Annotated in this window: 49 protein-coding genes and 2 pseudogenes (2 of these 51 running past the window's edge); 12 read left to right on the forward strand and 39 right to left on the reverse strand. The window is 49.2% G+C overall.

Annotated elements, in window-relative coordinates:
* From gpM to ET34_RS0101300, 3 genes are all read right to left on the reverse strand, one after another.
* A protein-coding gene (gene gpM, locus ET34_RS0101290; RefSeq protein WP_031518813.1) for a phage terminase small subunit crosses the window boundary here: on the reverse strand, positions 1 to 38 show its 5' end (the start). It extends 667 nt beyond the left edge of the window; the window shows 38 of its 705 coding nt (coding positions 1–38); its start codon is at positions 36 to 38; its stop codon lies beyond the left edge, outside the window.
* Between the two features lie 3 nt (positions 39 to 41).
* A complete protein-coding gene (locus ET34_RS0101295; protein ID WP_031518814.1) occupies positions 42 to 1,061 on the reverse strand; it encodes a phage major capsid protein, P2 family in 1,020 nt (339 codons plus the stop codon).
* Between the two features lie 64 nt (positions 1,062 to 1,125).
* A complete protein-coding gene (locus ET34_RS0101300; protein WP_031518816.1) occupies positions 1,126 to 1,941 on the reverse strand; it encodes a GPO family capsid scaffolding protein in 816 nt (271 codons plus the stop codon).
* A gap of 160 nt (positions 1,942 to 2,101) precedes the next feature.
* On the opposite strand from ET34_RS0101300, the gene ET34_RS0101305 reads away from it, so the two are divergent.
* From ET34_RS0101305 to ET34_RS0101315, 3 genes are read left to right on the forward strand one after another with little or no spacing between them, the layout of a single operon-like run.
* The gene (locus ET34_RS0101305) at positions 2,102 to 3,874 is read left to right on the forward strand and encodes a terminase large subunit domain-containing protein (RefSeq protein WP_031518817.1); all 1,773 of its coding nucleotides are present in this window, start codon (positions 2,102 to 2,104) and stop codon (positions 3,872 to 3,874) included.
* A complete protein-coding gene (locus ET34_RS0101310) occupies positions 3,871 to 4,911 on the forward strand; it encodes a phage portal protein (RefSeq protein WP_031518819.1) in 1,041 nt (346 codons plus the stop codon). Before ET34_RS0101305 ends, ET34_RS0101310 begins: the two co-directional genes overlap by 4 nt.
* On the forward strand, positions 4,908 to 5,231 hold the full coding sequence (locus ET34_RS0101315) for an Ogr/Delta-like zinc finger protein (RefSeq protein WP_035890740.1): 324 nt from the start codon (positions 4,908 to 4,910) through the stop codon (positions 5,229 to 5,231). The genes ET34_RS0101310 and ET34_RS0101315 overlap by 4 nt, the downstream gene beginning before the upstream one ends.
* Here the strand turns inward: ET34_RS0101315 and ET34_RS0101320 are convergent.
* Positions 5,205 to 5,438, reverse strand: coding sequence for a hypothetical protein (locus tag ET34_RS0101320; RefSeq protein ID WP_330217915.1), 234 nt, complete (start codon positions 5,436 to 5,438; stop codon positions 5,205 to 5,207). The two genes, ET34_RS0101315 and ET34_RS0101320, sit on opposite strands and share 27 nt — an antisense overlap.
* 90 nt (positions 5,439 to 5,528) lie before the next feature.
* Positions 5,529 to 7,553 carry a replication endonuclease gene (locus ET34_RS0101325; protein ID WP_031518824.1) on the reverse strand — a complete coding sequence of 675 codons (2,025 nt, stop codon included), beginning with the start codon at positions 7,551 to 7,553 and terminating at the stop codon, positions 5,529 to 5,531.
* Between the two features lie 139 nt (positions 7,554 to 7,692).
* Here ET34_RS0101325 and ET34_RS0101330 point away from each other — a divergent pair, with 139 nt between their 5' ends.
* Entirely contained in the window at positions 7,693 to 7,995 is a 303-nt protein-coding gene (locus ET34_RS0101330) for a hypothetical protein (protein WP_031518825.1), read from the forward strand.
* A 48-nt stretch (positions 7,996 to 8,043) separates the two neighbouring features.
* Here ET34_RS0101330 and ET34_RS0101335 read toward each other — a convergent pair whose 3' ends face one another.
* From ET34_RS0101335 to ET34_RS0101360, 6 genes are all read right to left on the reverse strand, one after another.
* Entirely contained in the window at positions 8,044 to 8,265 is a 222-nt protein-coding gene (locus ET34_RS0101335) for a DUF2732 family protein (RefSeq protein WP_152548334.1), read from the reverse strand.
* Between the two features lie 83 nt (positions 8,266 to 8,348).
* Entirely contained in the window at positions 8,349 to 8,750 is a 402-nt protein-coding gene (locus ET34_RS0101340) for a hypothetical protein (RefSeq protein ID WP_031518828.1), read from the reverse strand.
* On the reverse strand, positions 8,751 to 9,161 hold the full coding sequence (locus ET34_RS0101345; RefSeq protein WP_031518830.1) for a hypothetical protein: 411 nt from the start codon (positions 9,159 to 9,161) through the stop codon (positions 8,751 to 8,753).
* Entirely contained in the window at positions 9,151 to 9,378 is a 228-nt protein-coding gene (locus tag ET34_RS0101350; RefSeq protein WP_031518832.1) for a phage filamentation protein Fil family protein, read from the reverse strand. Before ET34_RS0101350 ends, ET34_RS0101345 begins: the two co-directional genes overlap by 11 nt.
* A gap of 10 nt (positions 9,379 to 9,388) precedes the next feature.
* Positions 9,389 to 9,892: a phage regulatory CII family protein gene (locus tag ET34_RS0101355; protein WP_031518834.1), complete on the reverse strand. Its 504-nt coding sequence runs from the start codon at positions 9,890 to 9,892 to the stop codon at positions 9,389 to 9,391.
* 30 nt (positions 9,893 to 9,922) lie between these two features.
* Positions 9,923 to 10,144, reverse strand: a complete 222-nt coding sequence (locus ET34_RS0101360) for a hypothetical protein (RefSeq protein ID WP_024550779.1) — start codon at positions 10,142 to 10,144, stop codon at positions 9,923 to 9,925.
* Positions 10,145 to 10,286: 142 nt separating this feature from the next.
* On the opposite strand from ET34_RS0101360, the gene ET34_RS0101370 reads away from it, so the two are divergent.
* Genes ET34_RS0101370 through ET34_RS0101385 form a run of 4 tightly spaced genes read left to right on the forward strand, consistent with a single transcriptional unit; the run spans position 10,287 to position 12,965 of the window.
* A complete protein-coding gene (locus tag ET34_RS0101370) occupies positions 10,287 to 10,865 on the forward strand; it encodes a phage repressor protein CI (protein ID WP_031518836.1) in 579 nt (192 codons plus the stop codon).
* 12 nt (positions 10,866 to 10,877) lie between these two features.
* Positions 10,878 to 11,429, forward strand: a complete 552-nt coding sequence (locus tag ET34_RS0101375; RefSeq protein WP_031518838.1) for a PH domain-containing protein — start codon at positions 10,878 to 10,880, stop codon at positions 11,427 to 11,429.
* A 2-nt stretch (positions 11,430 to 11,431) separates the two neighbouring features.
* Positions 11,432 to 12,472 (forward strand): phage integrase, encoded by a 1,041-nt coding sequence (locus tag ET34_RS0101380; protein WP_031518839.1) that lies wholly within the window; start codon positions 11,432 to 11,434, stop codon positions 12,470 to 12,472.
* On the forward strand, positions 12,459 to 12,965 hold the full coding sequence (locus ET34_RS0101385; RefSeq protein WP_031518841.1) for a hypothetical protein: 507 nt from the start codon (positions 12,459 to 12,461) through the stop codon (positions 12,963 to 12,965). The genes ET34_RS0101380 and ET34_RS0101385 overlap by 14 nt, the downstream gene beginning before the upstream one ends.
* Positions 12,966 to 13,289: 324 nt before the next feature.
* Here ET34_RS0101385 and ET34_RS20755 read toward each other — a convergent pair whose 3' ends face one another.
* From ET34_RS20755 to ET34_RS0101440, 12 genes are all read right to left on the reverse strand, one after another.
* Positions 13,290 to 13,631: a TA system toxin CbtA family protein gene (locus tag ET34_RS20755; RefSeq protein ID WP_006812012.1), complete on the reverse strand. Its 342-nt coding sequence runs from the start codon at positions 13,629 to 13,631 to the stop codon at positions 13,290 to 13,292.
* A 20-nt stretch (positions 13,632 to 13,651) separates the two neighbouring features.
* A complete protein-coding gene (locus ET34_RS0101395) occupies positions 13,652 to 13,969 on the reverse strand; it encodes a type IV toxin-antitoxin system YeeU family antitoxin (protein WP_031518844.1) in 318 nt (105 codons plus the stop codon).
* 19 nt (positions 13,970 to 13,988) lie between these two features.
* Positions 13,989 to 14,210, reverse strand: coding sequence for a DUF987 domain-containing protein (locus ET34_RS21380; protein WP_072001945.1), 222 nt, complete (start codon positions 14,208 to 14,210; stop codon positions 13,989 to 13,991).
* Between the two features lie 8 nt (positions 14,211 to 14,218).
* Positions 14,219 to 14,695, reverse strand: coding sequence for a JAB domain-containing protein (locus tag ET34_RS0101400; RefSeq protein WP_031518846.1), 477 nt, complete (start codon positions 14,693 to 14,695; stop codon positions 14,219 to 14,221).
* A gap of 15 nt (positions 14,696 to 14,710) precedes the next feature.
* The gene (locus tag ET34_RS0101405) at positions 14,711 to 15,169 is read right to left on the reverse strand and encodes an antirestriction protein (protein WP_031518848.1); all 459 of its coding nucleotides are present in this window, start codon (positions 15,167 to 15,169) and stop codon (positions 14,711 to 14,713) included.
* A gap of 102 nt (positions 15,170 to 15,271) precedes the next feature.
* On the reverse strand, positions 15,272 to 15,511 hold the full coding sequence (locus ET34_RS0101410; RefSeq protein WP_031518850.1) for a DUF905 domain-containing protein: 240 nt from the start codon (positions 15,509 to 15,511) through the stop codon (positions 15,272 to 15,274).
* A 75-nt stretch (positions 15,512 to 15,586) separates the two neighbouring features.
* Positions 15,587 to 16,054 (reverse strand): protein YkfB, encoded by a 468-nt coding sequence (gene ykfB, locus ET34_RS0101415; protein WP_031518851.1) that lies wholly within the window; start codon positions 16,052 to 16,054, stop codon positions 15,587 to 15,589.
* Between the two features lie 23 nt (positions 16,055 to 16,077).
* Complete coding sequence (locus tag ET34_RS0101420; protein ID WP_029039038.1) at positions 16,078 to 16,521, reverse strand: YfjS/YafY family lipoprotein; 444 nt, start codon at positions 16,519 to 16,521, stop codon at positions 16,078 to 16,080.
* Positions 16,521 to 16,757, reverse strand: a complete 237-nt coding sequence (gene ypjK, locus ET34_RS0101425) for a protein YpjK (RefSeq protein ID WP_001115854.1) — start codon at positions 16,755 to 16,757, stop codon at positions 16,521 to 16,523. Before ypjK ends, ET34_RS0101420 begins: the two co-directional genes overlap by 1 nt.
* Positions 16,758 to 16,793: 36 nt before the next feature.
* On the reverse strand, positions 16,794 to 17,495 hold the full coding sequence (locus ET34_RS0101430; RefSeq protein WP_031518855.1) for a DeoR family transcriptional regulator: 702 nt from the start codon (positions 17,493 to 17,495) through the stop codon (positions 16,794 to 16,796).
* A gap of 216 nt (positions 17,496 to 17,711) precedes the next feature.
* Complete coding sequence (locus tag ET34_RS0101435; protein WP_029039040.1) at positions 17,712 to 18,533, reverse strand: DUF932 domain-containing protein; 822 nt, start codon at positions 18,531 to 18,533, stop codon at positions 17,712 to 17,714.
* 91 nt (positions 18,534 to 18,624) lie between these two features.
* Positions 18,625 to 19,488, reverse strand: coding sequence for a GTPase family protein (locus ET34_RS0101440; protein ID WP_031518856.1), 864 nt, complete (start codon positions 19,486 to 19,488; stop codon positions 18,625 to 18,627).
* Between the two features lie 512 nt (positions 19,489 to 20,000).
* Here ET34_RS0101440 and ET34_RS22660 point away from each other — a divergent pair.
* The gene (locus ET34_RS22660) at positions 20,001 to 20,141 is read left to right on the forward strand and encodes a hypothetical protein (protein WP_160165443.1); all 141 of its coding nucleotides are present in this window, start codon (positions 20,001 to 20,003) and stop codon (positions 20,139 to 20,141) included.
* On the opposite strand, the pseudogene ET34_RS0101450 reads toward ET34_RS22660, so the two are convergent.
* The 9 genes and pseudogenes from ET34_RS0101450 to ET34_RS0101490 all read right to left on the reverse strand — a co-directional run.
* Positions 20,134 to 20,429, reverse strand: a pseudogene (locus tag ET34_RS0101450) (transposase); the annotation flags it as partial. The gene ET34_RS22660 and the pseudogene ET34_RS0101450 sit on opposite strands and share 8 nt — an antisense overlap.
* Positions 20,430 to 20,586: 157 nt before the next feature.
* Positions 20,587 to 23,241 (reverse strand): DEAD/DEAH box helicase family protein, encoded by a 2,655-nt coding sequence (locus ET34_RS0101455; RefSeq protein WP_022650302.1) that lies wholly within the window; start codon positions 23,239 to 23,241, stop codon positions 20,587 to 20,589.
* Positions 23,231 to 25,132: a phospholipase D-like domain-containing protein gene (locus tag ET34_RS0101460; protein ID WP_031518861.1), complete on the reverse strand. Its 1,902-nt coding sequence runs from the start codon at positions 25,130 to 25,132 to the stop codon at positions 23,231 to 23,233. The genes ET34_RS0101455 and ET34_RS0101460 overlap by 11 nt, the downstream gene beginning before the upstream one ends.
* A complete protein-coding gene (locus tag ET34_RS0101465; protein WP_031518863.1) occupies positions 25,129 to 26,511 on the reverse strand; it encodes a hypothetical protein in 1,383 nt (460 codons plus the stop codon). Before ET34_RS0101465 ends, ET34_RS0101460 begins: the two co-directional genes overlap by 4 nt.
* A gap of 180 nt (positions 26,512 to 26,691) precedes the next feature.
* Positions 26,692 to 28,815 carry an ATP-dependent helicase gene (locus tag ET34_RS0101470; RefSeq protein ID WP_023343028.1) on the reverse strand — a complete coding sequence of 708 codons (2,124 nt, stop codon included), beginning with the start codon at positions 28,813 to 28,815 and terminating at the stop codon, positions 26,692 to 26,694.
* Positions 28,812 to 35,153 carry a DEAD/DEAH box helicase gene (locus ET34_RS0101475; RefSeq protein WP_031518867.1) on the reverse strand — a complete coding sequence of 2,114 codons (6,342 nt, stop codon included), beginning with the start codon at positions 35,151 to 35,153 and terminating at the stop codon, positions 28,812 to 28,814. The genes ET34_RS0101470 and ET34_RS0101475 overlap by 4 nt, the downstream gene beginning before the upstream one ends.
* Positions 35,153 to 40,075 carry a DNA methyltransferase family protein gene (locus ET34_RS0101480; RefSeq protein ID WP_031518868.1) on the reverse strand — a complete coding sequence of 1,641 codons (4,923 nt, stop codon included), beginning with the start codon at positions 40,073 to 40,075 and terminating at the stop codon, positions 35,153 to 35,155. Before ET34_RS0101480 ends, ET34_RS0101475 begins: the two co-directional genes overlap by 1 nt.
* A gap of 2 nt (positions 40,076 to 40,077) precedes the next feature.
* Positions 40,078 to 42,936 carry a DEAD/DEAH box helicase gene (locus tag ET34_RS0101485; RefSeq protein WP_031518870.1) on the reverse strand — a complete coding sequence of 953 codons (2,859 nt, stop codon included), beginning with the start codon at positions 42,934 to 42,936 and terminating at the stop codon, positions 40,078 to 40,080.
* A 223-nt stretch (positions 42,937 to 43,159) separates the two neighbouring features.
* Positions 43,160 to 48,445: pseudogene (locus ET34_RS0101490) on the reverse strand (helicase-related protein); the annotation flags it as partial.
* A 57-nt stretch (positions 48,446 to 48,502) separates the two neighbouring features.
* Between ET34_RS0101490 and ET34_RS0101495 the strand changes: the two are divergent.
* Both ET34_RS0101495 and ET34_RS0101500 read left to right on the forward strand, forming a co-directional pair.
* Positions 48,503 to 49,200, forward strand: a protein-coding gene (locus tag ET34_RS0101495) for an IS1 family transposase (RefSeq protein ID WP_236633800.1) whose coding sequence is annotated in 2 segments (ribosomal slippage) — positions 48,503 to 48,752 and positions 48,752 to 49,200 — 699 coding nt in all. Because the reading frame shifts where the segments join, the coding sequence is not laid out codon by codon here.
* Positions 49,201 to 49,226: 26 nt separating this feature from the next.
* Positions 49,227 to 49,628, forward strand: coding sequence for an N-6 DNA methylase (locus ET34_RS0101500; RefSeq protein ID WP_269077673.1), 402 nt, complete (start codon positions 49,227 to 49,229; stop codon positions 49,626 to 49,628).
* 72 nt (positions 49,629 to 49,700) lie between these two features.
* Here ET34_RS0101500 and ET34_RS0101505 read toward each other — a convergent pair whose 3' ends face one another.
* From ET34_RS0101505 to ET34_RS0101520, 4 genes are all read right to left on the reverse strand, one after another.
* Positions 49,701 to 50,324, reverse strand: coding sequence for an inovirus Gp2 family protein (locus ET34_RS0101505; protein ID WP_031518877.1), 624 nt, complete (start codon positions 50,322 to 50,324; stop codon positions 49,701 to 49,703).
* A gap of 229 nt (positions 50,325 to 50,553) precedes the next feature.
* On the reverse strand, positions 50,554 to 51,966 hold the full coding sequence (locus ET34_RS0101510) for a YfjI family protein (protein ID WP_031518878.1): 1,413 nt from the start codon (positions 51,964 to 51,966) through the stop codon (positions 50,554 to 50,556).
* A 132-nt stretch (positions 51,967 to 52,098) separates the two neighbouring features.
* On the reverse strand, positions 52,099 to 52,335 hold the full coding sequence (locus tag ET34_RS0101515) for a helix-turn-helix transcriptional regulator (RefSeq protein WP_031518881.1): 237 nt from the start codon (positions 52,333 to 52,335) through the stop codon (positions 52,099 to 52,101).
* Between the two features lie 212 nt (positions 52,336 to 52,547).
* A complete protein-coding gene (locus ET34_RS0101520; RefSeq protein ID WP_031518882.1) occupies positions 52,548 to 53,336 on the reverse strand; it encodes a hypothetical protein in 789 nt (262 codons plus the stop codon).
* A gap of 153 nt (positions 53,337 to 53,489) precedes the next feature.
* Here ET34_RS0101520 and ET34_RS22415 point away from each other — a divergent pair, with 153 nt between their 5' ends.
* Positions 53,490 to 53,636: a hypothetical protein gene (locus ET34_RS22415; RefSeq protein ID WP_089591852.1), complete on the forward strand. Its 147-nt coding sequence runs from the start codon at positions 53,490 to 53,492 to the stop codon at positions 53,634 to 53,636.
* Here the strand turns inward: ET34_RS22415 and ET34_RS0101530 are convergent.
* The 3 genes from ET34_RS0101530 to ET34_RS0101540 all read right to left on the reverse strand — a co-directional run.
* The gene (locus tag ET34_RS0101530) at positions 53,633 to 54,247 is read right to left on the reverse strand and encodes a Fic/DOC family protein (RefSeq protein ID WP_031518884.1); all 615 of its coding nucleotides are present in this window, start codon (positions 54,245 to 54,247) and stop codon (positions 53,633 to 53,635) included. The genes ET34_RS22415 and ET34_RS0101530 overlap by 4 nt on opposite strands.
* A gap of 4 nt (positions 54,248 to 54,251) precedes the next feature.
* Positions 54,252 to 55,568 (reverse strand): tyrosine-type recombinase/integrase, encoded by a 1,317-nt coding sequence (locus ET34_RS0101535; protein WP_031518886.1) that lies wholly within the window; start codon positions 55,566 to 55,568, stop codon positions 54,252 to 54,254.
* A 769-nt stretch (positions 55,569 to 56,337) separates the two neighbouring features.
* A protein-coding gene (locus ET34_RS0101540) for a KAP family P-loop NTPase fold protein (protein ID WP_051640435.1) crosses the window boundary here: on the reverse strand, positions 56,338 to 57,671 show its 3' portion. The gene runs 898 nt beyond the window's last position; the window shows 1,334 of its 2,232 coding nt (coding positions 899–2,232); the start codon falls outside the window, past its right edge; it ends in the stop codon at positions 56,338 to 56,340.

A 57,671-nucleotide genomic window follows, 5' to 3' on the forward strand; every position in this document is an offset into this window, starting at 1 on the left:
ACGCGCCGGTTGTGGCGCTGGCCGGGTGAAAGTGCCATTTATCAGCCCTCTGTCGGTTCGGAGACCTGACCAATTGTTACGGCAGACTCGTCGATTGCCGCGTAAAGCTCCGGCACTTCAACCGCGTAGCCTTCATTACGCAGATACTTGTTCTCGTACTGCTTGCGGTCTTCAACAAACTCCGCCTTACGCTGACGCGTGCCGCGCTGGGTGTAGATATGCAGGTTTGACAGTGGGGTTACCACCATGCGCTTACCTGGCATAAATGGCGGCACAATGGCCTGGCGGCCCGCGATAGTGCTTCCCAGCATCTGCGCCGCGATTTTCTCAGTAGGCTTGTCAGCCCCCTGATACAGTCGGTACTGCTCAGCGGCCACCAGATCGGCCCCGACAAGTACCACCAGGCGCGGGTCGTTGCGGAACTGCTGCGGGATTTTGGTATTGATGAGATCGGAAGCCATCGCGTCGAGCGAGCGATAATCCCCTTTGTCATCCAGGGTAAGCGCCTCAGTGATGATTTGCTTGCCACCATCGAAACCTTTCATGCGCTCATGCCAGCCAACGTTGACGTCTTCGCCGTTCGGGTTTTCAGTCGGGTTGGTAGTTTCAGCAATGCTTTTACCGTTGAAGCCAATGCGCAGCATATCCAGCGCAAACGCCTGATTAGAGAAAGCCTGTACCAGCTGGAAAAACTCTGCTTCGCTTCCGGCGTTTGCCCACACAGAAAGCAGGTTCCAGCGCAGCGCAGCACATGAATCCGTTTCGACCAGCTTGTAATCGTTGCCGTCAACGCCCACGCGTTTGATAAAACGGCCATCGGCGTTGCGCCCGGTGTGAAGCGCTGATGCGCCTACAGACACAACCTGGCCGCTCAGCTGGTCAACATCTGCGCAGGTGATGAGGCTCAGAAATTCAACAGATTCCAGCAGCGCACTGCGCAGGGACGTTTCCTGCGGATCGGTTAATTTGAATGCGCGTGACGGGTTATTAACGCTGTAATGGCCCGCCAGTCCGGCGGAATACGCGTCAATAAAATCCAGCGCACGTTGATTCAGTTGCATATATTCCCCTCGCGTTAACGCGATGAATAATTAAAAAATTCCGCTAAATAAATTCAGCTACTGATTAAATGAAGTTGAATTTGCCGCTGCTTTTGCTTTTATCGCCGAACTGACGCTGCGGAAGCTTGGTGACTTTTTTATCCAGCTTGCTGAAATTGGTCAGGATGGTAGGCAGACTTTCACGCAGTGAGGCAAACTCCTGGGTATCGACCACTTCAGCGATGGTATCAATATCACCCTGCGCGGTATTAACTGCTTCCTCCAGTGCTGCCAGACGTTGCTCAATAGCGTTCACGGCTTCGGCCAGCGCCTGTAATTTTTCGTCACTGCCAGGCGTATTATCATCATCGCCTTCAGCAAAAGTGTGCTGCTTCGGTTTAATACCGAAAAGTTTTTGCCAGTTAGACATATCTGTTTCCTGTTTAAATTTTTTATCAGAGGTTATTACGCACGGGTAATAACCGGATTTAGGCTTATTACGTCTGCTGCTGAAACGTAATCGTGTTGTGCCAACGCTTGCGGGGCTGTCTGTAACAGCAAGCCCCTTGAGATACGTGCGCCCGGTGCCGCGCCAGTCTTCTTCCGGCTCAATAGAGAAAAAGACCAGCTGATCGTCACGGTTGGCGTAAATCAGGCTCATGCTGGGGCTGATTTTTGCGTAAAGCCGCGCCAGCCCGTCTTCACCTTCTTCCCAGCGCGCTTCCCGCACTTCCCCACAGGTTCCCCAGTCGCGTTCATGCTCCGGCCACAGTCTTGCCGCATAATGGTTAAAGTTATAGGTTTCGCCCATATCAATAATCCATTCACGGTAAATCTTTCTGCCGTCTACCGTATCCCCCTCGGTGGCAATACACAGCCAGTCAGTGACTAAATGAGACATTATTTCCTCTCGCCCCGCTGATATTGCAAAACGATTATTACGGATAATACAAAAGGCATCACCCTTATTAATTCTTATTACTTCGGATAACAGTGAATACCCGAACGATAAGGAATAACCTCCGCATAATTTTTCAGGCAGCCACGGCATAATTAAATCTATGGCTAAATACTCAGAAGAACTGAAAGGCGTTGTGCGCGCACTATATCTGCGTCGTTATACGCCAAAGGAAATTGCATCAGAATTAAATCTGCCGAATGCGCGGATCGTTTACTACTGGGCTGAAAAAAATAACTGGGCCGATTTGCTCAGCTTTGAAAGCACTGAAGAAGCGATTGAGCGCCGCTACCAGCTGCTTGCCGGTCGGGACAATAAGTCAGAGGTAGAGCTTAAGGAAATGGATTTGCTCATCGCGCACGCCACGAAACTGCGCGCCCAGAGCAATAAGCATAAAGAGAAGATGGCCAGCGGAAACGGCGGCCATAAAGCGACAGAGGATGACAGGGACGGCGACAAGCCACGCGGCAAACGGAAGTACAAAAAGAATGACATTTCTTCCCTGACACAGGATGACTTTGACTCCTGGGCCGGTGAGCACCTTTTTGCCTATCAGAAGCATCTGCGCCTGAACATTGGTCAGCAGGTAAGGAACATCCTGAAAAGCCGCCAGATCGGCGCGACCTGGTATTTTGCCTACGAGGCCTTTGAAAACGCCGTGATGACCGGCGACCCGCAAATTTTTCTGTCAGCATCCAAAGCCCAGGCGGAAGTATTCCGCTCTTATATCGTTAACATCGCTGAACAGTATTTCGGGATCACGCTCACCGGCAACCCTATCCGCCTGAGTAACGGCGCAGAGCTGCGTTTCTTATCGACCAATAAAAACACCGCACAGTCATACAGTGGCCATCTCTACTGTGATGAATATTTCTGGGTGCCTAACTTCGCGAAACTCAACGAAGTGGCCAGCGCAATGGCCACGCACGATAAGTGGCGCACCACGTACTTTTCAACCCCATCAGCGAAAACGCACCAGGCTTATCCGTTCTGGACGGGTGAGGAATGGAAACAGGGCAGCAAGAAGCGCGCCGGTGTCCGGTTCCCGGACTTCAGCGAGATGCGCGACGGCGGGCGCTTATGCCCGGATGGACAGTGGCGCTACATCATCACGATGGAAGATGCCATTGCAGGCGGCTTTAACCTGGCCAACATCGATAAGCTGCGAAATCGCTACAACCCAACCACGTTCAACATGCTCTATATGTGCGTGTTTGTTGACAGTAAAGATTCTGTTTTCAGCTTTGCTGACCTTGAAGCCTGCGGCGTCGAAACGGAAACCTGGCAGGATCACAACCCCGATGCACCGCGCCCGTTTGGTGATCGCCCGGTCTGGGGGGGATTTGACCCGGCGCGCAGCGGTGACCTGTCGTGCTTTGTGATTGTCGCCCCGCCCATGCTGGCCGCCGAAAAATTCCGCGTGCTGGCCGTGTTTAACTGGAAAGGCATGAACTTCCGCTGGCAGGCAAAGCAGATCGAAACCCTGTTCAAAAAATACAACTTCACCTATCTGGGTGTGGATGTGACAGGGATTGGCCAAGGGGTATTTGACAACATTCAGCACTTTGCCCTGCGCGTGGCCGTAGCTATTCGCTATGACCGCAACACGAAAAACCAGCTTGTGTTGAAGGCGGCCGATGTTGTGGAAAGCCAGCGTATTGAGTGGGACAAGAACCTGAAAGAGATCCCGGCCAGCTTTATGGCCGTTCGCCGCACCACAACGCAAAGCGGTGCCGCGATGACGTTTGTCGCTGACCGTAGCCCGGAGACTGGTCACGCGGAATCATTCTGGGCCATCACTCACGCCCTGCATAACGAACCGCTGAATTACGAAAATAAACCTAAATCCCGGTGGGGAATCAAGAAGGCCGCATGAAAAAAAAGAACCGCTACCGGCAGCGCGACGCGAAAGCGCAGCCGAAAAATAAAATGAGCATTTTGCGCTTTGGGAAACCGGAGCCGGTACTGACTACCGGCACCGATTATCATGATGTCTGGTATGACAATGACGCAGACCACTACACGCTACCGATAGACCGCCTGGCTCTTGCCCAGCTGATAAACCTGAATGGCCAGCATGGGGGGATTATTCACGCCCGCAAGAACATGATCACGTCTGATTACACTGGCGGCGGTCTGACCCGCGATGAACTGGAAGCTGCGGTTTTCGATTTTCTCACCTTCGGGGATGTTGCCCTGGCCAAGATTCGTAACGGATGGGGCGACGTGATCGCCATTGCGCCACTGCCCGGCCTGTATACCCGACGCCGTAAATCAGGGGAATTTGTCGTGCTTCAGGAAGGAGAACCGCTCGTGTACGAGCCAGAAGACGTCATTTTCATCAAAATGTATGACCCTCAGCAGCATGTTTACGGCCTGCCGGATTATATCGGCGGCATTCACAGCGCACTGCTCAACAGTGAAGCAGTCATATTCCGCCGCCGCTACTACCACAACGGCGCGCACACCGGTGGCATTCTCTATACCCGCGACGCGAGCATGACAGATGAGATGGAGGAAGAGATTGAAACGCAGCTGCGTGACAGCAAGGGGATCGGTAACTTCTCAACTATCCTCGTAAACATTCCTGGCGGCGACAAAGAAGGGGTGCAGTTTATTCAGATGGGCGACATTTCCGCGAAGGATGAATTTGCCAGCGTGAAGAACATCAGCGCCCAGGACGTTCTGAACGCCCATCGGTTCCCCGCCGGGCTGGCCGGGCAAATCGCGCAGAATGCTGCCGGGCTGGGTGACCCTGAAAAAGCTGAAAAAACGTATAAAAAAAATGAGGTAATGCCGGTGCAGCGTCGCTTTATGGAAGCGCTCAGCGATGACAGCGATGTACCGCCTTTTCTGTACCTGAAATTCTCGATAGAAACTGCCAATAAAACAACGGATAAGGATGCGGCATAATGCAAAAAAGGTTAAAATCCAGGCATTATTTGACAGCCGGAGAGCGGAACGTGAGAGTGTTAAAAATTGAATGCCCGGAATGTGGCGCTAAGGCTGTGATCCGGAAAACGAACCGCAAACACCGGCAGATTGCGGATATTTACTGTTCCTGCGCTGACGTGGAGTGTGGTCATACTTTCGTTATGAACCTGACTTTTTCCCACACCCTCAGCCCCAGCGCAAAAACGGGTGATGCCATGCTTCAGCAACTGCTAAGCACAATGTCACCCGATCAGAAACAGATGGCGCTTGACCTACTGAAAGCCACGCCCGCCGCTTAAACCCCCGCTTTGGGGGTTTTTAATTTCATTTCTGACTACGTCCTGCATTTCTTCAGCCATCTCGCTTATCCAAACCAGTGCGACAGTGCGATCTTTGAGGTTGGCACAATCAATGGTCGCAATCCTTGCAAGTAACTCGATGCGCTCCAGCTTCGCTGACGCCTCAAAAAAATCCATTTGACCCCCCAATAATTTTTTACTGTACATTCATACAGTATACATCCACTAGAGTTTTCCGAAAGACGTTTTGAATATTTTTTACAATAATCCAATAAATATCATAACGTTGGTGACTAGCTATGCCCAGCCTGGCCAAATTTCTTCTGCCGGTGAGGCATAGCGCTCAATGAGTCGTCCATTTTTATAAATTAACGATGATTGCCCAAAACTCAGGGCTGCGCCCCGCGTTAAAATGTCTATTTCTTCATCACTACCATCAAAACCACGGCGATTCAGATCCAGTTTTAACCGTCTGCGGGTTCCACCCTCAGTACAGTTATTGACAGAACTCCAAGGGGCGGCGATGCCGCCAGAAAAACCCGCCTCCGCTGGCGCTTCGGCCAACTTCGAAACCTTCTGCCACTTTACCAGGCGCGTACAAATTTCAGAGCCAGGCAGGCGCGGGCTATACACTCCCTGCACCCGTTGAATATCTTCCGCGTATTCGTTGCCCTGCTTCGTAATTTCATAAGCGAGACGAACAACCAGATCCCGGCGCGCAACAAGGGGGCCGCCCTGCGCCTGTGTATATGACGCCCAGCATCCGACATCAGCAGCGGCCAGAACAGCATCCATTTCCTGGTCAACTAATCGCTGCTCACGCAGCCGACGCAGCTCGCGCCAGACCGTTACCGGCGCGCCGCCAATCTGCTGAAACTGGCGAATACGCCAGCGAGACGCCCACGCAGCCACAGATTTAGCCATATCACGCATACTTTCCCCGGTTTCGTCGTCCTGCTCCCCGTCCATAGCGTAACCGTCGATATTTTTAGATATGTATTTTGCGATATAGCCCGTCGCTGACCCCTTTTCAGGATCGATAGGCTCAACGTGAAAACGCGCCTTAAGCGCGTGTGGGGTCTGTAATTCTTCAGAATCTGCGATACGGGACTGATAGCAAAGAATGTCGCGCACCGTTTCGACATCCTGCGGGCGCATAAACAGCAGCATATGCCAGTGCGGTGTCCCGTCGTGATGCGGCTCAACCACGCGGAAGCCAAACACATGAATCCCGGCGCGGGAAATAGCGGCGCGCGCCTTGGCCCACACATTGCACAGATAACGCTGCGTGTCCTGCGGGTTACAGCCATTCCACTGGCCGACAAAACCGCCCTTGCTGTGTACAGCATGGAAGCGTGACGGCGCTGTGATGGTATAGAACTCACCAGCCAGCCCCTGATCGTTGGCAATATCCTCAAAGCCACGCATACGCACCATCAATTCGCAACGACGTATGGCCGGATTGGCAACGCTGCGATGCACCATGCTATCCAGCGCAATGCGGTTTCCTTCATCGTCCATCAGGTCGAATTTTTTGAAAAACTCCAGGTTGCGCTTTTTCTGCTCGACCCATTCGCCCAGGGTTTTACGCGAGACGTAAGCGCTGGCCGCTTTTTGCACCTGGCCAACAGCTATGGCCATATGCTCACGTTGCAGATCACGCGCTCGCTTCAGGCGCAGATACCACCACTCCGGCGCCATCAGGCGCAATATGCCGGACTGCGCCTGGCGCTCGGTTAATTTGTCTGCACAATAAGCGCCCCAGTAAGGGGCAGTGAAATTGATAGTTTGAGTAAGCGCGCCCAAATGGACGTATGCCAGGGCTGTGCGCCGGGAAATTTCCTCGTCGCTCCGGGCCTCACCCTCAAGTGAATCAGAAAAGTTATAAAGCTCCTGAGATAGCCAGGTTGCGACCTGCCCGGCCAGCTTCTTCAGCTCTGCCCGGTCAAGAGACGGCAGACGTGAAATCATCTTGCCGAAAGGCAGACTGGAAACATCCGGCGACAAGGCATACCGCGCCATTACTGTGCGCAGCCGTGGCAATACGCTCTGACCAATCGTATGGCGTAAGAACGTATTGGCGCGACGACGCCCATCATGTGGGGCATTGAATAATTTTTCGTAGCGTTGGCCAAAATACCCGGCTAACCAGTCGGGCATTTCATGCAGGTACTGGGAACGAAAATCATGATCGGCTGGATTCACCTGCCATAATTTGCGCTCAGTCAGCGTTACATCTTTCGGGGTTCCCGGTGCGAAATGCTCTCGCCGCCATGCATCGACAGCATGATGATTTCCTACCGACAAAACATCATCACTCATCGTAAACCGCCTATAGCATGCAGTTCCTTAATCACGCTGGCTGCGTTGCTATCAAACATATTCTTTAGACTTTCTCTTTGATTACATGGCATTGGTTCTGTAGCCTCGGGCAAAACTGAGTGTGACAAAAGGTACTGTGATGCAACATAAATTGTTTAAGATGAAAGACAGTTTGAATTTGCCTTCATATGATTCAGCCATTGCTGCATGGCTTGAAAAACAGCAGGAATCCCTTCCCGGAGTTCCATATAAAATCCTTATTTGCAACGAGAACGTTTTTTACAGAGCCATTACGTGTGATGGGCTGGACGAATACGTTGCAGCACGTGAGTTTCTCCTGTCTCTGGATCTTGTAGATGCATCGGACTACGGAATGGGTTTGAAGGATTACGACTCTGTATTTTTGAGTCAGGAATATATTGACCGGGCATCTTCTCGGTAGATCCAGCAAACGCCACAACAAGGCACTGACTTTTAGTTAGAGAGGAGCTTACTGCCATGCCGCACCACCTTTACTTGCGATTGCGCACGCTTCAGCACGGATCAATTCAATTATCTCCGTAGCGCTCAACCCATCATTCGCAGCATGTGCCGCAAGCTTATCCAAGCGAAGCGAACATAGGTCAGCGGCTGCGGCTTTACCTTCCTGCGTGGCTTTAGTGAGCAGACCTGACAGGTCTTTCATCGGTGCCGGGGTCGTGTCAACGAACATACGTTTAGATGTCATAAAGATTTCTCCAGGGCAAAAGAATCCCCGGCCACGTAAGGGGTGGCCTGAAAATTCAGATGGTTTGATTAGTGGAAAGAAGGGTTTTTGATTACTGCGGAATAGTTAGGCGCAGGCGTCTGATGTAGCTCATAGGTTGCGCGCCACCACTCGTGGATTAGCGCTTTGATCTCACCAACACCCAGCGCGCCCGCCACGTAATAATTGCTGCGAAGCCCGGCCAGCGCCTCAACTTGCGTGGCGTCGCTTTCTGCTTCACGGTAGACGCAGCACCAGTACGCAGCATTTATTGCCAGCCAGTGGCGTGGATTGGTGAGGTGCTCCGTATCGTTGAAGAAAAACGGATGCAGAATCACACGTCCGCCTTTAACAGTATTTTTGCTGGTGAAAGCTTCCGCATAATGCACAGGGACAAGCCAGGCCGAAAACTCCTGCGCCAGCGTTGTACTGTTTACTGAAATGATGCTCATTTAAAGCTCCTTTAACTTTTCGCGTTGTTCAATGGTGTACAGAATTTCAGGGGCGATGATCATTTTTACGCCCCGCCCGACATGAACTTTTTTAACTTCAGGCCGGTTCGTTGTTCTGCGGGAAAAATCGCTATCACGCAGCGTTCCGAAACCCTCAAGCGTCAGGCGCGCCCGCGAAATACCATGGCGTAGCTGGATCATGGCGCGGTAATCCAGACGCTCGAAAAGCTCAGCCCAGCAACAATTGCTCAGGTGCGCTTTAAAGACTCCGGCCCCCGAATTAACAGCAGCGGCATGAAGTACCACGCCACGCCATTCCGGGCTTAACTTATCCCACCAGTCAGCGGCCTCGCTGCGGTTGCTGAAGTGCTGGCGGCGTATACGTGACAACCAGACTTCGTTACTGGCCATGACGACCACCTACTGAGCCGCATAAACGACGCGCACTGGTAGTTAGAAGGCGAATCACCGCCCAGTTGCGCATTTTCACCGGCTCGCAAGCATTGAACTTGTATTGATGGCCGGGGTTCATACGCTGGCCGTTCGGCAACTCAAGCCAGCCGGTTGAACCACTGGCGAGCTGCTTGGATGGTGATTGTTTTTTCAGATAACAAACAAAGGCTTTCATAAACTTCTCCTTAAATTAGGCCGGTGGCGCTAGTCGTGACGAGATCAACCGCAGCCGCCAAAATTGGGGCTGACTGAAAACGGTTTTCTACGGAATAGACGATTAAGGACAAGCTGCGTATCGCATCGCTGGCACGGTCAAGAATTTGATTGCGGCGCGCAGCAGTCATTCGCTCTGCTGACACTGCTTCACCAGCTATGACACCAACGCTGGCCGCAGCCGTCAGCGCGCAAAACTGCATATTTTCTGCTGTGGCATTATTAACCGGCACTGACGGCTGACAATTCAACTGGCGAAGAAGACCATCAAGAATGCGGGGGTCTTCAGTTAGATCGACAATCTCTATCAGTTCCATAAGAGTGAGCTGATGGGCTTGATCAGGATTCAGTTTGCAGCGCAAGACAGCGGGCCGCATCCCAATCTTCTTAGCCAGTTGCTCGACGTTATGCGCACTAGCAAATGCACGGCAAGCCCTATCAAGGTAGTTATGTATGGATACCTTGTAATCGTACATGATTCGCGGATTCCTAATTGATAGGGTCTTTTACGCCTGGAGCGAAATACGGCATTCGCTCAGTGCTTCGATGGTGAGGGCCGCCATGTTGATTTCAACTCGGCCACGGGGCATGTCGCCTTTTGCACGAATAGGCAAACGCCCATCACGAATCATGTCGCGGGCAGTACCTTTAGCCGTACCAGTTAGGCGGCAGTACTCTTCGAGAGGTAAGTAAGGGGTGGGGATGGTGATTGTAATGTTAGGTCGCATACGTCAAAATCCTCTTTTCATCTGAACTCGGCAAAGTTCAGCAACTTTCGCTTTTTGAAAACTACAAGGGCAAGGCTACTTTTCATAATGAAAAATGTCAATGCGAACTTTTCATTTTGAGAATGGATTTGCATGATGGGATATGCTGAAAATCGACTTTGATGGGGAAAGCGCTCCGGTACTGGATAGGATTCTTGAGGCTTATGGCTTTACGTCCAAACTGGCTTTAGCGCAGCATTTTAATCTTGCCGCAAGTAGCCTTTCAGGCAGATACCGTCGTGGTGGGTTCCCTGCTGATTTAGTTGTTCAATGCATGGCAGAAACAGGGGTTTCATTAGAATGGCTAGCTACTGGCTCAGGAAGAAAGTTTGATAATGACGAGTTGGACATTCTCAAGTTGCCTCGGCAGAAGTTAGTGGATGGACAGCTTTATGATTCTGGCTATGCAATGCTCGATAAGGTGTTTTTCCGGGCAGGCATTCCCCTACCGTCTGACCCATTTTGTCTTTTAGATGAGAGCGCGCAGTATATAATCGATCGCAAGTACGCTGAAATATTCGATGGCGAATGGTTAGTTAATATAGAAGGTAAAATCAGTGTTCGTACATTGGTACGAATACCTATAAGAAAAGTGCGTATCAGTGGTGTAGGAATGGCATTCGACTGCGCATTAGATGATATTGAAGTTATCGGAAGAATTGTTTTAAAAATAACAAACTAATAAGGACATGATATGCTTGATTATAAAAAGGCTACAACACAGCAATTAAAAGAAGAATACAAGCGTTTAGCTGCCGTTGTTTCCGACACACCTTTTGCTACTAAAAAGGAGTTTTATCACCTGCCGTCAATTTTAAATGAAGGTGAACAACCCATTGCTATTGCAAGTGGAGCTATGGATGGCAATACATGGCTGATCACACTTACGAATCAGAGGGTTATTTTTTTAGATAAAGGGATGTTATTTGGCGTCAAGCAAGTTGACGTAAACCTAAGCAACATTGTTAGCGTTGGTGGCAAAACTGGACTATTACTTGGGGAAATAAGCATTTCTACAAGCGGACAAAATTACACAATTAAAAATGTTATGAAAGGTGCGGTGATACCATTTACAAACTTGATAAATACCACTCGCAATAACAAACAAGATGAAAATAAAACCAAAGAATCAATCAATGATACTGACATAATCTCACAGATTGAACGAATTGCTGTACTTAAAGAAAAGGGCATACTTAGCGAAGAAGAATTTCAACAACAAAAGCAACGCATTCTTAATCAGTAAATATGTCTATTCGCAAACAACTAGATGGAAAATGGCTTCTTGATTTCTATCCCGAAGGGAAACCTAAGGGGAAGCCTAGCAAACGTATTCGTAAGACTTTCTCCACTAAAGGCGAGGCTCTGGCTTATCAGAATCACATCCTTGAAAACATACATATAAAACCGTGGCTGGATGGTAAAGAAGATAGGCGCTCTTTACGAGATTTAGTAGGTCAGTGGTTCGATGAACACGGAGTAACCCTCGACGATGGTGAAAAACGCAAGGGGGCAATGGCGTTTGCCTGTGAAAGTATGGGGGAGCCGCTGGCGCATGAATTTAATGCAACCATGTTTTCCCTGTACCGCAAAAAAAGATTATCCGGTGAGATCGTCAGAACATCACGCGTAAAACAAGTCTCTCCACGGACAATGAATCTTGAACTTGCTTACTTTCGTGCCGTATTCAACGAGTTGAAGCGCTTAGGTCATTGGAAACTGGATAATCCACTGGCAGGGGTTCGCCCCTTTAAATCTGAAGAAGGGGAACTGGCTTATCTTGAACAAGGCGAAATCAGTAGTCTTTTAGAGCAGTGCAAAGCCAGCAGGAACAGCAGTACTTTTTGGGTGGCCTGTGTGTGCCTGGCAACCGGTGCAAGATGGGATGAAGCGGAGTCACTGACAACAAAGCAGATTAAAAATCTGAAGGTGAGTTTCTTCAAGACTAAAGGCAACCGAAACCGAACCGTCCCTATTAGCAAACAGTTCTATGATTCGCTTCCAAAACCAGAAAAATCAGGGCGGCTTTTCACATCATGTTATTCAGCCTTCCGCAAAGCGGTGGAGCGGGCAGAACTTGATTTACCTAATGGACAGCTTTCGCATGTTTTACGTCATACCTTTGCCTCACATTTTATGATGAATGGAGGTAACATTTTGGTATTGCAGCGCATTCTTGGCCACACGGATATCAAAATGACAATGCGTTATGCTCATTTTGCCCCTGACCATTTAGAAGAAGCAGCTCGCCTCAATCCTCTGGAGTATCAAGAAAATGAAACCAAGTGATACCATAGCATTCATCAGTCTCATTGTTTCATTGTTTGCTTTTGTGGCATCCACCTATCCGCATATCATGGACTGGAAGCGAAGCCGCCGCCAATCTCTTATATATTTTAAAGAACTTATCACCTCGTCAAGTTGGACAAACGAAGGGGATATAACATTCAGCCCTAAGTCCCATTTTAATATTAAGTTTTTAAATGTGCCGGGCCGTAGCAACATTTACGCAGAACTTGAAGTTAACCGAGATGAGGCAGCTACCCTTCGGGGAAAAATGACTCCAAACGGCACAATGTGGCTAACCTTAAATTTAATTGTTGGCTGGCGAGAGATTCCTTCAGCTGAGATTGTTTTGAAATACGATGAAGATGAAGATTTACTTATTTATAGCTTCAAGCATTACCTTGGACAGAACGGTTTGAATGATAATTTATCGAAATTCGACTTCAGCGGAATGCTATGGCGAAACACGCTTGAACTTGAGCGCCAAGAAACTTAGGTTGATGCCCCCTTTTTGCCCCCTTAGAACTCAAACATGCAATAACACTCACCAACATTCAAACCATAACCTGTTGTTTTTCTTGTAAGTTATTGATTTATAATGATGGGGCAGCGTTCTCATAATCGCTTGGTCGTTGGTTCAAACCCAACAGGGGCCACCAAATAAAACAAGGAGTTAGATGAGAAATCGTCTAACTCCTTTTTCTTTGGATGCAATTTGGGTCAGGTAATGGGTCAGGTAAGGAATTGCTACCCTGCCCTCTTCATCTCGCTGCCAGCATCCCCGGATAGTGATGAAAGCCAGTAGCACTGCCTGTAATATTCACCGTACCGAATTTTTACGGCTTTGCCGCAACAAGCCAGTTGCCTGCCGTGCTCGCAGAATGTCTACAGCCCGGAGATAAGGGGATTGTTCCTGCCAGTTAAATCCCTTCCTGTCGATACGCACCAGTTCGTATTTTTCCACCAGAAAATTCACGGCATCAGCCAGCGTGATTCCGGCATCGATATGTTCCTGTATAACACGTTCCTCACTGAACGGTGTGTCGTTGAGGGTGAGACCATAGTGCTGTTTCAGCAGGCGGGTCAGTAGCATTTGCCAGACAGCCACGGGTGCTAGGCAGGGCTTCGCCGCCCGCTGAGTTGTTGCAGGTAAAGTTTTCATGTTTACTCTCGTGAAGGTAATTAACTCTGAGTGGGGTAAATGGCGATGTATACGTAGCCGCAACTGCCAAGAGTATCGGCTTCGCAGGTGAAACCGTTGTGGTACAGGGTGACGCAGTGGGCGTGTTGGGGACTGAGTTCACCGGTGGTTAGCATCGACTCCATCTGGCGGATAAAGTGCGGGCATGTTTCATCCAGCTTCCGGCATTCGGTGTCACTGAACCTGCCGGTGATGCTGGCCCTGTCAGGCAGATAGTGCAGTCGGTTACCCTCCTGCACCAGACGGGCTCCCAGGCGCGGCGTGATAGCCCGCTGCAGGCCCCAGTTGATGTGGGTCATGGCGGCTCTCCTTTTATTGTCAGTTCAGGGTAATACTCATTAGGCAGGCATAAGGCCCGTTACGGTCCTGGCGGCGTTCGGCGTATACCGCGAGGACTCCTGTGATATCCGGCACATCCCTGCTGGTGTAATGGCAGACGCTACCGTGCCACTGATATTTTCCACTGCAGTAGCGAAAGATCCGGGACTCAGGATGCTGGCGGTATATCGTCATTGCCCGGCGTTTACTGATAATTTTCATGTCATACCTCACAACAGACCGTGTTCTGCGAACGAATAGATTTGCCTGCCACCGACAATCAGGTGGTCAGGGACGCGGATATCCACCAGCTGAAGCACCTGAACCAGTCGCTGCGTGAGGGTTTTATCGGCCTGGCTGGGTGTCGTCTCGCCGGAAGGATGGTTATGCGCCAGTATCACCGCCGCCGCGTTGAAGTGCAGAGCACGTTTGACTACCTCCCGGGGATGCACCTCGGTGCGGTTAATCGTGCCGGTGAAGAGCGTTTCATGGGCAATCAACTGATTCTGGTTGTCCAGGTACAACACCCGGAACTCTTCCCGCTCAAGTGCGGCCATATGCAGTCGCAGCCATTCACGGAAAGCATGTGAGGAGGTGAAGGCCACGCCGGGCTCATGCAGGTGCCGGTCCAGAGCCCTGAGTGCCCGCTGAATGAGACGCCGGTCCTGTGGTGTTATCTCGCCGGGTAAAAAGGAAAGCTGTTTCATCTGTTGCTCCTTCGGTCAGTCGATAATACGCAGAATGGCGTGGGCCTCTGGATGTTGCAGGGCGTAGTCCCGCAGACGGTAATAGTGCTCCGTCATGGCATCGCATTCGGTGCGACAGGCGTGATGGCTGTATTCAATCAGGCAGACAGCAATACCTGCGGCTTCTGCACTCATTTGGGCAGCGTTGCCGTTCATGCTGTTGAGCAGATGCCATTTATCGTCACCTTCAGCATCAGGGGCCATAAACGCGCCACCGTTACTCAGGGTGTATAACGACCAGATACCGCCGCTGTAGGTCGCACAGAAACGCTCCATCCAGGCAAAAATATGCGGCTCCAGGGTTATCCACTGTGGGATAGTGCCAAAATGCTGCGGCCAGAAATCGATACGCTGTTCGTCAGGTAGCTGCGTTACGGTCAGTTCAAATTCGGACTCGTTAGCAGATGCAAGATTGTTTTGTGCCGCTGTTGTCATGGGTATGTCTCCGTCAATAAAAAATGCCAGCGGCGATGGCTGGCGTATGGGGATATAAAGTGTGTTCGGGGGGGTGAAATGTTGCGGGTAAATGCTTCGCGGTCAGCGGGTGGAGGTGTCTGTACGGATGCCTGAGGTGCGGATATAGCGGTTAAGACCTTCACCGGCATCCGGCTCAAAGTTCCATGCCCGCCAGACCATCCGGCCTTCAGCGTCACGAACCACCAGGCGGAAGTGACTGCCCTGGTCGTCTTCGAGTGTGATATTGCTGTAAGTGGTAGTGACCGCTTGCGCTTGTCTCCGGGTGAAAGGCCCCGGTGGCAGCAACACGGATTGGGACATTTTCGGGCTCCTGATAAAAGAAAACCCCGGCAGCCTGATGGCTGTCGGGGTGGGTTTGCGTAAGGAGAACGGCTATCAGTCGTTACTGCAGTCTCCGAGAGTGGACAGAACTTTCTCAGCGTTCTTCCGTTCCGCAGTGAAAGTCCCCGCTTTACGGTCATTGACGTAAACGTCAAACTGCCCGGTCTTACGGATATCCATAATGAAGTCATACCAGGCGTTATCGCCGTTACGCCAGCCAAGGGTTGAGGGAATGGCATATTGCTTATGGTCCATCACCACGGTGACTGTGGTGCCATCATCGTGCGAACTGACCATTCTGTTATCCGTCAGGGTCAGAAAAACTGAATGCTGGTAGAAACCATTCTGGTCAGGATTTCCAGTACAGTTGATGGTAAACATCTTCCCACTGGTATCGGTCACGCTGTATTCCGTATTGCCCTGGCCATAGCCCTGCTGCCAGAATCCGGGAACCGCAGAGGCTGTAAAGCTGGTAAACAGTGAACATGCCAGTACAAACTGGCTTAGTGAATCTATTGTCATTTCTGTCTCCTTTATCGTTGTTTTTATTCGTGGTTCTCAGGGTTTGAGGGTATCAGCAGTCGCCCCATCAGTTTGCCGTCATGGGCGTACTCAAAGTATCTTTCTTTGGTATACGGGTCCGTCACCTCCTGGTATTCCAGTTTGATGTTATCGGCAATACAAAGCGCATTCATCAGCGGCTGGACGGTTTTTTCCTGCATATCCGCGAGGTAGTAGTAACTACCGCCCTCGCAGCCATCGGGCGACTCACGGGTACGTAAGACCTGCAGGGTGAGACCAGATGAGAAGCCAACCTGTGACCATTCTTCGCTGACATCATCCTGGCGGCTGACCACATCGCTGAAGCGCGGCGGAGTGAGGTCCTTGAATTTGCTGATGGCCTTCAGTTCATCACTTCTGTCATCGCAGGCGCTCAGAAACAGAGTGGTGGCAACCAGTGCCAGCAGAGGCAGTGTTTTACGTTTCATTATTTTTTTCCTGAAATCAGTCGAACCACTTTGGCAAAGACATAAATGCCCACGAAAATACCCACCGGCACGCCGACGAACGGTGTCAGCGCGACACTGGCGGCTCCTGCTGCACCTCCGCCCGTCAAGAGTGCAGCAACCGTCGCAAGGGTCAGGGCCGTGAGGCTGTCGGACACCCCGGTTTTGTTCAGAATGATGACGATGACAACAATGGCGATAATGGCAATGAATGGCATAGGCTCTCCCTGCGGATGAGTTGAGATAGACCTGCACTATTCCGGTGGGCTGTCGGCCGGAATAAACGCAAGCAGTGACTGCTGGATAAAGCGAAAATGGGGTAAGGCCTGAATAAACACCGGGTCTTCAACCAGACTGCACAGACTGTCGTTGCGGCGAAAAGTCTCTTGCAAGGGCTGAACCAGATGGATTTCATCCAGGGTGAATACGGCGATATGTCCGTCGTGTTCCGCCACCAGATACCAGGCCTGCTGGTGGATGAGTAACCGGCAGGGAGCCAGCCGCTCACAGCGCTGCCCCTCGGCAATCAGCGTCACCCGCTTGCGCCCGGTAATAGCCTGAATCAGTCGCCAGAAACACAATGCGCCTGACGGCGAAGAAACCGGACTGGCTGGTGCTATTACGCAGGGGGACTCATCGCACATCAGCAGTGCGTTCACCAGACGACGGTCAAAACCTGGAAAAAGACCGGCCATCCCGCTGCAGTGGGCAAAGATAAGCACGTCGGGTACCATCTGCGTCTCACTGCCCGCAGTGCGTAAGCGGCAATATCCGGACTGATACTCCAGGTCCAGATACATCAGCCGCTTGCGAAAATCACGCCGCAGCGTGCGCACCGACACACCAAACTCAGCGGCCAGCTTACGCACACTCAGCGTTTCCCCCACCACCAGACGGCTGATTATCAGTGACAGTCTGACAGCCAGCCGGTCATGGCGGCGTTCTGCCTGTGTCATGAGACGTTCTCCGTGGAATTTAACTGACTGAAAATGATGTGATTATTTTAAATAGAGGGGCGGACAGGGTATGGACACAGCAGAAACTATTTTTTATTTCTGCAAAAGCCAGATGTAGCGGGGGTTACAGGCCATCCCTCGGCGAGTGAGGACCGCCAGCACGTTGCAATGCGGACAGGTGGTGTCCGATATTAACAACGTGGCAACATGAAACGGTCACTGCAGTTGCGTGAACATCGCTTCCGCCATCACCCACAGTGCCCGATTAAGTTTCACGTCCCCGTCAATACCGCGAACGGCACGAGTATGCGACCGTCCTCCTTTGGCGTTACGCCCACTGAGACCGCCCTTAATCAGGTTCTCCTGAATACGCTGGTACGTGGTCCACAGGTCATTGCTCTCATCCTGCCAGCGGCGTGGGGAGAGTATTTGCGACTCCGTCACCGGCTGGTGGTCTTCACCAAAGCGGTATATGAGCGCAGCTTTTGCCAGTGCCTGCTGTGCCGGAGGCGGCAACAGCAACGACTGCATGGCATCCCGTTTCTCCTCCACCCGGTCAAAAATCCCCAGTACCTCATACGCGCCTTCAATCACCTGACTCACCACGTCCCCCTTGTGCGGCACCCGCACCTCGCCAAACGACTCACCACAGACAAGGCCGTTCTGACAAACCGCACGAAATAGTCCCGGCAGCATCTGGTACGAACTGCTGCCATCGTGAGAGTTGAGCAGGATTATTTCCGGCACCTGCTTACCGGTTATCTGTCCCTCACGCCGTAGACGCAGCATATGCTTGGTGTGTTCGCGACGCTCCGGATCACGCACACGGGTCTGACAGGCAAAGAATGGCTGGAAGCCTTCTCGCTGCAGGCTGTCCAGCAAGGAGATGGTGGGTATATAGGTGTAGCGTTCACTACGGGATTCATGTTTGTCCTCGCTGAACACACTGGGCACCACGCGAAACAGCTCCTCGCGGGTTAACGGACGGTCACGACGAATAATGTTTGCAGCGCCAAAGCGCGAAGCCAGACGGGTCATAAGCAGACTCCTCATAACGGGAAAACAAATAAAGGGGATCCCCGTCGCATCGGCGACAAGGTCAGGGAAATAACAGGGATGGATTAAATACTCAGAAGAAGAAATCCCAGACGGCGCGGGCCACAGAGACCACGGTGGTGCGCACGGCCTGAATGACGGCCCGCACTGGTGTGGATATCAGAGGAAAGGCACTGATGCTATCGAGTAGAGCACCGACGGTTTCACCAAAATCGCTTCGAGCCTGTTCCCGGACTACCGTCGTGCGAAAGGAAGGCTGGAGTTGCGACACCACCGGGCTGGTGGCCTCACGTGGCAGGCACTTAATCATCCGCTCGGCCATCACCCTAAGCCCCCATTGTAGACGGACCGACACAGCACACACCGGATGTACGGGCTGGAACAGCTCATGCAGCAGGCAGATTTTGCGGCTGATATTCTGCTTCTGCGCGGTGGACAACGGTCCCCCACCGCTGGTGGGTTCGGCCTTGTCCGACTGGCTTATAACAAACAGCACCTTATGCCGGTATGCCTCCCCAATCACCTGATGATAAAAGTGCTCATCCACTGCCAGTGCCCGGTCATCAGCCTTGATCAACCACAGCACTAGGTCGAGGCGAGAAAGCTGCTCTCGGTACAGCGCAGCATATTCGTTATCGCGAGCGCCACTTTCGCCCACGCCGGGTAGATCCATCAGCGTCATATGGCGGTCGCCAACCTGCAGTCGAAAGCGCAGTGGCTCACGTGTACAGGCCGCGACATCGCTGACCGGTGATACCTCACTGGCAAACAGGGCATTGCAGAGTGAGGATTTACCGGCACCGCTCTTACCCATAATGCCGATTACTGGCTCGTAATGGGTTAACTGATTTATCTGCTGCAATATACGTTCAGACACCCACTGTGGCAGGCCAGCAAGCGATTGCTGAAACGACTTCAAACCTTCAGAATTGTTCATTACTACTCCTCTGAAAAATAATACAAAAACGGCGGAATCGTGAGATTCCGCCGTTAGTCAGGTATGTTCAGAAGAATGATATATGTCTGAAAATAATTTGAATTAAGGTAAGCGTTAAACCGCTACCGCCCGTGATCCAGGCCCCTGAGTCGTTAGGTTATTTTGGTATCCCTCATCCGCAGAGCAGGCCGATAGCCGACTGGAAAGCTAGGATTACGTAGGCCCCCTTATTTTTGTCAACGTGAGCTATGGTAGAACTTAACCACTCTAAACGGCAAGGCAGCTTGTTTTATCTCATCATTCGATCCCCTCAAGCATGGAATCTGCATCTTGCAAACCGCTAACGTTTCCCTCGGCATCATAGAAAACCAACACAGTTGATAATGATCAAGGAAACAACCTTTAACCTAATGAAAAGAAGAATAAATCTTGTGTGTTGACAAAACACTGGGATAGTAGAGTTGATTATTAGACGATCGGTCAATATTATTAAGAAACGACTTAATAACTGAATGGCATACGCTCAGACAGATGAGGTGAAAGTGTTTAAATCCTTATTTATCAACAAAACAGATGAACGTTACAGTGCACAACTTGCTGAAATCGCTGAAAGTGAGCTGCCAGAGGGGGATGTGGAGGTCAATGTTGACTAAAGGCGTACCTCAGTCGGACAGCTTTGCGAAGTACGCCGCGGCTTTTTTTAATATGTCCCGTTCGTCGGTAACCCGCTTCAGCTCTTTCTGGAGACGGCGGATCTCGGCCTGAGCATCTGACTGTTCTTTATTAGTGGAAGGATCCGGACCGTACTTCTTTATCCAGGCGTAAAGGCTGTGGGTGGTGATATCGAGACGTGTTGCAACGCTGGCAACAGAATAACCGCGATCAACAACCTGTTTGACTGCTTCAGTTTTAAACTCTTCGGGATAACGCTTACCGCTCATGGGCACCTCTCTTTAAGCCATCTTAAATGACTCTGAGGTGTCTGTTAAACCCGTGGCGATTCAGTGGTGTTGTGACCCCAGTTTCTATTTAAAATAGTTTCCTGCAAAAAACTGCTCGTAACCACCTGATATATTATTACCGCATAAATGATAAACACTACTGATCAAACTTGGCTGGGTAAGGATCTTCTTTATCTTTATCCTTACAAGGATGCCGTAGCCATTTTTGCCAACCTTGAGGATCCTCCTGAATATCAATTTCGCTGTCAAAATCCTCCAGCTCGCAACTATCTAACTTCTCTTCAACACTGTGTTTATGGCGTATAAATGATGCCAACTGATCCTGGTCGAAGGTACCTGCAAGGTAGGGATAATTGATAATCATCTCAGCCGCCCCCTGGACTTGAAGCATTGTATTGATTCGACCAAAGAGGCGATCAACCCGTCCATTCCTCTGCTCGTTATCACCAGGAGTCCAGGCGATGCCATAATGATGAACTTGATTGCATTGAAGATGAAGATTCACGCCTTCCTGCAACACAGAGGTTGCTACCAGCACATTAGGGAAGAAAGGTGAATTAAATCCACGAATTAAACGTTCGCGATTTTTTGACTGCCCGCTGGCATACCAACTTGGACTACTCAAGCTAGTGAACTCGCGCCAAGTATATTGAGTATTATCTAGTTTCTGGCCAACAATTTTCACACATAGCGTTTCGAAAGTTTCAATGGCAGCCACAAAATAACGTAGCATCAGTGATCCATTCAATTTTGGGGTGACCCATTCTACAAAATGCTGATATCGCTGCTGGACCTCACCTGTTTGAGGTCGACGGTTGAACTCTGTAAACCAGCAATAGAGCTCAATGATCACAGGGCTGGCAAACAGGTAACCCGTGCGAAGATAGTTGGCAAAGTTCTCAATAATTGCCATACCGTTAGGCTGGTCACGCCACTTAATCAATTGCTCTTTTGCTGGCCGCGGCAGCTCATGAAACATCAATCCCCAGGCTGTGGGCAAAGCAGTGATATATTTGATTTTCTGAGCTGTTGTCGACTGCTGCAGCCGGGCATCTCTCGCGGCATCACCATAGCTGTCACGTTGACGTTCACCAGACTCTTTGCGGTAATGATAATGATAGGTCCCGGTCGTACCATCCAATGCAGGCTCAAGAAATAATGAAAAGAGGCTTTCAGGGCGACGGAAACGCAAACTAACGTTGGCGCAGTCGGTACTGCGCAGGCCCGTTTTCTTCATAACAAATAGCTCGGCAATTTTACTTGAAAGCTTTAGCTCGTTATCCGTTTCAGGCTCATCTGTCTCCCCGTCCTCCAGCATATGCTCATCAAAATCGGACTTTTCATTGGATTTTTCCGATAAAAGCTTAACAAAAATATCTCGGGACCAACCCGACTCTCGCCATTCTGCCAGCGCCTTTGCAGGTAGCTGCCAGACATTCATCAATCGCTCAGCCATTATTTCATCATAACGTGCGTTGATGCGCTGAGTAATTTCGCGTACAGATGGTATTCGACGAACAAAAACCAAATGCTTACTACAATGTAGCGGCTGAGACTGCTTGAACGGATCACTGGTAAAGCAGGCCTCTACCAGAGTGTCGTATTTGGGATGATCTGGAAAGCGGTTATAGATATCGTGAAACTGCCGGGTCAAGCTATTGAGCAGAGCAGAATCCGGCGCGTGGTTGAAGTCATTATGGATTTGCCCCTCTTCATCACTACTATTATCCCGCTCACTTGCGGTACTGCCCGTTGATTCAAACCCTTCAAGATAGCCATATAGCATGCGCCTGCCGCCACCTGCCTTTTTCTCTTTGTCCAGTTGAACCACGAGTTGTTTCTGATATAGAGCAAAAAACAACTCAGCATCCATCTTATTAGTAAAACTGGAAATGCTAGCGCGCTCATGACGATATTCATATTTGCTGTGGCTGCTCTCTCTGCCCTGCATTTTGCGCAGTCGGCGGATGGCAAAATCATTCATCAGCGCACGGACATCATCCTCTGCATAACGTTTTGGCATGTCACTGAAGTAGCTAAATATGTCATAAACATTTCGCGATGCTGAGTGATTTGGAGTTGCCGTCAACAACAGTACATTGCTCCCCAGCCGGTCCTGCGCATCACCAAAGAAGGCCTGAGCGGCGGCGGCACGCTGTGATCCGCTTCGGTTACGAAAGTAATGAGCCTCATCGATTATAATTAAGTCAAACCCTCCTTTTCCAAGAGCTTGCTTAATCTGCTGACGATATAACACGCCATAAGACGCGGCAGCATTTAAAGCATCTTTTTTTTCATCTGGAGGGACCAGACCGCTTAGTGAATGGATAGTAGTAAGGTAAAAATGGTGAGATTTTTTTTCCACAGCGGCCGCCAGCTCCGCCAGTCTGCCATAAATTTGTGGGGCATATTTTGTCTTACCCTCTAAAGTGGTAAAGGCATTATGTTCAGCCCGATAGTGTATCTCTGTGAAAATGCTAAATTCTCTCTCCCAGTTATCACAGAGCGTCCTGTTAGGTGCCATAACCAGAATGCGTGCATCAGGTTTTGCCTGCCATAACAACAACATTACTCCCATCGCCTGATAAGTTTTCCCCATGCCGACTTCATCAGCAAGGAGTGCCAGTCGTTGTTTATTCAGCAAATTCCACAACCCAGCCACCCCCTCTGCCTGCTTCGCCGCCATGCTGGAAGCACCGGATTGATACTGCCAGTGCGTATCAGTTGCATCGAAATTCATCACGGCTGAAACCTCAACCGGGGTAATGATCTGTTTTAACTTATTCGCCATAACTACAGTCTTCCATGATAGCAGCGAGATAACGTAGGCTAGTGGCATCGCTAGTTAGGGGGGGAATTGCAACCTGTAGAGACTCCCACAAGTGCACAGCCACAGATATGGCTTCAGCCCCTTGTTTGTGACGTATGCTTTTAACACGCTTTCTTGCCAGAGCGGCCAGAGTGTTAACTTCTTGGGCCAGAAACCAGTTAAATACTAGCTGAGTCGGTTGATTTATACGCTCCCTGGCTATTTCAGCCAATTCCTGTAAGCAACCTGGTTCACTGAACAAACGACGATACAGCTGAGTGCCATCGTCCGCGTCTGCTAGCCAGTTGCGCCGTTGTTGGATAGCCTGAAAGAGGCGGAAATAGCTAGTGGCATCTAAATTCATGGCTTGCGCCATCCCCTCACTTTGCTCTTCATCCTGCGCGCCAGCACAGCGCAGCATAAGGCGATCACTCAATGCGGGATCCACTGAATTCAGATAGCTGTTAAGTAAGTCATCTAGCGACTTAAAGCTCAACGCACGCCGGTGTTCAATACCGCTTTCAACGATCATGCCCTGCCAGTCGGTTATTCCAGTTCTACGAAGGGTATAAAAAGGGTTATCCAATACGGCATTGCTTTTTAATACCGTCAATTGCCGGGGCGATTTCAGACCTATACCGGTAGCTTTCCATACCAATTCATTTGCCCCGTTGATACCGGGCAATATCAGTTGATAACCTGACGCAGGCTTACCACCGAACCATTGCCCGGAAATCTGATACTCACATCGAGTCCAGTCAAAAATAACGCTCAGATCGAAAGGTTGAAGTTCATCAGGCTCCAGCGCCTCTTCCTCCAACAATGCTTCACTGGCGAAATTCTCTTCATTAACATCATCCCATTCTTTGCCGCAAATCGTGATGTTACGAGAGACCGGATGCACAATTCCCGCTTCTACATTCCAGTTTGCCTCAGGTAAGCTGCTGCAACCCGGGTTGGTGAAATTCCAGGACCCCACGGCAAGTTGCGTACCGGTATTGCTTTTCGCCAGCCAGAGCTTGGCGTGGGTCATCAATGCCCTATCGTCCTTGGGCACTGGAGAGCGATACACGGTAAGCTTTTTATTTGTAATCATTGCCTGAATACTGTCACTCCATCGAGTGCGGATATAACGTCCCTCAACCAAATCCGGAACCAGTTCTACGAGCACTTCATGCCCAATATTGTCGATAAACCCTGCTAAATCCTCAGCAAGATAAGGCGACCAAACACTGAGTGTATGAATCTCACCGCCGTTTTTTAATGCATCTAGCAGTGTGCAACCAGCCAGACTGTGAATAAATGACCAATCAGGATCATCACCGAGAAACTTGCGACGGGTTGGGAAAAATTCTTCATCATTCAGACTGTTATCAATTGTGGTAAAAAATCGTTTTACCTGCTGGTATTGGGCATTACTTGCAACACAACGAAAATCCACAGTTTCTTGATTTCGCCCCCACCCACTAAGCGTAAGGTTGGCACTGCCCGCACCCACAATAATCTTTCTGTAGTGATCTTCGAGATAAAATACTTTTGGGTGAAACAGCCCGCGCTCTTTATCCAGATAAGACTCTTCGCTTTGAGCCAGCTTACGCACCGACACCGGATATACCGCAATGGAGGTACGTTTCGGCTTTTCTTTCGCAATCATGCGCGGATCGCAGTAGATGCGGAAATCAATACCACTCTCATTCAGCGCACGCTGCAGACCTTCGTAATCCATACGACTAACGGGCGGGTCCATACCCAACACAGCAGGAAGTACCCACGTTTCAACAAAAGAGATATCCAGATTAAAGGTGGTGAGCCAGACACGTTTCAACATACCCATATCAGCAATTTGCTTTTTGAAGACATCTAACAGCTTCATGCAGAATGCCCCCATAAACCGTTCAGCAAATGTCTGAACTGTGGTAGATAATAACGGTTTACCCAGTCGCTATTCTGACGATCTTCGCGTAGCGAACATGGTGGTACCTGCAGCAAAATATCATCACCTTCAAGCAGGAGCCACGGGAACTGCCCCCTTGACTCCATTATCTTGTGATGATAATCCAGCAAGCCTCGAACCTGATCTTCCAGCGACGGCATACAGGCCAGTGCTAATAGTTGCTGAAAACGTCTGGCGGGCGTACCGGAAAGCGAGGAAAGGAGCACATCATTTTCCAGAAGCTGAGCCGCCTTTTGTGGCAGATCAAGTTCCGTAAGACCGCGCGACTGCCAGAATTGACGAAATTCTGCCAAAGTCTGACTACTCTGTCGGCGTAAGCCTGAAAACATCAGGTCGATCAGGGATAAAAATGGCTCCGCCTGACTGATATGTTGTAACGCCCTGAGGTCACTTTCATTCATTTCAGGCATACTTTTCGCCTGATGCATGGCACGTTTGAAAACTTCAGCATCTGTAAGCTCTAACTCGTCCAAACGTTCCTGCTTGAGTACCCGATAAATAGCACCCGCTGCATATTTATCTAACCCCGTTCTTTGTAGCCAGAATATTCGCGAATAATCCCCGACCATTTTCGGGTCGCGGAATGCCTTTACATACGCCTTTTTTAGGCCGACAGGAATATCTTCGAAAAATGGGTTGAGGTCGCGCTTATGTGAGGCCTGCATTTTCAATTGCATGTAAGTCAATGCCGCTGCATGTAATTTTTTCAGCTCTGGTACATTCCGAATAAATGCCTCTGCTGCCTGCCACACTGGCTTGCTTTCCGGCAGATCATAGCGATAATCAGTAGAGAAAAAATGCATTTTCATCATTGGCGATTTATAGCGCCCATTGGTACCAAGAGCGATCTGATTAGTCAGTAACTCACTACTTTTCTCATGACCAAAAAATATCTGAGGATTTTTATTTGCAGCGTTCCATTTAGATCTGGCTTTATTAATACCCTGCACACCAGTGAGAGTGACACCTCTTTTTTCAGCCGCCAGCATGGAGTAGATATAAATATTTTCCAAATGGATCAGACAGGCAACTCTAAACTCATGTAATTGCTTTTTGGGATACAGACCTTTCATCACGCCTGAAGTTTGCAGCTTTTCATCGACCAGTATCTGGCGCAATACGCTGTGATGCAGCAGATTCAGCGTATATTGCCGTACATCATTTGCGATAGAAGTAATACGGCTATGAAAGATGTCCTGCCCCCAGGACGACCAGATGACTAATTGCCCAAGCGGATCCACATTCAACTCACCCGTTAGCGAGTCATCGTATTCAGTCAGAAATTTCTCGATGTACATTTCGTTGCGTCAGTCGCTTATGCCCACAGGGCTAACAACACGCAATCAGTGCACTGCGAAAGCCCTTCCATGTTCCACTTTCTTTCCTGGCACTTACCAAATCAGCAAATCAGTGGCCGATATTGATGAGTGCTAAAATGCAGATAACCAGAAGCTGTAGCTTCTGGTTATCTGGCTGGATTACTCGCTTTCAGGCTCCAGTAAAAAACTAGGTTTACCGTAAGACGAAACAAACAATCCTTTTACCGCGCGCGTTGCAGCCACATGGAGCAACGCTCGTTCATTAAATAATGCATCGCGCTGTTCTACAGGGTCATCAGATGCAATTGCTTTGACTTCCGGCACAACACCATCGTTGATGCCCGCAAGAAACACATACTGGAACTCCAACCCCTTAATGCGGTGCATCGTTGCCATACGCACACCAGGGCGTTGATCACTATCACCACTATCCTGACCTAAATTATAGGTCTCGATTCCAGCATCATTCAGAGCAGAAGCATAACGCTCGTAAGCATGCTTCGTACGAGCGGTAATGCAGATATCCTGGGAACGGACATCATTGGCTAACAACGCCTGAATTTGCTTGATAATCGTCGCAGCCTCTTCTTTAAAATCTGAAGCATGAGTGATCATGGGTTTTTCACCATGAAGCAATGATAAATAATCGTTGCTGGCATCAGTTTCACCATCCAGGTTGTCAACCTTAACGCCGGTTAACAACCCGACAGCAAACTGTCGCGTCTCTTCTGTAGTCCGGTAGTTAATTTTCAGTTTTTTACTACGGCGCCCACGAACGTTAATCCCACACTGACCTAGAACGACTTTATTGCGGTAAATACGCTGATGTCCATCACCCACGATAAAGAGATCGTTAGGAGACTCTGGAACCAGGCTACGAATAAGGGTAAAGGCCGGTGCGCCTATATCCTGAGCTTCATCGACTACGATACTGCTATAAGGCAATTGCACCTGTTTTTCTTTAAACAGAATGATAGCCTCATGCATGGCATCTCCCATCTCTCGCAGTTTGGCTCGCGCCATTTGTGCCCGGAACTCTTCGAACACAGGCCAGATTTTCGCACGCTGAATACGGGATAACGCCGTGCCACGACCAATACGACTCACCTTCAGATATTCTTCACGGCTGTAAACCGCATTCGGCTGAACAACACGTTGCCACTCTTCAGAATAAAAGTTATCCGGTAATCCCAATTCAGCAGGAACTTGCTGCAAGGCATAGTTCCAGCATTTACGTCGCCCTTCATCGCTGTCATAGACCACGCGGAAATCATATCCATGGCGTTTAAGCTGCTCGCTCATCCAGGCATCAATGTTAACAACTTCAATACGCGCCATCTCCTCACGGCTACACAAACGCTGGAGGTTGGCGCGAATATCCGCCGCCAGGTTACGGGTGAAGGTTGTGAACAGAACTTTTTTACCGGGTTTATCGGCCAGGCGTTGGGATAACCAACGTGCACGATGCATCGCAACAACTGTTTTACCCGTGCCTGCACCACCTAACACTCGCACCGGACCATTTGCCGGAGACTCCACCAGTTTTCGCTGGCTCGGGTGCAGGAATACACGCCATTTTTCCAGTGGCGCATTGAGCATTTGCAGTAGCTCCTGTTCATTTTCAACGACATGGAAACGACGTTTACTTCTCTCAATTGCCTCAATAAAGTCGTTGGTATCAACAGGCTCATCACGGTGATCGTTAAACTCCTCCAGCACTTCCTGGTAATCCAGACCTTCTGCCAGCCAGTGTAGGGGCTCCCAGGCTTCTGCCGGCATCACGCTTTCCAGCTGATTCAGCCCTGTGGTATCCACAAGAGCCATCACCTGCTCAATAAACACAGGAGGAACACCCAGCGCGAGGATCTGCTCTGCCGTATACGCAGCAAAGAGTTTGGGTTTATCGACAACAGTCGGCTCGGGGGTAGGTTTGATATAGCTGGTATCAATCACCTGAATCGCACCGGTTACCGGGTGAATCGCACATTCGTGTCGCCGCGCCCAGTCGTAGGCTTCGTCGTGCTTATCCACCCACATCAGCATATACAGAGCACCCTGCTCAGGTTTCAGGACGATCCCCCGGTAGGTTTGGTCTATACGCACGGAATGCACATTATTGCTGCGTGCATCGTGGATCTTTTCGTAGTTCAGCCCATTACTCGTCGGATCCTGGCGGAACTTAGAGATGAATTCCTGGACCTTTTTTTGCTGCGCTTTAGGAATCCGCGCAAAAGCCCCCAGAAAACCATCAGAAAGTGCCACCTTTGGCGTTGGAATCGTCATTTGTCACCTCCGGACAGATGCTGCAATGTATTTTCGTCAATTGGCCCGAATGCAACGTGCCAACCTTTACTTGCGAATAAAGCAGTAAACTCCTGATTATCAATAATCAAGGCTTGCTTTTGTAATGGCCAGGCGAGATCGGCTTCTGCAATAATTTCGCCATCGTCATGCTGCAATTCATATCCAACCGTCGGTGCCGGTAGTGATAACGACTGAAGCAAAGCGATTTCTTCTGCGCCCAATAAGCCAAACTCAAGTATTTCTGCCCAGCTCTCGTCAGGCTGAATATCCACTACAACCGAAGTCTGCATTTTTACCGTTTCAGCCTCCTGCGGTAAATGAACCGCTTTACGGCTGGTAAATGTCATATCTGGCAGGAACTGCAGTAAATTCACCATCCACCAGAAACCGTTAAATCCGGCTTCATAGCCATCATCCTGGGAATAACGATCGTCAAAGCAAATATGCAGCCTCAACCAATTTCGCATTTGTTCAATGCTTGTCGTTGATTTAATGGCTTGTTGCGGTACAACAGCTGCCAGCTCAATGAACTGTTGTGATGAACTACAGCTATCCAGTAAACCACCAAATACAAAAGGTTCATCAGGCAAAAGTGCATTCAACCGATAAGCGGGAGCGTTCTCCTGCATTTCATAGGCGTACTTTTGTTTGGCTCCAGTATCCTGCGACTTTTTAGGATCCAGCCACACCCAGGCAAAGGCAGCGGCCATTTTCTGCCATAGCATAGTTTTATTACCGGGATCAGAGAGATAATCGAGTAGCAGTGCAAAACTGTTTCTCTCCCGGAATGAACCTTCAAGCGTAGCAAAGTTTGTATCATGGAACAGGTTATAAAACTTAGGCTGTTTCATATCCGGATTATGGCCAAGCCCCATAACATTCTGTACATGTTTAATGCCTTGTTCTTGAAGGTCAGCCCAGGTCAGTGTCCATACCCAAAAATTACCGCTGTCTTTAATCGCCTGCCGTTTTTGGACATCATCCGACACGCTATCTTTATGAAAAGCAAAACCATCCAGGAAAATTGCTACCGGTTTTATCTTTTCTGACTGCATCAGAGGGTAGAGCACATAATCTGGTCGGCTAAGGATGCCAACCCCTTCTTTAACCCCTAAATCAATCTGTGCTTTGAGATGCCAGCTCATCGCCGGTTCTGTACGGGTATTAATAATCCAGCCTGCATTCTGATGGGCATAACTCCGGCTCACGAGAAGATTTTTGTTATCCTGCAGGCAGTGAATGAACCGTTTTTCCAGTTCACTCCCCATCATGGCATCAAGCGAAATGTTTTTGATGGAATCAATAACGCGTATAGAAGCACTGGCCTTCAGGATTTTCGCCAGTAAGAGACGCGCCTGATCTCTTGATACATACTTCATACGCCCGCGGTCACGGTAAGCGTAAACACAGCGATAGCAGCCGTCTTTATGCGTATCATGGTTGCAGCTGCATTCCACTAGCGCCTTGTAGGCCAGCTCAAGTAATTTCAGAAGGTTGTCAGGTGTACGCATCAATTCTTTGAGTGAGCCAGTCCCCCCTGGTACGGTGTCGTAAATCACCAGATACTGACGCCAGGATTCGCCCTCATTTTCCGGCTCGCGATACACCACGCCTTTCAGATGATCCACGTTACCTTTGAAGTAATGTTTAAGCCCAAGCTGAATGGCTGCACCCAGGGAGGCTTCCACCACGCGATCGTTGCTGTAGCTGGTCACTGGCAGCAGGATACGCAATGCCTCAGATTCCAGTTGGCGATAAAGGTAGAGATAATCTTCAAACTTCGCTTTTTCGGGTTCAGCGCGATATTTACAGCTCAGGTCATGACGAGGTTCATGATCGCGAGGGCGCTGCACCATGCCGCAGCCGAGGCAAACTTTAAACCCGGTGCGTTTCTTTGCCTCTCCTGCGATCATCAGTTCATTGGCATCATCCGCCATTTTGCCAAAGTTGATATCTCGCAGAGTCACTTTGCTCAAAAACTCAAAGCCAAACGGGATTTCTCCTTCATCAATGGCATAAGCGGCCGATACATCCTCTTTTTCGAAGCTGACCAGCAGCTGTCGCTGGAAGAATGCCGGTTCTCGGCTATCGCTCTCATCACTGATCTGGCTGTCCCGGGCGCTTGAGCGGGCATAAACCTGGCGAAGCTTCAGTAACGTCGTTTTTTGTCCGGCATCAGCCCAACCTGGTGTGCCGCATTTAGGGCAGTATTTATGCTGATCGCCGGTCTGATCGATATTCTCGCTGTAGTTACAGTGGCTGCAAATACGCCAGTTTTCAGGCTCAGACAATTTAAGATCAATCTGTTCGATTTCAACTTTATGCCCGCCCGCATAGAAGTTATTCAACGGGGCCAGTTCAGCCAGCGCCGTTGATGCCGGACGTTCGTATTCGTAGGTCGTGTTCTGATACTCACGCGTCTCCCCACCGTCTTTACGCCGCCACAGCACAGAACGCAGCGTAATACCGGCCTCCGGGAAGGCATAGTTGGGAAGTAATCCTTCATCGGTGAGGAAATTAAGCGTTTGCTTGTTATTGATCTGGTTCACCAGGGCCATCAGCGCCTGACGTTCCGAAGTCAACTCGCGCATATCGCTGTCAAAGTTTTGATCGTGCGGATCGCTCTCCAGCTTGTCGATACTGCGCTTGAGTTTATCAATCCGGGAACGCAACGATTTGCGATCTTCCACCAGCAGTTTTAATGCTTGTTCGATACGTTGAACCAGAGAACGCTGCCCTGATGCCCCTTGCAAATATGACAGTAACTGTAGACGAGTGTCTTCCGTAAGATCCGGGAAGATGGACGAAAACTGCTGAGCAATATCCGCATGATGTTGTTCAACATAACGCAGGAAGTTATAAGGGAACCCAGACTTGTGTCCAAACTCCAGCTCGTCCAGCATCTGCTTCACGTTTTTGCTGATAGCAGATGCCGGGACGCCGGTTTTCACCCAGTTGTCCATGCAGAATGCGGCCAGCTGACGCTCCAGGATAGCCGTTGCGTTCAGGAACACACCAGGGGCCTGTACCTGCCCTTGCATCATCTCCAGAGGCTCTTCAAAGAAGAACTGATCGTGCGGGTTCCCCTCAGCCACCGTGATGTTAAGTGCATTGCCGTCTTTACGCCCGGCACGACCAGTACGCTGTAAGTAATTAGCCTGCGCGGGTGGAACAGAACAGAGTAATACCGTAGAAAGGTCACCCACATCGATACCCATCTCCAGCGTCGGTGTTGCCGAAAGCAGGTTTATATTCCATGGCTGTTTACCGCGGTAGAACGATTGTTCCGTAGCCTCACGATCTTCACGGCTCAGTAATCCGGTATGCTCTGCCCCCTGAACACGAGCGATGTCCATATTATCCCAGTGCCAGGTCACTGTATTTTCAGTTTCCTGATAGCGGCCTTCACAGCGCAGAGAAAGACATGGCGCGTTTCGCCAGTGCCACCCCTGATCGGCCGGTGCCCGAACAACCTCACGACAGCAAGAGCAGTTTAGCTGAACAACATCTCGGCTCACTACCAGCGCTGAAGGTACTAGCCCCCAAGCTTCTTTGCCTTTTGTGTCAAAGTCTTTTACCAACCCGGCCATTTTTAGTGTCGCAAACAGACGTCGTAAAACCGTCTCGGCCAGGCTGCTGATAAACAGATTATTGCCGTTGCTGAGCGTTCGGTTGATCCAATGCTGATACCAGCTGGGGTTGGATTTCGCACCAATCAGACGATGGAAGCCATTTATTTTTTCAAACGAGGCATAGGCCGGTTTACGCGTTTTCGGACCAATAGATGGCATATAGCGTGAAGTTCGCTCCTTCTGCGTCATCATAAAGGTCTTGCCCTCACGACGATAACTTTCGAAAGCCGGATGCAGAACAGCTCCCGCCTGCCGCTGATGCCAAAGAACGCCAATCACCAGGTGTGCCACCTGCTCAACGCTGACCCCAACCATTTCGTCACCCAGCTCTTCGACAAGCTGTTGGTGAAGCGTCGTTATCGCTGAATTGAAACGTGCAACATCAATTCCTGCAGCTGCGTAACCGGTGGCCTCCAGCGTACGTCCAATTCGTGCGCGTAGGGTAAATTCGCTGTATACCTCCCAGTCGAGACGAAGAGAAACCAGCTCCGGTAAATCGGAACTCTCTGCCAGCTGGCCTTCGTTCTTCAACGTCTGGTAATCGTTCATCCACTGCATGTTGGGCGCGATGAAGCTCGCGGCAAAATGAGCATCATCCGGTGAACGTTCACGCGTCTGCTGGCAGACACGTGTCGCAAAGGCATCCAACGGTAACGTTTCTTTTTCACCCAACACGCTGGCGATTTGTCCGCGTACCATCAACGGCCAGGTTCGGGCGGTAAAGAAACTGGCGCGGTGTGCGGCATCCTGTACCGAGTCAGAAAACGTAATCAGTTTTTTATGTTCGTTGAACTGGCTGCCATAAAGCTGATGGATCATCACCGCCGACAGGCTGGCTGCCTGTGACCCAAGAATCGAAATACCCTGTTTGCTGTTGCAGTACGGGCATTCGTTGGCAAATTCCAGCTCATCCTTACGCTCTTTGAGCATATCCGGGATAAGTACTTGTAGCAGACCAGTATGGCCACAATGCCCGCACTGCACGTTAGATTGCTGATTGAGCTTTAAACAGGAAGGGCACAGCTTCTGGTGAACACCGCTGACAGGTTTATCGTTGTTATCCGGGAAGGCCAGTACAATAGAACGGCCTTTTTCGAAGAACTGACGATAAATACCGTCCAGATCAGTTTCGAGTTGAACGCTCTGACCATGGCGCAGGCTCGCCCACCCGGTAGCATGGCAGTCACGACAGTGAATAACGGGAAGATAATGTTCGCGATCTTCCACCGCGACATCATCAGCAAAAACAAGCTCAGGTGTTTTTGACACGCTGGCAACCAGGCGGCGCATCTCGCGCAACCACAGCTGAGAACGTAGTTGCACAAAAGGCAGTACGGGCCTCGCTTTGTTCACCTGTAGGCGCTTTTCCCGATCTTCCTGTTTTTCTGGAACGTCCAGGCGCGCCTGGGCAATCAGTGCCAGAATGCTTTGCAGCACGCGGGTTGCATGCCCGGCGCTTTCCGCCAGCATCACCTGGAGATTTTCCAGGCACTGCTGTTCCGACAAAATTCCCCCCTGCAAATCCTCAAGGAGTACGTGCAGGATGCTGTGGCGACGTAACAATGAGCCCAACTCAATACGCTTTTCACGTCCGAGATCGCTGTCCAGATCGGCAGGTAATTGCAGTGAACTATTCGGGAACCACAGCGGAATTTGTCCGTTCAGATAATCTACCGGGCTGGCGTACGTTTGCGGATCCAGCGCTGCGCTGACATCCTGTCCCGGATACTGACTGTACTCGATGGTATAACCTTGCAGATACTCTGCCGCCGTGTAGCGATCTTCGCGAATAACCGCGTCATCGCTAAACGGCTGATCAAAGATCGTTTTTGCGTAATCGAGTAGTTGTCCCAGTTCGTCACCTACGGTAGCCGACGTCCCCACGCAGGCAAAACGCTTGTCATCAACCCCGATATGATGCTTTAAGCGGCGCACCAGACAGGCCAGATCCGACCCCTGCGCACCATCAAACGTATGCAGTTCATCCACCACCAGATAACGCAGTGACCCTGGCTGGTTATAGCGCCAGAGCTTCTGATCGCCGGGGCGCATCAGCAGGTAATCCAGCATCTTATAGTTAGTCAGCAGGATATCCGGTGGGTTCTCGCGCAGGGTATGTTTGCAGGTGATGACTTTATCTGCAGACATCTTTTTGCTGGGTTCGATTTCACTATCGCCGACAAACAGGCCGACGGTTACTTTGCCATGCAACTGCGGATCGCTGGCGATAGTTTTGGCGAAACGGCTGGCCTGATCGGTTGCCAGAGCGTTCATCGGGTAAATGATGATCGCTTTAACACCGGCCTCTGATGCCCCCGCACAATGGTTAAGCAGCGGGAACATAAAACATTCCGTTTTACCAGAACCCGTCCCGGTCGCCACCAGCGTCGGTTGAGGCATCTCGATACCCAGGCGCTGAAACGCCTGCGCCTGATGCGCGTGCGGTGGGAACGGCAGCGTCAGGTTAGGGAAGAAGTTCAGCGGTAAGTCACTTTTACGAAACGGCAGCTGAGCGGAAAGATACGGCCCTTTCAGCAGCGTTTCCGGCTGGGACAGAAATTGCTCCAGCATCGAGACGTTATTATTTTCTTCACCATTAAACAGCGGGCTGTTAAGCGGGAAGGCTGCCCGTAAAAAGGAAGCAACGCTGTCGGCAACCTGCCGACTGACAACAGAAGGCAGCATCAGGCGCTCTCCTTATCTTGTGCAAAGAATGACCAGGCAACTTTATAGTCGTCTTCACGGTCGGGTTTGATAAAAGGTGCCTGCCAGGTGACGGTTCGGCGCTCGCCTTCGTCGCTGCGGGTATAGTCATCAAAAGTGACGCTGACAGTGCCGGTTTGCAGATGCTTGACATCATCCCAGCCGATGGCTTGATCGGTGCAGTCGCCGCCAGTCCATTCAGGGCTGTCGACGTTAAAGACAAAACCATTTTTCAGGTCCGCTTTACGTGCGGTACGCGGCAGGCCGACGCCCACCAGCCCTTTGCTTGGGGTAAAAATAATGCGGCCGTTTTGATCGTACCAGGTGTCCGCTTCGTACTGGCGCATGACCGGGAACTGAACGCGATAGATGGTGAGCAGTTCTTCAAGAGTTAACCCTAGCGCCTGCGCCACCAGTACGTCGATTTCCACCAATGCCTGGCGGCGGCTGTAGTCGGAGCGTAAAGCGCAGTTACGCTGCCACTCAGGGGTCAGATTAGCGAAGAAATCTTGTGGAAGTTGCGGGAGATTGCGGCTCCAATATTCTTTTTTGAATTCAGTTATATAAACGGAGCTCCACAATTTTTTATAATGCTCTGTTATACTAGCCAAACTCATCGACCTTGCATGTAAAGATGCTCTAAACTTCTCATTATTTAATAATGGGAGTTGATTAACTAACGACTGATTTGCATGCCCCATTCCAGTACACTTGACTCTATAATCTACGACAATGGACAAAGACATTGAAAAGAAATCGAGCAAATCAGAGTTATTTTTAAAAATAGTACTTAGACAAGTATTAATATGGGAAATACCTGGAGGTATTATAGTTGCGATAAAAGTCCGCTCAGAAGTTGAACCAATCATTTCCCGATTAACAAATCTATAACTATTAGTCACAGGAAGAACATTACCATTCCAAGAAACTGTCGGAATTCGACTTAGAAAATCGGAATACTCACAATTAGGAATATAATTAACCCTAGGAATATAATTATCAGGAATGGTCATCAAATCAATAGAGTCATAGTCACTATTTAATTTGCATACGCTCCGTGGAGTTTTATAATAAGCATTACCCACAAAGAAATGCGGACCAGATAATATCCATTGAGAAACACCAGAAGGAAACTCTGTTTTCCTTTTAGTTGTACCATCTCTTTGAGCAAATGTTTCATCAAACATCACGGTAGAATAATAATCGCTTTTTATTGAAGATAGTTTTTTTGATTTAACATCAAATTTTCGTAGAACATCCAGTAATTGTACCGTATGTAAAGCTGGAAGCCTCGCATGCAGTTCCGGGGTTGAATTATCATCAAATATTCCCGCAAACAAACGTAACTCATCAATAGTAATTGTCAATACTCTTGATTTATGGGGGGATATATTCCAATTTATTTTCAGCTTTTCTCCATTGTAAGATTCTTCTTTGATGCCAGGGATCTCCCCTTGATTGTCATGCAACAAACTTGAATCTATCGTATGAACAGAGAACAAATTTGACATGTGCGTAAACGAAGGCGAATCTTGCAATGGGCCATAAATATTAATGCTAAATGTTGTTGCATGATGAACCTCGGGGAAAAGTCCTAATTCATTTTGAAATTGATAATGGTCCCGCAAACGGCCGTAAATTTTGGCGCGAAGATACCCCGCTTTGCTATCATCATAAACACCATCCGGGTGCAATAACCCTGAAACACCACGCTTCGAAATAAGCCGCCATGAAATTGGTAAAAAACATTTATACAAATTTGTTTTTTGCCCTAATAAGCATGAAAAATTTTGCTGACTATTAAGATAGTTCTGTAATCCAACAGCGGATTCAAACTCGCTCCGCCAAGCATCTTCTAGTCCATGGATCCGTGCAAAAGATTCCTCTCGCAGAGAGGATATATTGGCAGCGCTAAGATTGCTCAGTACAAGCTCAGGTTTATAATCTCCCAATATTCCGCTTTCTTCCCATACAACCTTCAGCCATGGCGGGTTTCCGAGCATCAGGTCAAAACCGCCGCGCTCGGCGAACAGATCGCAGAATTCCAGATCCCAATGGAAGAAACGATGTTGCTTCTTCAGCGCATCAACAATCGCCAGACGCGGCAAATGACGGAACAGCACATCGGTTTTCAGGCGACCTGCGCCGGAAAACAGCGAAGACTCTTCACGCACCATGCCCTCGTCGGCAAACAGATCGCCGGTAGCCTGTTCTGTACTTTCTATCACTCTTTCCGTGACGACAATACCGTCAAGCAGAGTCTCCATCTCCATCAGCCACATACCGCGATCCGGCAGTTCATCCGCTTTGTCGATTGGCCAGAACCATAGAGCACACCAGTAGTCCATCACCCAGCGCAGTTTCTGATAGCTACTGTTATCTTCAAGGCGACCGCTGAAGGTTTCATCTTTGCTACTTAAAGAAGAGCGAACTTGAGCCGTGCTTTCCGCAGGCCAAACCGGGTAATTGTCGGCGGTTTTCTGGCGCTCGGCTTTCAGCTGCTGACGGAACGTGTTCCAGAGTGCTTCCACTTTGCTACTGATGCGCTGCACATCGACAATCTCATGCGGTGCAAAGCTTTTGGTAAACTCTTTGCGCCAGCTATCCAGCGCTTTGAAATCATCCGGATAGCGCTGCTTAACGGTTTTGTCGCTGTAGTTGGCCATACCGCTGTCCGGCAGCAGGAAGTGGAAAATCTGCTTCTCTTCGCGCGGAATATTCATCGCCAGTTCAGCCGGTTCGCTGTTAAGCCAGCTCGGATCTTTCGCTTTTTTGTAGGTCAGCTCGCTCTTGTTGAACACCTGACGGCGTGCGCCCACCAACGAGTTGCCGCAGTGCAGCTGGTAGCCAAACCACGGTACAAATGCATCGCCGCTGATGGCGTTCAGCCACAGCGACACTTCCGCCAGCTCCACCGCCACCGGGTTTAAGTCCACGCCGAATACGTTGTTGTCGGCAATGTACATCTTCACCCGTTGCAGCTCCTGGGTGTAGCGATCCTGAGGAATACGGCGACCTTCCGCCTGCTGTTTGTGGAACAGGTAAGCTTCCGCCAGCTGGTTGATGGCTTCGTTAAGGAACGCTGCGCTGCCCATCGCCGGTTCGCACACGGTGAGGTTTAATATGGCGTCGGCTTTGGCGTGCGGATCGGTAATCGGATCAATTTGCTCTTTAAACAGCTCTTTCAGGGCATATTTGACTAACGAGCGGGTCAGCACTTCCGGGGTGTAGTAAGAGGCGGATTTTTCGCGGTCACGCCCGGCCATGCGATAGATAAAGCTGCCTTTACGGTGAATACGCAGGCTGCCGTCTTTTTCGTAGACCTTCTCGTCGTCGTGGTATTTGCCGATCTCGTCTTTGCTGACGAAGTAGCCTGTCTCCAGCTCGTTAAACTCTTCTCCGGCTTTTTTGACCTCGTAGAGGTCATCACTGGCAAAGAACCCTCGGTAAGAGAGCAGCGCTTCATACACTGCACCTAACTGGTTGATACCCAATTGGCGATAGGAGATACGCCCCCGGCGATTAAAACGTCCTTTACCCGGGCGGCTTAACGACATCGCCTGAATAATTTGTTGCAGGGTTTCGTTGCGGAACACCACACGGTTAAGAATACGGGTGTTATTCGCTTCAAAAAGATGACTTTCCAGACGCGGCACGCTGAACTGATGGCTGTGAATAGTGATCCGGTCGCCGCTCTCCAGGTCGCTCTGCATTTTCACGCCGCCGCTGTAGCCGTCACGCACCAGTTTGAACAGCATATTCAGGCTATCGTGGAAGTAGCGCCCATTGCGATCTTCTTCGCTGGTCAGCGGGATCATCTCCAGATCGCGCAGCGTTTCCAAGCTGTAGCCCTGTAGATAAGTTTTGGCGGTCATCGGCGCATAGCCTAGTTCCGGGCGCGCTTCGATATAGAACAGGAACAACAGACGATACATATACCGCAGGCATTCGCGGCTCAACTCATCCGGGTTAATAGCACGTTTCCCGGTATAATAAGCCAGCTCGTTGTCGATGAGATAACGCATCGCTTCATTACCCAACAGCTCAATGCTCTCACGCAGGGCATATTTCAGATCTTCCGACACGCCAAACGCATGTTTGTGCGAATTGTCATCCAGCGAATCGAGGTACGGCGCACCGCTGCCTGGCAACAGCGAATCTTTGTGTAGCAATACCGACGTGGCTTTCAACGTATCCGTTTCACGACGGCTTAAAATTTCTTCAAAGTCAAAGCGCAGCAGGCGGTTTTGCGCCCACTTAGTACGATCCAGCAATAACAGCTGGCGGTTACCGAGCAACAGCACAAAACGCGGTGGTTCATTTTGCGTGAAGACCGCCGTGGAGAGCAGATCCTGCCAGCTACGGTATTCGCCGTTCGCTTTTTTACGCAGACTGTCGCGCTTATGTTTATCGGTATCTGCCGGGAACTGCGCAGTCAGCAGCGACAGCGCCAGCGGATCCAGCGTTCCTTCATCCTGATCATGTGCTTCAACAATCCACAGCCACGGACTACCGTCGGTACTATTGTAACGAGCCAACACTGGCAAAGGCGTATCGTCATCCAGCATCTGTATGTGCGGATTGAGTTCATAACCCAATGCCTTTAATAGCGGCTGCCAGCGAGTGCGCTGATCGGCAAGACGCTGCGGGATCTGGCGCTGTTTTTCATGATCAGTGAGTCTACGGAAAAACTCTGTCGCCAGGCTGTTAAGCTGGTTCCACGGCGCGCGGTAACCCGCCTCAACCTCTTTGCCCTGTTCACGGGCAGCGCGTTCAGCTTCGCGAGCGGCATTTTCCTGCTCAATCCAGGGCTCCAGAACATCGCGGATGTCGCTGGTAAAGACTTCGCCCAGATAATGGTTGGAGTAAAATTCGTTTTCGTTATTAATACCGACCAGCGCCATAATTAGCCCTCCGCTCCGGTGATTACAGCAATAACCTGAATGTAGGGCTCTTTTTCGGTGGTCATGGTGTCCTCAATCCATTGGATATAGCTGTCAAAATTGTGTTCGATTTCGCGCTGACGTTGTTCTTTGCGGCTCTTTTTCACTGAAAGCTGCTGTTTATTATCGGCAAAATCCAGTTCCAGTTGGCTCAGCTGACGCCCACGCAGAACGTCCAGCTTTTGCAGATGTTCACTGAGTTGCTGATTGATATGCTCCTCAAAAGCATTTCGATCGTGAACAAACACATCCCGCGCATGGGCGATTGCCGCTTCCAGCAGAACCTGCTGGCGTTGGTGGTTACGATCTTTACCACCACTGTTAGTCAATTTGCTTCTCAATTGCGGATGTCGTTTCAGAAACTCAGCAAAAGGCAGGCTACCGCTTAACGTTTCGTGGTTAAAGCTCACCACCAGCCACGGATTCACCATCGGGTGCGACTTACGGTTCGGGAACAGCCCGGAAAGGATGAAGTGATCTTCATCAGGCTCAAACAGGTGCGGCAGGCGCATCACCGGAGCCTGGTGGCGACCAAAGGCGGACTGAATTTTGTCGTCTAACCACTGCACGACCGGGTTAATTTGCCAGAGATACTGCACATCGGGCCAGGCATGTTGCTCACCACGCGCACGCGAAATTGATTCCGTGATAACGGTTTTGTCCTGGCTTAGATAAAGCTGCCAGTTTTCCGGCGCAATTTCCAGCGGTAACTGGTTAAAGCGACGGCGTAACTCCTCCGGTGCGACCAGCGATAAGGTGTTATCAGGTAAGGTATCGTATTGCACGGTCTGACCGCTGGCCTTCAGATAGCCCAGCGCTTTTTCGCAGTATGCCTGCTCATTAGCAAACAGGCTAATGTCGCTTTCGGTCACGGCTGAGGCATCGTTGGACACTGCGCTGCAGATTTCGCCAAACAGGTCGTTTCCAGTATTTTCAGTGACATTGCTATTCAACAGATCATCGAACAGGCTGGCACCATCGTCCTGCATCATGAATTCAGCAACCTGCTCTTCTTCCTCTTCCTGCGTAAATTTGCCAGTAAATTCGGAGCTGTCACCGATATTCTTCTGCGCCTGTTCGTCTTTATTGATCAGCACTTCCAACACACGCATATCACCGTTGATCTGCGGTTCACTGGCTTCAGTCAGCAAGTAACGGATCTGTGGCTGGTGTTTTTGTCCGTAGCGGTCAATACGTCCGTTACGCTGCTGGAATACCATCAGCGACCACGGAATATCGAAGTGAATCATTTTATGGCTGAGGTGATGCAGGTTGATACCTTCAGACGCCACATCCGAGCAGATGAGCAGGCGTAGCGGAGACTGGGTTTTGCCAAACGCTTCGACGGTTTCCATCAGAACTGTATCGCCCTGATCGCCTCGCAACGTGGCAATTTGATCGTCTTTCAGCTTGAGATCGGAACGCAGTTGCTGCCCAAGGAACTCGAGCGTTTTGATACTCTCGGTAAAGATCACCAAACGATCTTCTGTGTTATTCGCTTTCCAGCGGAGATCGTTACGGATGGTCTCCAGCAACAACTGATACTTGCTGAACTGACTGGCATCAATATTATTGAGCGCCAGCAGCAGTGACTCTAATTCGTTAATCTGGCTCTGACTGTTTATTTCTTTGCGGTTCTCAAGCCGCTTCAGGCGGTTAGCCACCACGCTGGCACATGCCATTGGACTTGAGAACAACGCTTTTTCGAGCGCAATTTTGAACAGGCGGCCTTTGTTTGATTGCGAGTCTTCATCATCGTCGTCACGGAACTGGCTCTCAACCAGCCGACGATAAGCTTCTTCTTCGGCCCCGGTTGCCGGGTGCGTGAGTTTGACGATATTACGTTCCGGAAACTCGCCAGCCATCTGATCTTTCACGTCTTTTTTGAAGCGACGCACAACCAGATTTTTATCGGCAAAATCGGCGTATTCATACTCTTTCGGATTAGCAATGGCCGTCGGGTCGAGCATATTCATCAGGCTGGCAAAACTTTCAGCCTTACCGTCATGCGGCGTGGCCGAGAGCATAATCAGCGTATCGCTGCGTCCGGCAAGCAATTTTGCCAGTTTGCTGCGCAAGGAGCTGGTCCCACGTTCAGCGACGTTATGCGCTTCATCGATAACAATAATATCCCACCAGGCATTTTCCAGGTGGTGGCGATATTCGATGTCCTGTTTCAGAGTATCGATGGAGATAATGGTCTTATCGAAATAGTGAAACGGGTTGTGGTTGGTTGGGATACGGTTACGCACCTTTTGTAAACCAGCGGAATCAAGCCGCGTCAACGGAATAGCAAAACGGCTCCAGAACTCTTTCTGGAATTGCGTGAGCATGGATTTAACCGCCAGCACCAGAATGCGTTTGCCACGTCCGCGGCGAATCAGCTCTGAAACCAAGATACCGGCTTCCAGCGTTTTACCCAGCCCTACCGCATCAGCAATTAATATCCGCTGGCGCGGCTGCGCCAGTGCCATGCGCGTGGGATCGAGCTGAAAGGGCATGGAATCCATCGCAGCCTGATGTCCAAAATGGACTTTGCTGTCAGTCGGGACGCGTTGGCGTAGCTGGCTCTCTATGTACAATTGAGCCGCCTGGTAATTGGCTGACTCATCTTCCACCAGATTTGTTTTTGCTGGATCAAGAATCTCGACTTTTTGCTCCAGCTTTGTCAGAAATAGCCCTTCTTTACCGCGTACCAGCTCCGAAATTCCATCACAGGTCAGCAGGTGACCACCATCTCCGCTGTCATCCGCCCGGCGAATGCGCCACTCTGCATCACGAATAACCACCCGCATCCCAGGTGCATAATTTTGCTTATTCATCGGTTTTTCTGTCTGTATGAGGCAGTGGCGGTAACACTATCCCGAGCGATGTGGTGCGGCACACTGCGATAAAAAAGAGGGCCTTAAAGATAACATGAAGGGCAGCGTCAGGGGGATAAAATGGAATGTAATGCGCAGAAATCACGCATAAATTTCAAACAACGATAGTTAAAAAGTGAGCTGGGTCAACTCCCCCACACTGAGTCGGTGGGGGAGAATTCGTTTAGCCTGCGATGATATAACTCTTCAATCCATTATCCGGGGCTATAACCAATGCCCGGCATGTTGCCAGGCGCTCGACCTGATTCGGTATTCGTCCTGAAAAATCGAAGAATGTGTCACCTGTACAACGCCAGTAACTCAGTCCCATATCGAGCAACACATAATGTTCACTGCCATCGCTGAAGGTCACGGTCAGTTCACGTCCGTGATCGGTGTTCTGATTATCTCCTGCTAACCATGAGATTTTCCCTGACCAGGCTGGCCCAAGGTAGCCCTCTTCCAGCAACGTGGTCATAACTTGCTGGCGATCCTGCTCATCAAGCCATGCGTTATAGAGTGAATCGTGTTGGCGAGAACTGTACTCTAACTTTTTAACTGAAACAGTGAGTTCGGCACGTTCTGCCAGCCCCTGTTCAACCAATTCCGTCAAAATTTCACCTAACAAACGTACAGTAAATGGGCTATTGAGATAACGATCACTATAATGGACGTGAGTAATTTCGCGTCCATTAGTAAAAACCTTCTTCCAGCCAGCATGCTGCTGAGCTATCAGTGCCCAGAAACGCGAACCAAAACCTTCCACCTGACCGTCAAGTTGTTGGCTGAGATTGATGCGTACCGCCCCGGCGGGCAATGCTGGCAGTAAGTCTTCTGCACTCAAAGTCTGACCCGAGAATGTTTTTCTGGACGCCCCTTTAATCGTCACTACCGGCGATGCCGAGCTTTGTCCCCATAATTCACCGGGCGAAACGGTGGCACTGTCGGCAGCGGCCCACTGTTGGGTTTGCCCCTCACGAGTGACCTGTGCCAGTAAGTGCCCATTCCCTTGCACAAGTTGCGCAGTGTCTATAGATTTCACTTGCAAGCATTCACCCGGTATCGCCGCTAGCGCGGAAAGCTGATGTCTGGTGCTATCAGCTAAGTTTTCCAGCTGCGTGGCAATCAGCAACTCAACATTGCCCCCAGAGGAAGCAAACTGGAGTAACTCTTTAAATAATGGCCATTGCGCAAAACTCCACTGTTCCTGCGACCCAGCAAGAACCAACGAGCAAGAATCATAAACCTCGCTGTTCAGGCATTGCGCAATACGCAAACTGAGTGGGTTGGTTTCAACCCGACTACTTTCTCCGAAGTACTGATATTCTGGCGCGAGATTAAGCCGCTGTAGACGAAGATTAGTGAGCAGGGTTAATGCCTGGTGACGATCTAATTTGCCGACATAATGCTGACTGTCGTAGCTGAGCAAGCAGTGGTGGCAGAATTTATCACAGCTGCAATCGAGCAATTTTCTGGCGTAATTAAAGACATCCGACCAATTATCGATCAATTGCACTGCATAACCCGCACCACCAGCATTATTATCGTAAATAAAGATAGAATATCCAGTGAAGCCATCGATATCGCGCGCTTGCTGTGTCGTCACGCCCAGCTCAGTATTTTCGATACCCAATTTATGCGCTAATCCTTCACGCAAAGCAACCGCAAGGGAACGCGCGGCAACATCATCCCTGATCAGTAAGCCACTATCATCACTGAGTTGCAGCTCAACCATATCTGTACGGCTGCTATATCCCAACCACAGATCTTTATGAACATGACCGTGGCACAATTTATTGTTCCCCTGCCGATCATTACTACCGCCTCTCAACAGGTAGTGTGTATTTTCCTTCTCCGGGTTCTTTAGATTCTCCGGAGTACGCTGGGGCTGGGTTTGAGATTCTGCCCGGCCACAGGAAAGACAAATTGCGTAGCCATGACCAAATTCACCCTCACTAAAGTGGAACAATTCCCCGCTATGACTAAAACGGTAACGTCCGAGTCCAGCATCGGGTAAGGAGACCCATACCGAAGAAGGTACAAGAACACGAGGATCTTTCCAGGGAAGTTGCGCAGGCATGGATACATCATTATGTGCCTGATAACGAATGTCTGTCGCGAAACCGACAGGCTGTAAATGCCGCTTCACATCAAGCTGCTGTATATCTGCCTTGCAGTGGCAACATTCGACAGGCCGGGTGGCGCTGGTCGCTCCCGCGCCGCATTTACGGCAATGCCAGAACCACGGAATATGATGATCGCCAGACAGCTCCTGCCCGCTGGCAAGTACTTTACCAAGCATAATACCCGAGGAACGATATACTTTTCCGCCCAATACCACATCAGCACCAGGAGCATATTCACGTAATGCTGTGGGCAGGTCACGGCTGGGCAGTTTTTCAATGCGGCGAGAAAAGTTTTCTCCCCCTTCATTAGGGTCAGCCTGAGTGGCTTTTATTGCGCGACGTCTTTCCAGTTCATCCGCAGTCAGATAATTGAAATTGACCACGCCAACCGGGAAACCATGACCCGGCAGGAACGCTTCACTGATGAGTTTAGAAAACAGATAAGCACCGCGATAATCACGAAGCTGATAAGTGATTGCTTTGCCTGCTGGCGTTTCTTCCCACGCGCTGTTATCTGCTTTCAACGCTTCGATGTTTTCCAACAGTATGGCAAGTTGGCTTCTCCAACGAGTATCAACCAGCTGCATCATCGTTTGCGTACGAGTCAAGAGCTGTGGCGGCGTCAATGACATCAGTACAGTTCCCTGGGTAAGGCGTTTAAGTTTATCCGCCAGCTGATCGGCCTGATGATTTAACCAATGGAGAAAACGAAGACACTGGCTCTCATCACCTTCAAAGAACCATTTACAACTCAGTTTTGTCGCATCAGGAACTTCAGCCCGTAAAAACGCACCTAAAACCAATGCGTTAACATGCCGCTGAACAATACTACTGCTACCAAAACGAACCCGTGGGGCACTCGCAACGGTGTTGAACGCCCAGAGAGGGTCTTTGAATACCTCCATTCCATGCGCGGTGTTTTTACATAACGTAATGGCGGCAGATGCGCTTTCACCGCGACGGCCAGCACGGCCAGCACGCTGCAAATAATTCGCCGGAGCCGGAGGAACGTTATTCATCGCGACCAAACTCATACCACCAATATCCACGCCCATTTCCATGGTCGTGGAACAGTTCAACACATTGACTTTCCCTGCTTTAAATTGTTTTTCATTAAACTGGTTCTTCTCTGGTGTTCGCTGCGCTGAGTGTTCCTCCAGACGATACCAGCTATCTTTCAGGGCCAATCGATCACTGCGAGTAGACCATACCCCCTCCTCCCGAGCATGTTGAATGCGTTCATTACATTCCAGCCAGTTCAGGCGCTCTTCTCGCGCCATTTCTCCACCACCAGATAAACGCCAGTGACGCGCAGGAAGCTCAGGCATTTCAATCAATACAGCTTTTTCAGGTGCTATCTCTTTGCTACCTGGTAAATACGGAGAATAACCCAATAAAGTGACATCTAACGCACGGCGAGTATAGGGGCAACGCCAGACTTGCTTTGGACTGTAAAATTCAGCTTGTTGTTTAATGTCCAATTGATAACCCGATTCAAACTGACGCAGGCATGGTCGAATAGCTTCCCAGACCTCATTCATTAAGTAATTAACCAGCGCTTTCCAGTGAGCCTGCTCAGGCTGTATTGCCGGAAAGACAGCAATTAATAGCTTAATGACCCGGTTATAATGACGGTCGCGTATTTGTGGCCAAAGTTGATCACGTTTCTGCCCTTTGTATTTTTTATCTGGCCCCTGCAGCATTTTTACCGGGAAACGTGCTCCCATCCAGCGAGGGTACTCCTCGTTTTCGTAAAAAACGGCACTGTTTTCACGTATAAAGAAATCAAGGGTAATCTTCAATAAATTACGCCATTCCGGTAATTGCTTATCGGGGTCGGGTAATAATGTCTTCCAGTCCTGCGGGCAGGTTGTGACTTTATCAATAAATGGATAGTGAATGGCCACCAGCCCCAGACTTTCGAGGGTCCAAGCATTTTTAGGGCGGCGACCAAACTCACTGTATAAACAAAAATCAGCAAACTGTTGTTTAGTAAGCTCAAGTCCAGACAAGTCTTTAAAACTGCCTCTCATTCTGTCCGCAAGATCCACACTGCCAACAAGTTGTTCAGACAGAGTTTGCCACGACATGGTTTTCTTCTGCTGATTGCCTGAATTGACGAGGAGTATTTGCATTGCTTCAGCATGTTCCTGACTTAAGGAACTAACCATCGGCTCGATAATTCTAAGCGCCTGAACGTCTGCTGGGCTAAGCTTCTCATTCGAAACCATCGCTTTTCTCAGTGCGTCGATGGAATTTTTTAACGGAGGGATAGAAAACTGGGTAATAAAACTCTCTAACAATGCACAATGTGCCGGACTGAGCTTTACTGATGGCTCATTAATATTTGCCAGTTCCTGATAACAAAGGGTTCGTAACGTAGCTTTATCTGCGTCCTGCTGTAATCGGGCAGAGATACGGGCGGTTCCCTGACGTGAATCCGTAAAGGTGAGCAAACGTCGACCATTAAACGGTCCTAACTGCTCTTCTCTTGTTTGCGGTAAAGGCGAAAATTCAAGCAGAGTAGGAATAATTTCATTTAAAAAAAAGGGTGCACCGAGTCGAAGCGGACGGAACAAAGGATTATTTTTCCGTTGGGTGTCACCACAACAAACACAAGCAAAGGAATTATTGCGTCCCTCACCTCGAGATTCAGGTCTTAGCAGATTTATCTCATAGTGCTTTTGCGCCTCGCGGTCGATTTTACCCGCCGTCGCTTCCTCCAGTGAAATGATATATTTTTCACCATTGCTCGCTATAAGACGATCAAATTGGGAGTTATTTTCTAATTCGTTGTTATCTTCATCTTCAGAATAAACATCGAGATCAAGAGCAAACTCATCCTCTTCGGCAGCAGCAGGTTGCGCCACCAACCAGCTCGTTCCATCACCGCGCACTTCCTCCTTGGCAGACAAATAAGCTGAACCACACCCGGAGCAACGTAAGATTTCAAATACAGGCGCACCACATTCACAATATTGGCGTTGTTCAAACCATACCTGACCAAATGGCCAGTCACTCTCACCTAATTCACTCGCTTTATGTGCGCATTGTTTATTTGAACATGCCCATAGGCCCGCGAGTGTTCGGATAAACCCATGCATACGTAATGGCGTAAAAGCTAGTGAAAATTTAGATTCACCCTCTCGCGATTTCGCCATCAGATCGAGAAGCTGCAGCAGCTCACGGTGATTAATGTCTGGCCAGGTTCTTCTGGCAACATTGAGCAATTCACTCAAACGTACCGCCAGGCGTCCGGGGCGAGTTAACGCCTGACGCAATTGCTGGGCCACACGGTAATGGCACAGCTGTTGGTAAAGTTCCTGAGAACTTAGTGAGTTAAGAGGGTAATGCTGCCAACTTACTGATTTAGTGTATGATGGTGATTTTAAGGTGCTTGCGTGGCTTCCATTTCCATCAGATGTCCTTCCTGCTCCGCTACTGAAGGCGTGGTGCGTAACGGCAAAAGCACTGCCGGACATCAGCGCTATCTCTGCTCTCATTGCCGTAAAACATGGCAACTACAGTTCACTTACACCGCCTCTCAGCCCGGTACGCACCAGAAAATCATTGATATGGCCATGAATGGCGTCGGATGTCGCGCCAGTGCACGCATTATGGGCGTTGGCCTCAACACGGTTTTACGTCACTTAAAAAACTCAGGCCGCAGTCGGTAACCTCGCGCATACAACCGGGCAGTGATGGGATTGTCTGCGCTGAAATGGACGAACAGTGGGGCTACGTCGGTGCTAAATCACGTCAGCGCTGGCTGTTTTACGCGTATGACAGGATACGGAGGACGGTTGTGGCGCACGTCTTCGGTGAACGCACTCTGGCCACACTGGAGCGTCTTCTGAGCCTGCTGTCGGCCTTTGAGGTCGTGGTATGGATGACGGATGGCTGGCCGCTGTATGAACCCCGCCTGAAGGGAAAGCTGCACGTTATCAGCAAGCGTTACACTCAGCGCATTGAGCGACATAACCTGAATCTGAGACAACATCTGGCAAGGCTGGGACGGAAGTCACTGTCGTTCTCAAAATCGGTGGAGCTGCATGACAAGGTCATCGGGCATTATCTGAACATAAAACACTATCAGTAAGTTGGAGTCATTACCCGGTAATTGGACTGCCTGCAAATCTGTTCTTCTCTACTGGTATTCCGGTATGTATTCTGGTGCTGAAAAAATGTAAAAAACCTGACGACGTATTATTCATCAATGCTGCCGAATACTTCGATAAGGGTAAACGGCAGAATCAGATTTCGTCTGATCATATTAAAAAAATCATTGATACTTACAAGTTCCGTAAAGAAGAACCACGATACGCGCGTCGCGTTAGCATGGAAGAAATCGAAAAAAATGATTTTAATTTAAACATCTCACGCTATGTAAGTACGGCTGAGGCTGAAGAAGAAATCAAACTTTCTTCAGTACATGCTGAGTTGGTTTCTCTGGATAACCAGATAAAATCAGCAACTCAAAAACATAACGAATTTCTAAAAGAGTTAGGCTTACCTCTTTTACCGTAATTCGCGCCGTTTTATTTTCATGTTAATAAAATGCCCTTTTCATTGCGACAAGGGCATTAAAACTCATTGGTATTAATTATTACTACACCCAAACGATCTGTTCCCGTCATCAAAGATCTTGCTTTTCACTTTGGTGAGATAATCAATCCGGTTCAGTAAATCGCCGGGATAAATATCATTGAGAATATCATCACGGTTCAGGGTATATTTACCATTAGCAGGGTACTGCACCAAGTGCTGCCCCTCTTCGGGAGTCAGGTTTAATGCGCTACACCATGCTGATGTAATCATGGTTCTTAGCGTATCTTCATCCAGATTAAAATCCCCTAAGTGGTAGTAAGCATCCTTGTTCAGAAACAGAAATACGTGAAAATGACGCTTACCATTCTGGGTAAATTCCCTCACCCACGCATAGCGGAGCGTATTCGGGTGTACCCGTTTACCTTCTTTACGCTTGCGCTGTTCATCTGCTGCCAGTTTGGCTTTCAGTGAATTGGTAAATCTTGATATAGCTCCTGAATCAGTATTCGCGATACAGGAAATGGTATCACCATTATCCAGAATAACCGGGTCATGCAGATCCACGCGTATTGCCAGTGTACGTCCGTGTTCTTTAACAGCTTTATTAATAACTTCGATAATTCTTTCTTTGTATGACTTAACATGACTTCCATACTCGCTATCGTAGAGGTTCATAATAATTTATTCCTTGATAGATAGCAGTCATCGCATTACTGGTATGGCTATTAGTATGGTGGATATACAGATATTGTTAATGACAGTACAATATAATAACTATCCGACACTTAATTTCAGGCAAAGAATAGCCACAGCCTGCGATGACTGATTAAAAGTTACTCTGTAATTAGTTACAGTAATGACTGTTTAATAAAGTGATTATTCCGTCTTGTCTTTGCTCTGTTCGTTATATAAAACCATCGACAGGTTGTATGAAAATGGTTTTCCCTCTTTTCTCTGCCCGTATTTTATTTTGCGAATAAAGTGTACTGAGCAGTTCATTCACTTTACTCCGGTTCCTGAACCGATTCGGGCCATATTGCAGGATGGTTGTCTTCCTGATATACGGCACCACACACCTGTAGCAATAATCTTTTATCCACGAGTAAAGTTCGTCTGCTTCTGAACTTACCAGCAGCAACGTCTGGGGTTTAGAGAAAATTCTCACATACTCATCCACATACCAGGCGATTATATCTACTGCGGCTTCCACGGCAGTAAGGGATATTTCTCCTTCATCGCCGTTGAAGTAATGCAGCAGTGCGGCGATCCTCGCCATATTCTCCGCCATTTTAGAAGCATAATCCTTAAAATCAGACAGGAAGCCAATCAGCCCCATTTCTGACTCGACTTTGTTATAAAATTCGAGCCAGCGTTTTTCTGCTTCGGGAGAGAAACGCAGACACTGACGCTCATTTTCCTCATTTCTGGCAATGCTCTCGTTAACAATGTCTATCAGTCGTTGATGAAATACCGGCAGATGCTCACTTGAGACAACCGGACTGGTAATTTGTCTGTAGCCCTGTGTTGAACCCGGTTGACATATCAGACATCGGGCGAAGAATCCGATCCCTTTCGCGGCATCGCCTTTTCGTTCCAGATACCCTTTTTTAAACACATCAGGCTGAATCATCAGCCCCAGCGTCATTCTGGCATCTTTGATTAATTTATCTGGCTCGCTTTTTCTTTCCACGGGAAACATTGCGCCATCCCACATTTTATTGATGAAAGGCAGTTCATTCAGCGCGTAGCCGTTAAAAATGGTGCCAGCTTCATCAGACATAAGCCCGATGGACCGCCAGCGTCCACAGAGAGAGTCTTTCATCGCCGCAGGTGTGGCATCGTTGTATATCTGCCTGAACCTGACCGGTGCTTTCGGGGACGCGGCCAGTAGCTCTTTCAGCCGTTCATTCGTTGTGGAGTGATCTTTATTACGGCGAATATCGGATTTCAATTTTGACATCAGGGCTTTCTTTTCAATATTAAAAACCGTTTCTTCATTCCTCCAGACAACCAGGTCCTGGGTATATTTTTCAAACCATTCTTCTTCCAGTTGATACAATGGCTTCATCAGTAGTTTGTCCACAGTGCTTTTGCGTTCACCAGATTCCGCCAGAGTCAGTAAGAAAAGCGAGACCGGACTGCGCAGATTTTTCAGTCGGCACACATCAATCCGGTTCTGGCAGGCAAGTGAAATAACCCCCAGTACCGATGCGGCAATCAAAGCCTGAGGAGCCTGCGTGTGCTGTTCCACTTCATATACCGCATTTCTGATGATCTGCGGGAACACATGCACAGGGAAAGGACGACCACACAGCATAGATACCTCTTATTCAGTTAACGTTTAAAACGATTCCCCTCACATTGCTATTCCGCTATTAATGGAAGAAATAGCAGGATGAACACGGGGCATTTAAGGAAAAAACAAAAAAATAAATAAAAAAACCTAAGGTTAACGATAATTGATCCAACAAAGCAGGTCACTTAACAGCCATCCGCAGGATTTCAGGCCGATAGACTTACGCTGTGGAAACTTTCCAACCTGTTCCAGTTTCCACGCGGTAGAGCGGGAAATGGACGTGATACGCTGGCGTTCCCGTTCACGCACCAGACGATCACCATGCTCGCCGTAATCACGCAGGATTTTCAGGCGTTCTTCCGGGGTGGGGGTGATAAATGTTGTACTCATACTGCCTCCTTTGTTTCAGTGGGGGCAGTATGTCGCAGATGGGTAACTGAATGACAGCAGCGGACACCTTATTAAGGTGTTAGCGCTTATTGCGGGGATTAATGCGGTTGCTGTAATTCTCGATTCAACTGGCGTGCCCACTTATTGATGATTTTCCATCTTTAAAGTGGACGAAGCGCCATTATGGCGATTTATTACCAGCGGGAGAGGGTCTATTGATTTTCATTCTCAATACGTTTTATCCACTTAGCGATAGTGTCATCACTGAATGAGTCACTGAATCCATATTTTTTGGATGCCACAGTAAGCATCTCCGCCATTTTTGAAAAATTAACCTCACCATTGCCATCAAGATAATGCTCTTTCAGCATGACATACAGGGCTATTCTTTCTGGCCTAGAAATGCGGGTTTGTTTTTCTTTTTTCACGCCGGGCATGCTTTCTACACTTTGTGGTGACAATTCATTTGCATCAAAAAACAGTTCTGATTTATCTCGAAAAACTCCACTTGGAAATATCAAATAATCCCTATCATCTTTACCATATACCACAATCGCACCTGCAATATTATTATTTTCTCTGACAGTATCCATATCCGTTAGCACGTAATGGTCTTCAGCAAAACGAGTCACTGGCGTAGCCTTTACCCGCCAGTAACCATGTGCATGCCCATTGTAGGTATAACGACATATCCCCAAATCACCTTCCAGAAGTCGAGATTCAATTTCTGCATCTTTCTCCGGGTAAAACTGCCTTATTTTAAACTCTGGCATTTTTTCATGCTGATAATAATCCATGCCTGATTTAATTTTCCTCTCCCAATCTTTAAGAAGAAATTGGCCTCCACCAAGGTACCTGACGATCTGGCATGGCAAAGCATCCAACCGAATGTAGAGTGGAACTTTATGATCAAGCCAATCATTCAGTAAATTTTCAGACATGATATGGCACTTTTCAGATGCCATTGCCAAAGGGTAAAAATCGGGCCGCTTTAATGTCATTCGACTTGTCGTCCTGTGTGGCGCTTCGCTGCTTGCGCTATATGTGCTTTATATATTGATTTATATAACTGAAAAGTGGCATTCAGTCTATGCCTTGCAAGCAGCCCCGTTACCCTCTAAAATTTCCGGATTAACTTAAGAGAACACAGCATCATGAAGAAAACACCTGTAACAAAAGCCCAAATCTATCGTGCCGTTGCCAGCTCAACCGCGATCGAAACCGGTGTTTCTGTGCAAAAAATTGAGCAGCAACTGAAACAAAATCAGGCACAGGCGAAAGCCGTTGGCCTCGCCCGCTAGTCTGGCAAGATATCGTTCACCAGTTGTATCATGGGGCTGTAGTTCCCTGACACGCCTGCCTGTATTGCCTTGAAGTAAAACGCCTTGTGCTCATCCCACAGGCTGTAATCAAGTAAGCCCTTCCCTGCCAGAACCGACAGCACATCGCAAAGTAGCCGCGACAGACGCCCGTTACCTTCTCTGAAGGGGTGGATCAAAATAAACTCCACATGGCATACGGCCAGATAACTTATCAGCTCCAGACGAGCCAGGGATTTGAGTTCACCAGACCGAGAAAGAAACTGCTTCTCGAAGCCATCAAGCAGCAGCGGAATCCTGTCGGCAGCCGCAAACTGAAAACCATCCTTAGTCAGGTTAGCGTTACGTAGCCTCCCTGCCCAGTCGTACACATTCCCCAGCCATTGACGATGCCAGCCGCTGATATGTTCAAAAGCCAGCTCAGCAGGCGGCTGGCCTTCGATAAATAACTGCTCATAAAGCATCAACAACAAGCCAGACTCCAGCGCCTCCATTTCCTGCTCATCAACTATCCCCAATTTATTGGCAAGCACCAGGTCGTTAGAGCCTGGCTGATAACGCTCTTCCGCTGAATTAAGCTCATATTTTGACAACCCCTTACCTCCGCCCAAACAGGTTCACAACGTTGTTTTCCTGCTGCCGCTGATAGTTGTTAACCCGGTCTTCCCAGATCTCAAGCGCCCTACGCTTTTCAGGCAGGTAATCATAACGGTCATAATGTTTTGAGCTGACGTCATTCAGAGCATGGTTCTGAATACGGTCCCGGATCTCTTTGCTGATCCCCGCCTCCCCCATCAGCGTTTTACAGGTGCGGCGTAAATCTCGTGCGGTGAAAACTTTAAACTCAGGATTAAAGGCACGAAAATACATGATGGAACGCGCCAGGCTATCAGTACGTACCGGACGCTCACCGTTAGTTGATAGCGGGAAAATATAGGGACTGTTACTTTCCTTAGTCAGTTCTTTCACTGAGGCTAATTCCTGTAGCGCCGATTCAGTCAGCGGGATCAGGTGTTCGCGCTTGTTTTTCGATACATCGGCTATGACCAGTAACGTCTTTTGCTGCCAGTCAATCGCGCTCCACTGGCTGGCAATCATTTCAAACGGTCGCTGCCCACCAGCATAAACACAAAAGCGGATAAGATGCTGCATCAACGGTCCTACGTTGGTGGACTCTGCAAACCGCTCCATGACAAAACGAAGCTCTTCCAGCGTTAACCATGTATCACCCACTTTTTCCGCCGAAGACTGCTTCGGTATAGCCGAGACCGGGTTAACTTCAAGACCGAACGTGATACCCACACTGGTATTCATCGGATCGTTATCGGCTTTCAGACCGTAGTTAAATGCCGCCATCAGGTAGGAACGAATCCGGTTTGCATGGACCACAGCATCACGCTGGATAATGCCAGACAAGATTGTTTTGATCTGTAACGGCGTGACATCTTTCGCTTTGGTTTCGCGAGGAATGACCGAATAACACTCTTTTTCAAGACGCTTCAGCACATCGGCCCAGGTACGCTTGTTGTCGAGTTTCATCTTGTTAACATAGCCATGCACCAGTTCTTCAAACGATCCCTGCGAACGATGTAGCTGCATGATGTGCTGTTCGGCCAGGCGCTGTTGTTCAAGCTCTTGCTGGGGATCTTTTCCTTCAACAAGCCAGGCACCATACTTTTTCGCCAGATCATTGGCCGTCACCAGTTTCATCTCAGGCCAGATGCCCAACTGGATGAATTTCTCTTTCTTCCCTTTCTCAACGTAGTAACGGAAATAAAAAACCTTGCTACCTGAAGGCTGAACTTTGACGCCAAGCCTGCCGGTACCGCGCTGAGCGCTGTTGCTCCACACGTAGTACGACGTGCTTTTTGTCTTCAATCCGCGTATAGCAGTCTCGGTAAGATTAGCGGCCATGAGGTTACCTTTCTGAGGATAAGCGTTACCTGACCCAATGCCCATTTTGGGTCAGGTAATGGGTCAGGTAAGGATAGTACAATGAGGAAATAAGAGAACCAATCAGAAACAAAAATTACTTTGTAACTAGTTGATTATTAACAATTAAAAATACAAATAGAGGCAATGGCGAACAATTAGAAACATGCTGATTTTATGACTCATAATCGCTTGGTCGCTGGTTCAAACCCAGCAGGGGCCACCAAATAAAACAAGGGCTTACGTTAAAAACGTCAGCCCTTATTTTTTGCCAGGATATTTATAGGATATTTTGCACAGGTCACTATAGGTACTAATGGTGAACAAAATAAATTTTGTTATTTCGCGGGTGTAAAAAAATTACTAAGCGGGCCGTAGCCGCTTTTTAACCGCCTGGCGATTCTCTGCCCCCCTACCCCACGCGAACCGGAAACGTCCTCAACGCGCTCCAGACCGCACCACGCGTCGCTTTAACGCTATAACCAGCCATTTAACCTGAAACGGCTCGCTTCTATTTCCAGTTGGATCAATTGCAGGGCATTTCCGGTTAGCAAACACGTTTAAGCCGCGCCGCATCTGTATTCTGCACGAAACGGAACCGGAAACATCCCAAACAGAAAAATGCCAAAACGAGCTCCTTTTTGCAGGTGCGCGTCCCTTCTCTTACAACTCTCGTTTGGCTTTATTCATCATGAGTAGTCCCAGCATGCACCTTCAGTTCAAGTATTTAATTGAGGATGGTTTACAACTATCAGAATGATTTACTGAGCTCAATAGCATCTCTGATTTCTTCTGTCTGAGCAGGAAATTTCCCTTCAGCCTCAATACGTTCGAGTTTGTTCAGCAGCAACTCATCACCACCGAACATATATCCAACATCGCTTAGTTCAAGAACCAGGTAATGCCCATGCGAACTGGAAATAATATGGTTACGCAGGCTTAGTACCAGCGTCAGAAAATCTTCATCACTGGCAGAGTGTTGCGTGATCCAAGCTTTCAACGCTTCCTCGCCAGCAATATCCCTCCATGCCCATACAAAGCTTCTCAGTGATATCCCTACGGGAAGTTGAGACATACGTTTATCGCCATTTATACGCTTATAGAAATGACTCCGAACCTGTTCCAGCTCTTCGTTGGTTAGTATACGTTCCTGCTCTGGCAAAACCCGATTTCCGGCCAGTCCGTTTTGCCATAATAAATGGCGTATATAATCTGCAATCCAGAATAATGATTCTCCCTTAACTGTTAGGGACAAAAGAAGCTCAATTGCCTTATCACGATTAGCATCAAGCATTTGTTTCAGGAATCGATCGACAACCCGCTTTATATCCAGATCATGCGGGGAAAACCAGCGATTTCGCTGCCGATAACGAGCAATGATTTCATCTCCAAAATGAAAAAAGAAGGTCAGCATACCAGCACAATCATTCTCAGAACGCGTGTTAATCATTGGCCAGGTTAGCTGGCTCAGGATATGCTCAAACCAGGTACGGGAGGAGATACCGTTACTGTTGATACGCGACAGCAGCTCTTCAGCCAGAGCAGAATACGTTTCTGCAGAACTCGCCATATCGAAGAGATGATTAAAGTAGTCAGGTGGCAGAACATTCTGCGGAGAGGAAAAAGCAAAGTAATATCGCCAGTAAGCTCCACTTCCCAGCCGGCGTTTTGTCGTCATTTCCGCCTTTTCTTCATCCGGAATTTGTCCGAACAGGGACAAATTTTCGACGTTATATCCTGAGATACCTGGTATCAGTCTGCGCAGTGAAGTAGCTGACTTCGCTTGGGATGATTTAAAACGTGCGAGACATGCCCCGAGTTCTTCTGTCAGCGTCCTCTTTTCTTCCTCACTGACGCTGCCGTCACCAGACTCAACCACAGCCCGTTCTGTCAGGTACTCCTCTATCCAGTTGTACAACGCATTATGGGTAATATGAATGAGCTGCAGAAAGCACAGATCAGGCAGATAAACATAGTCACGGATTCCACTGTACCTAAAAGCCAGTCCGCTCAGTGCCAGCTGTACTTCACGCGGCGTCTTCAGACTGGCACCGTAGGTATCTGTCACCAGTGACAGGTCGCTGA

It is taken from the genome of Siccibacter colletis, assembly GCF_000696575.1.
In the GTDB taxonomy this organism is placed as follows: Bacteria; Pseudomonadota; Gammaproteobacteria; order Enterobacterales; family Enterobacteriaceae; genus Siccibacter; species Siccibacter colletis.

Excerpts from the sequence above, each read along its gene's own strand:
- ET34_RS0101435 (WP_029039040.1), bottom strand. The coding sequence starts at position 18,533 with ATGACCCGTCTGGCTTCGCGCTTTGGCGCTGCAAACATTATTCGTCGT.
- ET34_RS0101295 (WP_031518814.1), bottom strand. The coding sequence starts at position 1,061 with ATGCAACTGAATCAACGTGCGCTGGATTTTATTGACGCGTATTCCGCC.
- ET34_RS0101350 (WP_031518832.1), bottom strand. The coding sequence starts at position 9,378 with ATGAAAGCCTTTGTTTGTTATCTGAAAAAACAATCACCATCCAAGCAG.
- ET34_RS0101405 (WP_031518848.1), bottom strand. The coding sequence starts at position 15,169 with ATGACAACAGCGGCACAAAACAATCTTGCATCTGCTAACGAGTCCGAA.
- ET34_RS0101515 (WP_031518881.1), bottom strand. The coding sequence starts at position 52,335 with ATGAGTACAACATTTATCACCCCCACCCCGGAAGAACGCCTGAAAATC.
- ET34_RS0101385 (WP_031518841.1), top strand. The coding sequence starts at position 12,459 with ATGAAACCAAGTGATACCATAGCATTCATCAGTCTCATTGTTTCATTG.
- ykfB (WP_031518851.1), bottom strand. The coding sequence starts at position 16,054 with ATGACAATAGATTCACTAAGCCAGTTTGTACTGGCATGTTCACTGTTT.
- ET34_RS0101440 (WP_031518856.1), bottom strand. The coding sequence starts at position 19,488 with ATGAACAATTCTGAAGGTTTGAAGTCGTTTCAGCAATCGCTTGCTGGC.
- ET34_RS0101375 (WP_031518838.1), top strand. The coding sequence starts at position 10,878 with ATGCTTGATTATAAAAAGGCTACAACACAGCAATTAAAAGAAGAATAC.
- ET34_RS0101465 (WP_031518863.1), bottom strand. The coding sequence starts at position 26,511 with ATGTACATCGAGAAATTTCTGACTGAATACGATGACTCGCTAACGGGT.
- ET34_RS0101470 (WP_023343028.1), bottom strand. The coding sequence starts at position 28,815 with ATGACGATTCCAACGCCAAAGGTGGCACTTTCTGATGGTTTTCTGGGG.
- ET34_RS0101355 (WP_031518834.1), bottom strand. The coding sequence starts at position 9,892 with ATGTACGATTACAAGGTATCCATACATAACTACCTTGATAGGGCTTGC.
- ET34_RS0101460 (WP_031518861.1), bottom strand. The coding sequence starts at position 25,132 with ATGAAGCTGTTAGATGTCTTCAAAAAGCAAATTGCTGATATGGGTATG.
- ET34_RS0101380 (WP_031518839.1), top strand. The coding sequence starts at position 11,432 with ATGTCTATTCGCAAACAACTAGATGGAAAATGGCTTCTTGATTTCTAT.
- ET34_RS0101535 (WP_031518886.1), bottom strand. The coding sequence starts at position 55,568 with ATGGCCGCTAATCTTACCGAGACTGCTATACGCGGATTGAAGACAAAA.
- ET34_RS0101330 (WP_031518825.1), top strand. The coding sequence starts at position 7,693 with ATGCAACATAAATTGTTTAAGATGAAAGACAGTTTGAATTTGCCTTCA.
- ET34_RS0101360 (WP_024550779.1), bottom strand. The coding sequence starts at position 10,144 with ATGCGACCTAACATTACAATCACCATCCCCACCCCTTACTTACCTCTC.
- ET34_RS0101455 (WP_022650302.1), bottom strand. The coding sequence starts at position 23,241 with ATGGCGAATAAGTTAAAACAGATCATTACCCCGGTTGAGGTTTCAGCC.
- ET34_RS0101510 (WP_031518878.1), bottom strand. The coding sequence starts at position 51,966 with ATGCTGTGTGGTCGTCCTTTCCCTGTGCATGTGTTCCCGCAGATCATC.
- ET34_RS0101400 (WP_031518846.1), bottom strand. The coding sequence starts at position 14,695 with ATGAAACAGCTTTCCTTTTTACCCGGCGAGATAACACCACAGGACCGG.
- ET34_RS0101505 (WP_031518877.1), bottom strand. The coding sequence starts at position 50,324 with ATGAACCTCTACGATAGCGAGTATGGAAGTCATGTTAAGTCATACAAA.
- ET34_RS0101480 (WP_031518868.1), bottom strand. The coding sequence starts at position 40,075 with ATGGCGCTGGTCGGTATTAATAACGAAAACGAATTTTACTCCAACCAT.
- ET34_RS0101300 (WP_031518816.1), bottom strand. The coding sequence starts at position 1,941 with ATGTCTCATTTAGTCACTGACTGGCTGTGTATTGCCACCGAGGGGGAT.
- ET34_RS0101320 (WP_330217915.1), bottom strand. The coding sequence starts at position 5,438 with ATGTACAGTAAAAAATTATTGGGGGGTCAAATGGATTTTTTTGAGGCG.
- ET34_RS22660 (WP_160165443.1), top strand. The coding sequence starts at position 20,001 with ATGGCATACGCTCAGACAGATGAGGTGAAAGTGTTTAAATCCTTATTT.
- ET34_RS0101485 (WP_031518870.1), bottom strand. The coding sequence starts at position 42,936 with ATGAATAAGCAAAATTATGCACCTGGGATGCGGGTGGTTATTCGTGAT.
- ET34_RS20755 (WP_006812012.1), bottom strand. The coding sequence starts at position 13,631 with ATGAAAACTTTACCTGCAACAACTCAGCGGGCGGCGAAGCCCTGCCTA.
- ypjK (WP_001115854.1), bottom strand. The coding sequence starts at position 16,757 with ATGCCATTCATTGCCATTATCGCCATTGTTGTCATCGTCATCATTCTG.
- ET34_RS0101340 (WP_031518828.1), bottom strand. The coding sequence starts at position 8,750 with ATGAGCATCATTTCAGTAAACAGTACAACGCTGGCGCAGGAGTTTTCG.
- ET34_RS0101475 (WP_031518867.1), bottom strand. The coding sequence starts at position 35,153 with ATGCTGCCTTCTGTTGTCAGTCGGCAGGTTGCCGACAGCGTTGCTTCC.
- ET34_RS0101430 (WP_031518855.1), bottom strand. The coding sequence starts at position 17,495 with ATGACACAGGCAGAACGCCGCCATGACCGGCTGGCTGTCAGACTGTCA.
- ET34_RS0101345 (WP_031518830.1), bottom strand. The coding sequence starts at position 9,161 with ATGGCCAGTAACGAAGTCTGGTTGTCACGTATACGCCGCCAGCACTTC.
- ET34_RS0101335 (WP_152548334.1), bottom strand. The coding sequence starts at position 8,265 with ATGTTCGTTGACACGACCCCGGCACCGATGAAAGACCTGTCAGGTCTG.
- ET34_RS0101305 (WP_031518817.1), top strand. The coding sequence starts at position 2,102 with ATGGCTAAATACTCAGAAGAACTGAAAGGCGTTGTGCGCGCACTATAT.
- ET34_RS22415 (WP_089591852.1), top strand. The coding sequence starts at position 53,490 with ATGAAGAAAACACCTGTAACAAAAGCCCAAATCTATCGTGCCGTTGCC.
- ET34_RS0101325 (WP_031518824.1), bottom strand. The coding sequence starts at position 7,553 with ATGAGTGATGATGTTTTGTCGGTAGGAAATCATCATGCTGTCGATGCA.
- ET34_RS0101370 (WP_031518836.1), top strand. The coding sequence starts at position 10,287 with ATGCTGAAAATCGACTTTGATGGGGAAAGCGCTCCGGTACTGGATAGG.
- ET34_RS0101310 (WP_031518819.1), top strand. The coding sequence starts at position 3,871 with ATGAAAAAAAAGAACCGCTACCGGCAGCGCGACGCGAAAGCGCAGCCG.
- ET34_RS0101395 (WP_031518844.1), bottom strand. The coding sequence starts at position 13,969 with ATGACCCACATCAACTGGGGCCTGCAGCGGGCTATCACGCCGCGCCTG.
- ET34_RS21380 (WP_072001945.1), bottom strand. The coding sequence starts at position 14,210 with ATGAAAATTATCAGTAAACGCCGGGCAATGACGATATACCGCCAGCAT.
- ET34_RS0101420 (WP_029039038.1), bottom strand. The coding sequence starts at position 16,521 with ATGAAACGTAAAACACTGCCTCTGCTGGCACTGGTTGCCACCACTCTG.
- ET34_RS0101410 (WP_031518850.1), bottom strand. The coding sequence starts at position 15,511 with ATGTCCCAATCCGTGTTGCTGCCACCGGGGCCTTTCACCCGGAGACAA.
- ET34_RS0101520 (WP_031518882.1), bottom strand. The coding sequence starts at position 53,336 with ATGACATTAAAGCGGCCCGATTTTTACCCTTTGGCAATGGCATCTGAA.